General features: G+C 68.5%; 49 protein-coding genes (2 of these 49 cut by a window edge). 28 read left to right on the plus strand and 21 right to left on the minus strand.

Going from position 1 to position 57671, the window contains the following annotated elements; all coding sequences use genetic code 11:
• The 3 genes from BKI49_RS18635 to BKI49_RS18645 all read left to right on the plus strand — a co-directional run.
• Positions 1 to 324, plus strand: the final stretch of a protein-coding gene (locus BKI49_RS18635; RefSeq protein ID WP_095935411.1) for a cystathionine gamma-lyase. It extends 822 nt beyond the left edge of the window; 324 of the gene's 1146 nt are visible here — the last part of the coding sequence; its start codon lies beyond the left edge, outside the window; it ends in the stop codon at positions 322 to 324.
• Between the two features lie 245 nt (positions 325 to 569).
• Positions 570 to 1475: a LysR family transcriptional regulator gene (locus BKI49_RS18640; RefSeq protein ID WP_095935412.1), complete on the plus strand. Its 906-nt coding sequence runs from the start codon at positions 570 to 572 to the stop codon at positions 1473 to 1475.
• Positions 1476 to 1543: 68 nt separating this feature from the next.
• Positions 1544 to 2026 (plus strand): NUDIX domain-containing protein, encoded by a 483-nt coding sequence (locus tag BKI49_RS18645; RefSeq protein ID WP_095935413.1) that lies wholly within the window; start codon positions 1544 to 1546, stop codon positions 2024 to 2026.
• 73 nt (positions 2027 to 2099) lie between these two features.
• On the opposite strand, the gene BKI49_RS18650 is transcribed toward BKI49_RS18645, so the two are convergent.
• A complete protein-coding gene (locus tag BKI49_RS18650; protein ID WP_095935414.1) occupies positions 2100 to 3740 on the minus strand; it encodes a globin domain-containing protein in 1641 nt (546 codons plus the stop codon).
• 694 nt (positions 3741 to 4434) lie between these two features.
• On the opposite strand from BKI49_RS18650, the gene BKI49_RS18655 reads away from it, so the two are divergent.
• Complete coding sequence (locus BKI49_RS18655) at positions 4435 to 5301, plus strand: GNAT family N-acetyltransferase (protein WP_095935415.1); 867 nt, start codon at positions 4435 to 4437, stop codon at positions 5299 to 5301.
• A 243-nt stretch (positions 5302 to 5544) separates the two neighbouring features.
• On the opposite strand, the gene BKI49_RS18660 is transcribed toward BKI49_RS18655, so the two are convergent.
• Positions 5545 to 5967 (minus strand): GlcG/HbpS family heme-binding protein, encoded by a 423-nt coding sequence (locus BKI49_RS18660; protein WP_095935416.1) that lies wholly within the window; start codon positions 5965 to 5967, stop codon positions 5545 to 5547.
• Positions 5968 to 6059: 92 nt separating this feature from the next.
• Positions 6060 to 7268 carry an MFS transporter gene (locus BKI49_RS18665; RefSeq protein WP_095935417.1) on the minus strand — a complete coding sequence of 403 codons (1209 nt, stop codon included), beginning with the start codon at positions 7266 to 7268 and terminating at the stop codon, positions 6060 to 6062.
• 143 nt (positions 7269 to 7411) lie between these two features.
• Here BKI49_RS18665 and BKI49_RS18670 point away from each other — a divergent pair, with 143 nt between their 5' ends.
• Positions 7412 to 7888 carry a MarR family winged helix-turn-helix transcriptional regulator gene (locus BKI49_RS18670; protein ID WP_095935418.1) on the plus strand — a complete coding sequence of 159 codons (477 nt, stop codon included), beginning with the start codon at positions 7412 to 7414 and terminating at the stop codon, positions 7886 to 7888.
• Positions 7889 to 7897: 9 nt separating this feature from the next.
• Positions 7898 to 8350 (plus strand): GNAT family N-acetyltransferase, encoded by a 453-nt coding sequence (locus tag BKI49_RS18675; protein WP_095935419.1) that lies wholly within the window; start codon positions 7898 to 7900, stop codon positions 8348 to 8350.
• Positions 8351 to 8413: 63 nt separating this feature from the next.
• On the opposite strand, the gene BKI49_RS18680 is transcribed toward BKI49_RS18675, so the two are convergent.
• Positions 8414 to 9796, minus strand: coding sequence for a serine hydrolase domain-containing protein (locus tag BKI49_RS18680; RefSeq protein WP_095935420.1), 1383 nt, complete (start codon positions 9794 to 9796; stop codon positions 8414 to 8416).
• Positions 9797 to 9869: 73 nt separating this feature from the next.
• A complete protein-coding gene (gene dnaB, locus BKI49_RS18685; protein ID WP_028804081.1) occupies positions 9870 to 11342 on the minus strand; it encodes a replicative DNA helicase in 1473 nt (490 codons plus the stop codon).
• Between the two features lie 459 nt (positions 11343 to 11801).
• On the opposite strand from dnaB, the gene BKI49_RS18690 reads away from it, so the two are divergent.
• The gene (locus tag BKI49_RS18690) at positions 11802 to 13139 is read left to right on the plus strand and encodes an MATE family efflux transporter (protein ID WP_095935421.1); all 1338 of its coding nucleotides are present in this window, start codon (positions 11802 to 11804) and stop codon (positions 13137 to 13139) included.
• 196 nt (positions 13140 to 13335) lie between these two features.
• Here the strand turns inward: BKI49_RS18690 and rplI are convergent, their stop codons facing one another.
• The 4 genes from rplI to rpsF all read right to left on the minus strand — a co-directional run bounded on the left by rplI (position 13336) and on the right by rpsF (position 15042).
• Positions 13336 to 13782, minus strand: coding sequence for a 50S ribosomal protein L9 (rplI, locus tag BKI49_RS18695; RefSeq protein ID WP_095935422.1), 447 nt, complete (start codon positions 13780 to 13782; stop codon positions 13336 to 13338).
• An 18-nt stretch (positions 13783 to 13800) separates the two neighbouring features.
• Complete coding sequence (rpsR, locus tag BKI49_RS18700) at positions 13801 to 14037, minus strand: 30S ribosomal protein S18 (RefSeq protein WP_003949403.1); 237 nt, start codon at positions 14035 to 14037, stop codon at positions 13801 to 13803.
• A 46-nt stretch (positions 14038 to 14083) separates the two neighbouring features.
• Positions 14084 to 14674 (minus strand): single-stranded DNA-binding protein, encoded by a 591-nt coding sequence (locus tag BKI49_RS18705; RefSeq protein WP_095935423.1) that lies wholly within the window; start codon positions 14672 to 14674, stop codon positions 14084 to 14086.
• 77 nt (positions 14675 to 14751) lie between these two features.
• Complete coding sequence (gene rpsF, locus BKI49_RS18710; protein WP_028804085.1) at positions 14752 to 15042, minus strand: 30S ribosomal protein S6; 291 nt, start codon at positions 15040 to 15042, stop codon at positions 14752 to 14754.
• Between the two features lie 310 nt (positions 15043 to 15352).
• On the opposite strand from rpsF, the gene BKI49_RS18715 reads away from it, so the two are divergent.
• The 3 genes from BKI49_RS18715 to BKI49_RS18725 all read left to right on the plus strand — a co-directional run bounded on the left by BKI49_RS18715 (position 15353) and on the right by BKI49_RS18725 (position 18119).
• Positions 15353 to 15673: a hypothetical protein gene (locus BKI49_RS18715; protein WP_028804086.1), complete on the plus strand. Its 321-nt coding sequence runs from the start codon at positions 15353 to 15355 to the stop codon at positions 15671 to 15673.
• A gap of 164 nt (positions 15674 to 15837) precedes the next feature.
• On the plus strand, positions 15838 to 16959 hold the full coding sequence (femX, locus tag BKI49_RS18720) for a peptidoglycan bridge formation glycyltransferase FemX (protein ID WP_095935424.1): 1122 nt from the start codon (positions 15838 to 15840) through the stop codon (positions 16957 to 16959).
• 128 nt (positions 16960 to 17087) lie between these two features.
• Positions 17088 to 18119, plus strand: a complete 1032-nt coding sequence (locus tag BKI49_RS18725; RefSeq protein ID WP_095935425.1) for an alanine racemase — start codon at positions 17088 to 17090, stop codon at positions 18117 to 18119.
• 91 nt (positions 18120 to 18210) lie between these two features.
• Here BKI49_RS18725 and BKI49_RS18730 read toward each other — a convergent pair whose 3' ends face one another.
• Both BKI49_RS18730 and BKI49_RS18735 read right to left on the minus strand, forming a co-directional pair.
• Positions 18211 to 19716 carry a glycosyltransferase family 87 protein gene (locus BKI49_RS18730; RefSeq protein WP_095935426.1) on the minus strand — a complete coding sequence of 502 codons (1506 nt, stop codon included), beginning with the start codon at positions 19714 to 19716 and terminating at the stop codon, positions 18211 to 18213.
• A gap of 119 nt (positions 19717 to 19835) precedes the next feature.
• The gene (locus tag BKI49_RS18735; RefSeq protein WP_095935427.1) at positions 19836 to 22556 is read right to left on the minus strand and encodes a transglycosylase domain-containing protein; all 2721 of its coding nucleotides are present in this window, start codon (positions 22554 to 22556) and stop codon (positions 19836 to 19838) included.
• Between the two features lie 374 nt (positions 22557 to 22930).
• Between BKI49_RS18735 and BKI49_RS18740 the strand changes: the two genes are divergently transcribed.
• The 4 genes from BKI49_RS18740 (at position 22931) to BKI49_RS18755 (ending at position 26685) form a co-directional block, all read left to right on the plus strand.
• Entirely contained in the window at positions 22931 to 23614 is a 684-nt protein-coding gene (locus BKI49_RS18740; protein WP_095935428.1) for a PadR family transcriptional regulator, read from the plus strand.
• 43 nt (positions 23615 to 23657) lie between these two features.
• Positions 23658 to 24740, plus strand: a complete 1083-nt coding sequence (locus tag BKI49_RS18745) for an inositol-3-phosphate synthase (RefSeq protein ID WP_095935429.1) — start codon at positions 23658 to 23660, stop codon at positions 24738 to 24740.
• Positions 24741 to 24818: 78 nt separating this feature from the next.
• Positions 24819 to 26081, plus strand: a complete 1263-nt coding sequence (locus tag BKI49_RS18750; RefSeq protein ID WP_095935430.1) for an MFS transporter — start codon at positions 24819 to 24821, stop codon at positions 26079 to 26081.
• A 112-nt stretch (positions 26082 to 26193) separates the two neighbouring features.
• Entirely contained in the window at positions 26194 to 26685 is a 492-nt protein-coding gene (locus tag BKI49_RS18755; protein WP_095935431.1) for an LppU/SCO3897 family protein, read from the plus strand.
• A 141-nt stretch (positions 26686 to 26826) separates the two neighbouring features.
• On the opposite strand, the gene BKI49_RS18760 is transcribed toward BKI49_RS18755, so the two are convergent.
• Positions 26827 to 28311 carry a CCA tRNA nucleotidyltransferase gene (locus tag BKI49_RS18760; RefSeq protein ID WP_095935432.1) on the minus strand — a complete coding sequence of 495 codons (1485 nt, stop codon included), beginning with the start codon at positions 28309 to 28311 and terminating at the stop codon, positions 26827 to 26829.
• 221 nt (positions 28312 to 28532) lie between these two features.
• On the opposite strand from BKI49_RS18760, the gene BKI49_RS18765 reads away from it, so the two are divergent.
• From BKI49_RS18765 to trxA, 7 genes are all read left to right on the plus strand, one after another.
• Complete coding sequence (locus BKI49_RS18765; RefSeq protein ID WP_095935433.1) at positions 28533 to 30944, plus strand: DUF6049 family protein; 2412 nt, start codon at positions 28533 to 28535, stop codon at positions 30942 to 30944.
• Between the two features lie 46 nt (positions 30945 to 30990).
• Positions 30991 to 33246 (plus strand): murein biosynthesis integral membrane protein MurJ, encoded by a 2256-nt coding sequence (gene murJ, locus BKI49_RS18770; RefSeq protein WP_095935434.1) that lies wholly within the window; start codon positions 30991 to 30993, stop codon positions 33244 to 33246.
• 118 nt (positions 33247 to 33364) lie between these two features.
• Positions 33365 to 35086 (plus strand): protein kinase family protein, encoded by a 1722-nt coding sequence (locus tag BKI49_RS18775; RefSeq protein WP_095935435.1) that lies wholly within the window; start codon positions 33365 to 33367, stop codon positions 35084 to 35086.
• Positions 35087 to 35114: 28 nt separating this feature from the next.
• Positions 35115 to 35843 carry an RNA polymerase sigma factor SigM gene (gene sigM / locus BKI49_RS18780; RefSeq protein ID WP_095935436.1) on the plus strand — a complete coding sequence of 243 codons (729 nt, stop codon included), beginning with the start codon at positions 35115 to 35117 and terminating at the stop codon, positions 35841 to 35843.
• Positions 35840 to 36826: a hypothetical protein gene (locus tag BKI49_RS18785; protein WP_095935437.1), complete on the plus strand. Its 987-nt coding sequence runs from the start codon at positions 35840 to 35842 to the stop codon at positions 36824 to 36826. The genes sigM and BKI49_RS18785 overlap by 4 nt, the downstream gene beginning before the upstream one ends.
• Before the next feature lie 182 nt (positions 36827 to 37008).
• Positions 37009 to 37974, plus strand: a complete 966-nt coding sequence (trxB, locus tag BKI49_RS18790) for a thioredoxin-disulfide reductase (protein WP_095935438.1) — start codon at positions 37009 to 37011, stop codon at positions 37972 to 37974.
• A 42-nt stretch (positions 37975 to 38016) separates the two neighbouring features.
• Positions 38017 to 38349 carry a thioredoxin gene (gene trxA / locus BKI49_RS18795; protein WP_028804102.1) on the plus strand — a complete coding sequence of 111 codons (333 nt, stop codon included), beginning with the start codon at positions 38017 to 38019 and terminating at the stop codon, positions 38347 to 38349.
• A 130-nt stretch (positions 38350 to 38479) separates the two neighbouring features.
• Here trxA and BKI49_RS18800 read toward each other — a convergent pair whose 3' ends face one another.
• From BKI49_RS18800 to rpmH, 9 genes are all read right to left on the minus strand, one after another.
• Positions 38480 to 39097 carry a GNAT family N-acetyltransferase gene (locus BKI49_RS18800; protein WP_095935439.1) on the minus strand — a complete coding sequence of 206 codons (618 nt, stop codon included), beginning with the start codon at positions 39095 to 39097 and terminating at the stop codon, positions 38480 to 38482.
• Between the two features lie 345 nt (positions 39098 to 39442).
• Positions 39443 to 40537, minus strand: coding sequence for a ParB/RepB/Spo0J family partition protein (locus tag BKI49_RS18805; RefSeq protein WP_095935440.1), 1095 nt, complete (start codon positions 40535 to 40537; stop codon positions 39443 to 39445).
• Complete coding sequence (locus tag BKI49_RS18810) at positions 40534 to 41607, minus strand: ParA family protein (protein WP_078629360.1); 1074 nt, start codon at positions 41605 to 41607, stop codon at positions 40534 to 40536. Before BKI49_RS18810 ends, BKI49_RS18805 begins: the two co-directional genes overlap by 4 nt.
• A 334-nt stretch (positions 41608 to 41941) precedes the next feature.
• Positions 41942 to 42658 carry a 16S rRNA (guanine(527)-N(7))-methyltransferase RsmG gene (gene rsmG, locus BKI49_RS18815; RefSeq protein ID WP_095935441.1) on the minus strand — a complete coding sequence of 239 codons (717 nt, stop codon included), beginning with the start codon at positions 42656 to 42658 and terminating at the stop codon, positions 41942 to 41944.
• A 118-nt stretch (positions 42659 to 42776) separates the two neighbouring features.
• Entirely contained in the window at positions 42777 to 43286 is a 510-nt protein-coding gene (locus BKI49_RS18820; RefSeq protein ID WP_095935442.1) for a Jag family protein, read from the minus strand.
• A gap of 15 nt (positions 43287 to 43301) precedes the next feature.
• Positions 43302 to 44588, minus strand: coding sequence for a membrane protein insertase YidC (yidC, locus tag BKI49_RS18825; RefSeq protein ID WP_095935443.1), 1287 nt, complete (start codon positions 44586 to 44588; stop codon positions 43302 to 43304).
• A gap of 3 nt (positions 44589 to 44591) precedes the next feature.
• Entirely contained in the window at positions 44592 to 44957 is a 366-nt protein-coding gene (gene yidD / locus BKI49_RS18830) for a membrane protein insertion efficiency factor YidD (RefSeq protein ID WP_095935444.1), read from the minus strand.
• A complete protein-coding gene (rnpA, locus tag BKI49_RS18835; RefSeq protein ID WP_095935445.1) occupies positions 44954 to 45325 on the minus strand; it encodes a ribonuclease P protein component in 372 nt (123 codons plus the stop codon). Before rnpA ends, yidD begins: the two co-directional genes overlap by 4 nt.
• Before the next feature lie 21 nt (positions 45326 to 45346).
• Positions 45347 to 45484 (minus strand): 50S ribosomal protein L34, encoded by a 138-nt coding sequence (rpmH, locus tag BKI49_RS18840; protein ID WP_006381191.1) that lies wholly within the window; start codon positions 45482 to 45484, stop codon positions 45347 to 45349.
• Positions 45485 to 45883: 399 nt separating this feature from the next.
• On the opposite strand from rpmH, the gene dnaA reads away from it, so the two are divergent.
• The 7 genes from dnaA to gyrA form a co-directional block, all read left to right on the plus strand.
• Complete coding sequence (gene dnaA / locus BKI49_RS18845; protein WP_095935446.1) at positions 45884 to 47977, plus strand: chromosomal replication initiator protein DnaA; 2094 nt, start codon at positions 45884 to 45886, stop codon at positions 47975 to 47977.
• 1124 nt (positions 47978 to 49101) lie between these two features.
• A complete protein-coding gene (dnaN, locus tag BKI49_RS18855; protein WP_095935448.1) occupies positions 49102 to 50232 on the plus strand; it encodes a DNA polymerase III subunit beta in 1131 nt (376 codons plus the stop codon).
• 191 nt (positions 50233 to 50423) lie between these two features.
• Positions 50424 to 51299: a phosphogluconate dehydrogenase (NAD(+)-dependent, decarboxylating) gene (gene gnd, locus BKI49_RS18860; protein WP_095935449.1), complete on the plus strand. Its 876-nt coding sequence runs from the start codon at positions 50424 to 50426 to the stop codon at positions 51297 to 51299.
• 128 nt (positions 51300 to 51427) lie between these two features.
• Complete coding sequence (gene recF, locus BKI49_RS18865; RefSeq protein ID WP_095935450.1) at positions 51428 to 52549, plus strand: DNA replication/repair protein RecF; 1122 nt, start codon at positions 51428 to 51430, stop codon at positions 52547 to 52549.
• Entirely contained in the window at positions 52546 to 53124 is a 579-nt protein-coding gene (locus BKI49_RS18870; RefSeq protein WP_095935451.1) for a DciA family protein, read from the plus strand. Before recF ends, BKI49_RS18870 begins: the two co-directional genes overlap by 4 nt.
• A gap of 672 nt (positions 53125 to 53796) precedes the next feature.
• Positions 53797 to 55860 (plus strand): DNA topoisomerase (ATP-hydrolyzing) subunit B, encoded by a 2064-nt coding sequence (gene gyrB / locus BKI49_RS18875; protein WP_095935452.1) that lies wholly within the window; start codon positions 53797 to 53799, stop codon positions 55858 to 55860.
• Between the two features lie 42 nt (positions 55861 to 55902).
• Positions 55903 to 57671: the 5' portion of a DNA gyrase subunit A gene (gene gyrA / locus BKI49_RS18880; RefSeq protein ID WP_095935453.1), read on the plus strand. It continues 826 nt past the right edge of the window; the window shows 1769 of its 2595 coding nt (coding positions 1–1769); it begins with the start codon at positions 55903 to 55905; its stop codon lies off the right edge, out of view.

A 57671-nucleotide genomic window follows, 5' to 3' on the forward strand; every position in this document is an offset into this window, starting at 1 on the left:
GAGCGGCCCGAGGTGTCCGGGCTGCGCTATCCCGGTCTGCCCGACGACCCCTCGCACAAGATCGCCACTCAGCAGATGCGGCGGTTCGGATGCGTGGTGTCCTTCACGCTGTCCACGCGCGCGCGTGCCGACCGTTTTCTCGACGCGCTGCGTCTGGTGGACGACGCGACGAGCTTCGGCGGTGTCCGGTCCACGGCGGAACGGCGGGGACGCTGGGGCGGAGACGCGGTGCCGGAAGGCTTTGTCCGCCTCTCCGTCGGTGCGGAGGACCCGGAGGACTTGGTGGCGGACCTGCTGCGGGCACTCGACGAGTCCGCGGAGTGAAGGCCTTCTGAGCGATCGCCGAGCCGGGACGTCGTGCGCGGCCGCGGGACCGGGGCTCCGCTCCGCACGACGGACGGTCCGAGCCTCCCCCCTCGTGGCTCGGACCGTCCCGGTTCTGCGCGCGAAGAACCGCGCGACCAAGGCTAGTTGACTCTGTGTCAGTGTCCAATCACTGTAGCGACAGCGACCTATCGACTTATTTATAGTTAGGGCTCGCGCGGGGGTGCTGGGAGGGGAGGGGCACCATGGATTTGGCCTTGCTGCGCACGTTCGTGACGGTGCACCGGGCCGGTTCCTTCACCCGCGCCGCCGCACTGCTCGGGCTCTCCCAGCCTGCCGTCACCTCGCAGATCCGCACGCTGGAGCGGCAGTTGGGGCGGCCGTTGTTCCTGCGCCAGGCCCGTGGGGTGACCCCCACGACCATCGGCGACGAACTGGCCCACAAGGCGGCACCGCACCTCGACGCCCTCGTGGAGATCACCGAGACCGGCCTCGACGAGGACTCGTCCTTGCGCACCCTTCATCTCGCCGGGCCGCCGGAGTTCACCGCAGAGCGGGCACTGCCCGCGCTCACCGAGCTGATCGGCGACGACGGCCAGGGCCTGGCGCTGCGCGCCTCCTTCGGCAACGCCGAGGAGACCCTGGAAGGGCTTGCTGCCGGACATCATGATTTGGCCATCACGACGGCCCGCCCACGCGGTGCTCTGCTGACCGCGACTCCGCTCTGCGACGAAGAGCACGTCCTGGTCGCCGCTCCGCGCTGGATGGCCCGGGTGGGCGCCGGGAAGCTGCGCCGCAAGGGCGCCCACGCGCTGGAGGACCTCCCGATCGTCGAGGTGCACGAGTCGCTGCCCCTCGTCGCCCGCTACTGGGCGTCCGTCTTCGACTCCCGCCCCGCCGCCTCCGGCACCGTCGTCGTCCCGGACCTGCGGGCCGTCCTGGCCTGTGCGGCCGCGGGTGCGGGCCTCGCCGTCCTGCCCCGGTATCTGTGCACCGAGGCGCTGGAGCGTGGCGACGTCGTGGCGCTGCTCGACCCGGCCGTGCCGCCGCTGCGCACCTACTTTCTGGTGGTGCGCACGGGGACGCTGGCCATGCCGCACATCGCCCGGGCGCACGAGTGGCTGCTGCGGGCCGCTGCCGACTGGGCCTGACAACTCGTCGCGGCAGTTCGGGGGCGTCGCGATGTTTCACGTGGAACCAGCCGGGCCACATTTCTCCCATGACCGTCCGACCCGTGGTCAAGCGCACCGCCCGCGCCATCCTGCTCGATGGTGACGACCTGATCCTGATCAAGCGCACCAAGCCCGGCGTCGATCCCTACTGGCTCACACCCGGCGGCGGGGTCGAACCGGAGGACTCGACCGTCGTCGACGCCCTCCACCGCGAGGTGCACGAGGAGCTCGGCGCCAAGGTCACCGATGTAGTGCCCTGCTTCGTCGACACCGTCGAGCACATCGGCGACGACGGCGGCGCGACCGGCGTGAAGGTGCAGCATTTCTTCGTCTGCCGCCTGGAGTCCATGGACCTGTCTCAGAGACACGGCCCTGAGGTGGACGAGCCGATCGGCGAGTACGAGATCGTCCGCGTGCCGTTCACGCGGGTCGGCATCGCCTCCGTCCACCTCGTGCCGCTGTCCCTGCGGCACTATCTCGACGGGAACATCGAGGGTGTACGGGCGATGCACGCGCCCGACCTGGGCTGACCCTCGCGGGCCGGAGGATCGTCGAACCGTCCTGGCCGGGAGGCGGATCCACGCCGTCCCGGCCGAGACGTGTTCAGTCTCCGGCCGTCACGAGTTCCTCCACCGAGTCGTGGCGGATGCGGTCCGACGGGATGCCGATGTCTCTCAGCGCGTCCACACCGCTGCGGATCATCCCGGGAGGGCCCGATAGATACGCGTCGTACTCGTTCCACGGCCCGTATTCGCGGACGACGTCCGGCAGCTGAAGGTGGGCCTGCTGGTCGACGACCGGCCGTACGGCGAGCCAGGGGTGGCTCTGCTGAAGCCGCAGCATCGTGTCGATGTCGTACAGGTCGTGGTCGGTGCGGGCGCCGTAGAACACCTCGACCGGGCGTCGCTCACCGTGCTCGGCGACATCCTCGACCAGGGCCTTGATCGGCGCGATGCCGGTGCCGCCGCCCAGACAGAGCAGACCGCTGTCGGTGGTGTGGTCGACGGTCATCGAACCGGCCGGCGGGCCGAGCCGGATGATGTCGCCGGGCCGGGCGCGGTGCACCAGGGCGTTGGACACCCAGCCCGCCGGAACCGCCTTCACATGGAACGACAGCAGCCCGTCGGGGCGGGGAGCCGAGGCAAAGGAGTAGTGGCGCCAGATCCGCGGCCACCACGGCGTCTCCAAGCTCGTGTACTGGCCGGCGAGAAACGGATAGGGCTGGTCGGGGCGGACGGTGACGACCGCGACATCCGGGGTCCGCAGATCGTGCGAGACCACCTCGGCGTACCACCAGGCAGGCGCGAGCAGTTCGTCCGCTGCCGCCGCGTCGATCATGACCTGGGAGATCGTCGTGTACGCGCGCACCCAGGCCGCCTCCGTCTCGGCGTCCCAGCTCCCTGAGGCATACCTGCTGAGCGAGCCGATGAGGCACTCGCCGACGGCCGGGTAGTGCTCCGGTCTGGTGCCGTACTTGCGGTGTCCACGGCCGAGGTTCTGCAGATACGCCACGAGGACTTCGGTGTTGTCGATGTGCTCGGCGGCGGTCAGCAGGGCCCTGAGAAGCCGGTCCCGCTGCGTGTCCATCGCGGCGGGGAACAGCTGGCGCAGCTGCGGGTGGCGCACGAACAGCAGCGCGTAGAAGTAGGAGGTGACCTTGTCGGCCACCGGGCCGACCTCCGCCATGGTCCGGCGGATCAGCACGGCGTCGGGCGACGCCTTCGGGCCGGGCGCCGGGGAGGGCGTCTGTCCGGGCGCTCGCGGGGCAGGAACGGATTCCGGCTGCGGGGCGCCGTATGCGGGCCGGGGAGAGCCGTACGCGGGCTGCGAGGCCCCTGACGCGGGTTGCGCGGCTCCGCCGGCGGGCTCCGGCTCGGGACGCCGGGGCGCGTACGGCGCCCCTTGGTACGGGTTCTGCGGTGCCCCGTCACGGGGGGCCTGTGGCGCATGGGGTGCCGCGCCACGGGGAGCCTGCGGCGACGGGGATATTCGTTCCTGCGCGGCCGGCGCCGTGGGCGGCGTCCGTTGGTCCGCTTCCTGGGCGGGCTCGCTCTGCGGCGTGGTGGGCCGGCCGACGGGGCGCATCGCTGCGAGCCGACGGCCGTCGGATGCCCCCTGATCACCGTCGGCGGGCGCAGGTTCCTGGCGCGGTGTGAACCAACCGCCCCCGCCGTTGCCGCCGGAAGTGCCCTTGTCGGCCGACGCCGTGGTCGGAGCGTCCATGGTGTGCCTCGCCTCGAACATCTTTCGATCGGTCTGCGCACCTCCGCGGTCGGAAGATGCCTGCTTTCCCCCGCAGACGGCTCGCCCTCTTTCCCTGTTCAGTCCCCGTCGGCCAATGCGGCCACATTGAACCCACATTCCTGTCGCGTACGGACAAGTAAGGAGAGAATGTGACATTGGCCGCACTGGACTCACCGCAGCATGCCACGCGGCGTCAACGCCCGGTCGCACAACGGAAAATGCGGGTCTTCGATCTCTCCGTCCCGTTAGGCTGCATTGGCCTGCGTTCAGCCCCGTGAGGACATACCTACGTCTCGGCGGAGGTGAACCGGAGTCGACCATACCGGCAGGCGCCCCAGGCACAAGTCCTCTCCGTCCTCCCCGCAAAACGGCCCGGGGGCGATCCATCGATGTCGCTCAATTGCCGTGCAGGGCTGGCCAATTCACCGGCATTCGCGCGCCTGACAGATCACCCTGGACCTCCCCGAACCCTTCACATGGCCACTTCGCGATCTCCACCTTGGATGCGATGTCGGCAATTTCCGCCAGTTCCACCGATTCGGCAAACGGCAACGCTGGAATGCCCCTGTCCGCGTTGTTTCACGTGAAACATCTGTCCGCGTGTTGTGCGGCTGCGTATGGCGTGGCCAAAAGCACGTACATCCGGCCGCAAACCGGTGGACGCCAGGGCTGCAGGTCGGACAGCCTGACCTGCGTGTCGACACTTTCCCTCGCCGATCTGCCCGTCCGCCGCCTGACGCCTCGCGATCTCACCGCCTGTGCCGACCTGTCCGAGAACCGGGGGTGGCCCCGCGAGGAACACAAGTGGGGTCTCCTGCTCGCGGCGGGAACCGGTTACGGGATCGACGACCCCGACGGCGGCCTCGTCACCGCGTGCGTCGTGACCGAGTACGGCCCGCGGGAGCGACCTGCACTGGGCGCGATCGGCATGGTGCTCGTCGCCGAGCGTCATGCCCGCAAGGGTGTCGGACGTCGGCTCATGCGCCATGTCGTCACCGAGATGGGCACCACGCCGCTGACCCTGCACGCGACCCCGTACGGCCGCCCGCTCTACGAGGAGTTGGGTTTCAAGGTCACCGGCAGCGCCGAGATGGTCCGTGGAGTCTTCACTCCGGACGGGCGGGCGCCCGACGTCTTCACGCGTGCGGCCACCGCCGAGGATCTCTCCACGATTCTCCGGCTGGACGAGGAGGTCTTCGGCGCCGATCGCACCCACATGATCACGCGGCTGCCGGCCTTCTCCGATCAGCTGCGCGTCGCCGAGGAGGGCGGCCGGATCATCGGGTACGGAGCGGCCTGGCCCAACATGGACAACCACGTGGTCGGCCCGCTGATCGCTCGCGACACGGAGACGGCGAAGGCCCTCATCGCCTCGCTCGCCGCCCACAGCGACCGTCCGCTGCGTACCGATATCGACGTGCGACACGACGAGCTGCTGTCGTGGGTGAAGGAGCGCGGCCTCGCGTCCGTCGCCTTCAACGCGGTCATGACCTACGGAATCCCGGAGCTGCCCGGGGACTGGACGCGACGCTTCGCGCCCCTGACGGTGGCCGCCGGGTAGCAGGGACCGGACGGGACACCTCGCGTCCGGAGCGGATGCCGGGCCGTGATCGCGGACCGGCCGGCCGAGTGCTCCTCCGCATGCGCACAGGGAAGTGCCGGCCCCACCAGATGGTGGGGCCGGCACTTCCTCGTCGATGCCTGCCGGGGAGCCGAACGGCCCGCGCCGGGCAGGACTTGGGCCGGAGCGTGGCCTGCCTCGGTCGGAGCTGACCTGGGCCGGAGCTTCGCCGGTCGGCCCGTGTCAGACGAGCGTCTCGACCGCGGCGGAGGCGAAACCGTGGTCCTGGTCCGGCATGCCGCCGCCGACCCCGATCGCGCCGATCAGCCGTCCGTCACGGTGGACCGGGACGCCACCCGCGATGAACAGCAGGGGACGGTCGAGTGCGGTCGGCAGCGTGTGGAAGAGACCTCCGGGCTGAACCGCGTCGATGAGGTCGGCCGTGGCGGAGTTCAACTGGAGCGCCGTATAGGCCTTGCGGGTGCTGGTCTCGCCGGAGATCAGCACGGCCTGGTCGTCACGTCGGAAGGCGAGCAGGTGACCGCCCGCGTCGAGGACGGTGACGCTGACTCGGACACCGGCCGCCTCGGCTGCGCGGCGGGCCGCAGTGACGAGAACCTCGGCGTCCTCGATGGTCAGCGGGGCGACGGCAGTGGTGGTGCTCATGAGGGGTCTTCTCCTTCTCGGGGGTGTTGCGGGGTGGTGCTGAGCCGGCGGGAGCGGGGACGGCCCTGGCCTCGCTCCGTGATCGGCTCGGGTCAGTGATGGACTGCGGCCCGCTGCTCGGCCGGCGCGGCGCCGGCGACGACGGCGCTGGACGTCTTCGTACGGCGCTCCAGCGCGGCCGAGACGACGGCGAGGACGAGGGCGCTCGCGGCGAGTACGGCGCCGACCCAGTTGGGAGCGGTGTAGCCCAGGCCGGCCGCGATGACGAGACCGCCGAGCCAGGCCGAGAGGGCGTTGCCGAGGTTGAAGGCGCCGATGTTCACGGCCGAGGCGAGGGTGGGGGCGCCGTGCGCCTGGTCGAGGACGCGCTTCTGCAGCGGCGGCACGGTGGCGAAGCCCAGTGCTCCGATCAGAGCGATCGTGACGGCCGCGAGGATCTTGTTGTGCGCGGTGACGGTGAACAGGGCGAGCACGATCGCGAGACCGCCCAGGGAGACGTAGAGCATCGGCATCAGCGAGCGGTCGGCGAACCTGCCGCCGATCAGGTTCCCGCCGACCATGCCGAGGCCGAACAGGACCAGCAGCCAGGTGACGGAGCCGTCGGCGAAGCCCGCGACATGCGTCATCATCGGCGCGATGTAGGTGATGGCCGCGAAGACGCCGCCGAAGCCGAGCACGGTCATCGCCATGGCCAGCAGGACCTGGACGTTCTTGAAGGCGGCCAGCTCGTGCCGCAGGTGCACACCCTCCGGCTTGGGCATCTCGGGGACCAGCTTGGCGATGCCCAGCAGCCCGATCACACCGAGCGCCGCGACGCCCGCGAAGGTGACGCGCCAGCCCGCCGACTGCCCGATCAGTGTGCCCAGCGGGACACCGACGACATTGGCGATGGTGAGACCGCTGAACATCATGGCGATCGCGCCGGCCTTCTTCTCCGGCGCGACCAGCTCGGCGGCCACCACGGACCCGATGCCGAAGAAGGCGCCGTGAGCGAGGGAGGCGATCACTCGTCCCACCAGCATCAGCCCGAAGGCCGGCGCGACGGCGGAGAGCAGGTTGCCGATCACGAACAGCCCCATGAGCAGCATCAGCATCCGCTTACGGGACACCCGTGTACCGAACGCGGTCATGATCGGGGCTCCGATCACCACGCCGAGGGCATATCCGGTCACCAGCAGACCGGCTGTGGGGATGGAGACACCGAAGTCACCCGCGACCTCGGGCAGTACGCCCATGATCACGAACTCGGTCGTTCCGATTCCGAAGGCCCCGATCGCGAGGGCCAGAAGCGCGAGAGGCATGGTGGGGTACACCTTCCCAAAAGATTGCAGGAGCGCTTTGCGTGCGTCCACAATAGTTGCAGACGCGGGCTATTTGCAACCGCGGGATATTTCGATTGTGGTCTATCCTGGGCTTCAGCCGCTCCGGGACGGAGGAAAACGCCATGACAGCCACGGACCCCGCGCTCACCGCCCTCGCTCAGGGCTGGTGCGCTCTCTCCCTGCTGCACGGGAGGATCGAGGCCCACATCGAGCGAGCGCTGCAGGCCGAGCACGACCTGAGCGTGCGGGAGTACTCGCTGCTCGACGTCCTGAGCCGGCAGCACGACGGCGAAGGCGGCCATCTCCAGATGAAGCAGGTCGCCGACGCGGTCGTGCTGAGCCAGAGCGCCACCACGCGGCTCGTCACCCGCCTCGAGGACCGTGGGCTGCTCTCGCGCTACCTGTGCCCGACCGACCGCCGCGGCATCTACACGAACGTCAGCGAGGCGGGACTCCAGCTCCTCGACGAGGCCCGGCCCACCAATGACGCCGCTTTGCGGGAGGCACTCGACGAGGCCGCGAAGAACCCGGAACTGGCGCCGCTGGTCCGGGTCGTGGAGTCGGCGAGCGTGCCGGTGCAGCCCCTGGCACCTGCGTAGGGTGCGCTCATGGGAGATCTTGAAATACGTGCCGCGATCGCCGACGACGTGCCTGAGATCGTCGCGATGCTCGCGGACGACCCGCTCGGCGCGCAACGTGAGTCACCCGACGACCTGAGCCCGTATCTCGACGCCCTGGAGCGCCTGAGCGGTGACCCGAATCAGCATCTGATGGTCGCCGTGCGCGAGCGCCGCGTGGTCGGAACGCTTCAGCTCACGGTGATCCCGGGGCTGTCACGCAAGGGGGCGACGCGCTCCGTGATCGAAGGCGTGCGCATCCACGCCGACGAGCGCGGCAGCGGCCTGGGAACCCAGCTCATTGAATGGGCGATCGGGGAATCCCGGCGCCAGGACTGCCAGTTGGTCCAGCTGACCTCCGACGTCACCCGCACCGACGCCCATCGCTTCTACGAGCGTCTCGGCTTCACTGCTTCGCACGTCGGCTTCAAACTCCCCCTCTGAGACGCACAGAGGACAGAGGCGGCCCGTTTCACGTGAAACGGGCCGCCTCCCTCATGGCGTCGGCTACTGGATCCCCCGCCAGCCCTCCGGATCCACTCCACCCGGCACGGAAGACCCGTCGTCGTACGGCTGACGGGTGAACACGAACGAACCGAGGTCCAGATGGCTCACCGAGCCGTCAGGGCGCCGTACGGCCCGCAGGACCTCCCCCGCGTAGTAGCCGTCGAGTCCCGTCCAGGTTCCGTCGGCGTTCGGCCGGAAGTGCGCGCCGCGGCCGACACCGGACAGCGGCTCCAGCGAGAGCCGGCCGTCGGCCGACCACCGCAGCCCGAACCCCTGAGTCCCCCAGTACCACTGCCCCACCAGTTCCAGGACGGCGCTGTCGGCCTCGGCCACCGGCCGCCAGGGTTCGGGAATCCTCGGCTCGGCCTCCGCCACGATCCGCACGAGATCGGCGGCCACGGTGAACGCGGCTGGGCCCGAGGTGCAGTTCGTGAGCACGACCGCCGCGACGTCGTCGACCACACCGATCGCGAGGCCCGCCAGGAACCCGGGCAGCGAACCGGAGTGCCCCACCAGGGTCCGGCCGTCGCGGTGCGCGATCTGCATGCCGAGGCCGTAGCCGGACCCCGCCGCCAGGTCCGCCGTCTCAGGCGGAGCGGCGGGCGTCCGCATCTCCCGTACGGAGTCGGCGCTCAGCACCCGGTCGTCACCCCGGGCGAGGAAGACGGCGAAGCGCGCCAGGTCACCGGTGGTGGACCACAATTGACCCGCCGGGGCCATCCTGCCGAGGTCCTCCGCGGGCTCCGGTATCACCACATCCGCCCAGGGATGCACCGCCCAGCCGCCCGCGTGCGGCATCTCGGGCCGACCGCTCGTGCGGTGCAGGCCCAGCGGTTCGAGCACTTCCCGCCGCAGCACCTCTTCCCACGGGGCGCCGCGCAGCTCCTCGACCAGCGCGCCCAACAGCGTGAAGCCGGGGTTCGAGTAGTGGTGCCGCCGCCCGACGGAATGCCGGAAGGGCTGCTCACCCAGGACATCCGCGAGCTCGGGGCGCAGTGAACCCGGTGTGCGCTCCCACCAGGGCGTGGGAGACTCGGCGGCCAACCCGCCGGTGTGCGCGAGCAGTTCGGCGACGGTGACCTCCCCTGCCCCCGTGCCCGGCAGGTGCTTCTCCAGCGGATCACCGAGATCCAGTACACCCTCGTCGCGCAGACGCAGGACCAGGACGGCGGTGAAGGTCTTGGTGATGGAGCCGATCCGGTACTGCACGTTCTCGTCCGGACCGTGTCCGTCCACCGAGGTCCTGGCCCCGTGCCACACGGTCTCCCCGCCCCGGACGACCGCCGCGACCAGCGACGGCGCCCGCCCCTCGCTCTGCGCTACGGCAATACGGTGCAACAACGCTCGGTGAGTGGCGGGCAGCAGAAGTTCCTGTGTCGTCATGCCCCCAGTGCACCCGGCAGGTGACCGGACGTCGAGCGCATTTCCGCGACCCCACGCCAACCCCGGCTCCCGGTCAGGTCTGTGCCATGTCCACGAAGCGCGAGTAGTGACCCTGGAAGGCGACCGTGATCGTGGCCGTCGGGCCGTTACGGTGCTTGCCGACGATGATGTCCGCCTCGCCCGCGCGCGGAGACTCCTTCTCGTACGCGTCCTCACGGTGCAGCAGGATCACCATGTCGGCGTCCTGCTCGATCGAGCCGGACTCACGCAGGTCGGAGACCATGGGCTTCTTGTCGGTTCGCTGCTCGGGGCCACGGTTGAGCTGCGAGAGCGCGATGACCGGCAGTTCCAGCTCCTTGGCCAGCAGCTTCAGGTTTCGCGACATGTCCGAGACTTCCTGCTGACGGCTCTCGGACCGCTTGCCGCCCGACTGCATCAGCTGGAGGTAGTCGATGACGACCAGCTTCAGGTCGTTGCGCTGCTTGAGGCGGCGGCACTTGGCGCGGATCTCCATCATCGACAGGTTCGGGGAGTCGTCGATGTAGAGCGGGGCGGCGGAGACGTCCGGCATCCGGCGGGCGAGCCGGGTCCAGTCCTCGTCGGTCATCGTGCCGGACCGCATGTGGTGCAGGGCCACACGTGCCTCGGCGGACAGCAGACGCATCGCGATCTCGTTGCGGCCCATTTCGAGCGAGAAGATCACGCTGGGCATGTTGTGCTTGATCGAGCAGGCGCGGGCGAAGTCCAGGGCGAGCGTGGACTTACCCATGGCGGGACGGGCCGCGATGATGATCATCTGGCCCGGGTGCAGGCCGTTGGTGAGCGAGTCGAGGTCGGTGAATCCGGTGGGTACACCGGTCATCTCCCCCGATCGCGAGCCGATCGCCTCGATCTCGTCGAGCGCGCCCTCCATGATGTCGCCGAGCGGCAGATAGTCCTCGGTGGTGCGCTGCTCGGTGACGGCGTAGATCTCGGCCTGGGCGCTGTTGACGATCTCGTCGACGTCGCCGTCGGCCGCGTATCCCATCTGCGTGATGCGGGTGCCCGCCTCGACCAGGCGGCGCAGGACCGCCCGCTCGTGCACGATCTCGGCGTAGTACTCGGCGTTCGCCGCGGTCGGGACCGTCTGCACCAGGGTGTGCAGGTACGGCGCTCCGCCGACCTTGGTGATCTCGCCCCGCTTGGTGAGCTCGGCCGCGACCGTGATCGGGTCGGCCGGCTCCCCCTTCGCGTACAGGTCGAGGATCGCCTGGTAGATGGTCTCGTGGGCGGGCCGGTAGAAGTCGTGTCCTTTGAGGACCTCCACGACATCCGCGATGGCGTCCTTGGACAGCAGCATGCCGCCGAGGACGGACTGCTCGGCGTCCAGGTCCTGGGGGGGCACACGCTCGAAGGCCGAACCGCCGCTCTCCCACGAACCGGTGTCCCGGTCACGGTCGTGCTGCTCGTCACGGCCACGCACGTCTCGGCGCTGACGGGAAGAAGGCAGACGATCACTGGGCCCGCTGTCGGCCCAGGGATCGTCCAAGGGCTCGGAAATACTCACCGAGCGACCTCCTCCCGTCCGCCGAGCGGACCTAGCCGTGCCCCATATTTCTACGGCACAGCACTGACAACTGAGCGGCCCAACTCCGGTTCTGACGCGTCGGTTTTGCGAGCTTTCCGAGGACGGAGGAGAGAGCGGGCGCCGCACCACGTTAGGCCCGCGGGCACCGTCAGCCAATCTGGTTATCCACAGGCCTTGTGGACGACGGGCCCGATGCTGTGGAGAACTCGGCAAAACCTGTGCACGACACGGTGGACAGCCCTGTGAACAAGCCCTCAGCCACTTCAAGAAAGCGTCTCTGACCTGCGACTCTCCCATCCACCGGGTGTGCAGAAGAAAAACTTCCCCAGTCGGACCAAGATCGCTGCAAATGACGTGACGTGACGTGCCCGACCCGGCGGTTGGTAAGGGTCTTTATCGCCTTGCATCTCTTACCTGTGGAAGATTAGATTGGTGCTCATGACACAGGCTCCCGCGGCACCCAGGGCCGTCCGACGCCGGCACGACCGAGAGATCGTCGCGCTGGCCGTTCCGGCCTTCGGCGCGCTCGTCGCCGAGCCACTCTTCGTGATCGCCGACAGTGCCATCGTCGGCCACCTCGGCACTGCCCAGCTGGCCGGCCTCGGCGTCGCCTCGACCCTCCTCATGACAGCCGTCGGCGTCTTCGTCTTCCTCGCCTACGCCACCACGGCCGCCGTCGCCCGCCGAGTCGGCGCGGGCGATATCCGGGCCGCGATCCGACAGGGCATGGACGGCATCTGGCTCGCCCTGCTGATCGGCGCGGCCGTCATCGCCGTCGTCCTGCCGACGGCGCCCGCCCTCATGGACTGGTTCGGCGCTTCCGCCACCGCCGCCCCCTACGCGACCACATATCTACGGATCTCGACGCTCGGTATCCCGGCCATGCTCGTCGTGCTCGCCGCGACCGGTGTCCTGCGCGGACTCCAGGACACCAAGACGCCGCTGTACGTCGCCGTCGCCGGATTCGTGGCCAACGCCGCCCTCAACGCCGGCCTCGTCTACGGCGCGGGCCTGGGCATCGCCGGCTCCGCCTGGGGAACCGTCATCGCCCAGTGCGGGATGGCGGCGGTCTATCTGGTCGTCGTCGTCCGCGGAGCCCGCAAGCACGATGCCTCCCTGCGGCCCGACGCCGGCGGGATACGGGCCTGTGCCCAGGCCGGCGCGCCCCTGCTTGTCCGCACCCTGTCCCTGAGGGCGATTCTCGTGATCGCCACTGCGGTCGCCGCCCGGCTCGGGGACGCCGATATGGCCGCCCACCAGATCATCCTGTCGCTGTGGAGCCTGCTCGCCTTCGCGCTCGACGCCATCGCCATCGCGGGGCAGGCCATCATCGGCCGCTACCTCGGCGCGGACGACGCCCAGGGCGCCCGCGAGGCATGCCGTCGCATGGTGCAGTGGGGTCTCGCCACCGGTGTCGTGCTCGGCCTGCTGGTCATCGTGGCGCGCCCGCTCTTCCTGCCGCTGTTCAGCGGCGACCCGGTCGTGCGTGACGCGGCGCTGCCGGCACTGGTCATGGTGGCCCTCTCGCAGCCGATCTGCGGAATCGTCTTCGTCCTGGACGGAGTCCTGATGGGCGCGGGGGACGGCCCCTACCTGGCGTGGGCCATGGTGCTCACCCTGGCGGTCTTCGCTCCCGTCGCCCTGCTCGTCCCCGTGCTGGGCGGCGGGCTCACCGCTCTCTGGGCAACGATGACGCTGATGATGGCGATCCGGCTGCTGACCCTGGGGCTGCGCTCCCGCTCGGGACGCTGGATCGTCACGGGAGCGACGCGCTGACGCCTGGTCCTGACCGTTTCACGTGAAACGGGGGTTTCACGTGAAACGACGATCCGCTACGACGCTCTGCCAGAGGGAGACACGACTCCCGCGCGAGGAAACACCACCACGACACGAACACCGCCGCGTCTCACGGCACGCAGAAGGGCCGCACCCTCGGGTGCGGCCCTTCTCTCAGCTATGCCGAGCGCTGCACTCAGGCAGCGACAACCTCGATGCTGACCTTGGCGGCAACCTCGGGGTGCAGACGCACGGACGTCTCGTGGGCGCCCAGGGTCTTGATCGGCGCGCCCAGCTCGATGCGGCGCTTGTCGACCTCGGGGCCACCGGAAGCCTTGATCGCCGAAGCGACGTCGGCCGGGGTGACGGAACCGAAGAGACGGCCGGCCTCGCCGGAGCGAACGGCCAGACGGACCTTCACGCCCTCGAGGCGGGCCTTGATCTCGTTGGCCTGCTCGATGGTCGCGATCTCGTGGATCTTGCGAGCACGACGGATCTGCTCGACGTCCTTCTCGCCACCCTTGGTCCAGCGGATCGCGAAGTTCCGCGGGATCAGGTAGTTGCGAGCGTAACCGTCCTTGACGTCGACGACGTCGCCCGCGGCACCGAGGCCGGAGACCTCGTGGGTGAGGATGATCTTCATGTGTCGGTCACCCTTCCCTTATCGCGCGGTGGACGTGTAGGGCAGCAGCGCCATCTCACGGCTGTTCTTCACGGCCGTGGCGACGTCACGCTGGTGCTGCGTGCAGTTGCCGGTCACGCGGCGGGCACGGATCTTGCCGCGGTCGGAAATGAACTTCCGCAGCATGTTCGTGTCCTTGTAGTCCACGTACGTGACCTTGTCCTTGCAGAAAGCGCAGACCTTCTTCTTAGGCTTGCGCACAGGCGGCTTCGCCATGGTGTTTCTCCTGTGTGATCAAGAAGTTTGGGTACGAACCCGTCCCTTAGAAGGGGGGCTCGTCCGAGTAGCCGCCGCCGGAGCCGCCGGAGCCACCGCCCCAGCCACCACCACCGCCGCCGCCCTGGTTGCCACCGGCGGGAGCGCCGGTCGCCCAGGGGTCGTCGGCGGGAGCGCCGCCCTGCTGCTGGCCGCCGCCGGAGCCACCGCCCCAGCCGCCGCCCTGCTGGCCGCCGCCACCGCCGCCGCCGTAGCCACCCTGGCCGCCTCGGCCCGTGGTCTTGGTGACCTTGGCCGTGGCGTTTCGCAGGCTGGCGCCGACTTCCTCGACGTCCAGCTCGTAGACCGTGCGCTTGACGCCCTCACGGTCCTCGTAGGACCGCTGCTTCAGCCGGCCCTGCACGATGACGCGCATGCCTCGCTGGAGCGACTCGGCGACGTTCTCCGCCGCCTGACGCCAGACCGAGCAGGTCAGGAACAGGCTCTCGCCGTCCTTCCACTCATTGGTCTGACGGTCGAAGGTGCGGGGGGTGGACGCGACACGGAACTTCGCGACCGCCGCACCGGAAGGGGTGAAGCGCAGCTCGGGGTCGTCGACAAGATTGCCGACGACCGTGATGACGGTCTCGCCTGCCATGGGGAACCTCTCGGCGGGTTTGCTGCTGGCTGCTTGGTGCTGCTACTCGAATCCCGAGTTCAGCTGAGCGGGAGAGCTCAGTGGGTCTCGGGGCGGAGGACCTTGGTCCGGAGGACCGACTCGTTCAGGTTCATCTGGCGGTCGAGCTCCTTGACGACCGCAGGCTCGGCCTGCAGGTCGATGACCGAGTAGATGCCCTCGGGCTTCTTCTTGATCTCGTACGCGAGACGACGACGGCCCCAGGTGTCGACCTTCTCGACCTTTCCGTTGGCCTCACGGACCACGGAGAGGAAGTTCTCGATCAGGGGAGAGACAGCGCGCTCCTCAAGATCGGGGTCGAGGATGACCATCACCTCGTAGTGACGCATGTGGAACCCACCTCCTTTGGACTCAGCGGCCACGGTCGTTCCGTGGCAGGAGGGTTGTGATGCGTACGCAACGGTATCGGCCGCCACTGACAATCGGGTGTCCCCGTCGGTGAACCGAACGGAGTACCAGACGCCATCAGTGCTGTGACCTGGGTTTCGACCCGGACACAACCTGGGCAGACACCGGTGCAGACGGTACAGACTACCTGCACGGCGGCTTCCGGTTGAAATCCGACCGGGGGGACCGTCAGTCTGTACACATCGGGTGTGTAAGGCGCTACGATGCGCGGCCTTCCGCAGGAGGTGCCACATGGCACAGGTATTGCGACCCAACACCACTGGCTCGACCGGATCCCTCTTCGCCACGGACGGCAAGCCTCATCCACTCCAGGACTCCCTGCTCGCAGTGACCCTGGTGCTCGGAATCACGGCCTTCGTCACGGCGATGTTCGACAGCCTCCATCTGATCAGTTCGTGGGCCGGCCTGATCGGCATCCTCACCGGCGCCTACGGGCAGTTCATCTCCGAGACGACGCGTGAGCGGTTCGGCCTGATCCTGGGTCTCGGTGCCTCGGCCGTGGGCTTCTTCCTCGGCATGGCGCACGGAGGCCTCTTCGGCGGTCTCTTCTGACCCGAACGCCCGTTTTCCCCTGACCCCGGGACCCCCCTCCACACCCTGCCCGGGGCCCAGGTTCCATACGGCCAGACGGGGCGCTCGCAGGGCGCAGTAGGCTTCGGCGCGAGAGCCGGAGCCCCTGTACCCATGGGGACACACCAGCCCGAGGAGCGCCCCGAATGAGCCTGACCCTGAGGACCATCAGTCGAGAGCAGCATCTGGCATACATCCAGAGCCTGCCCTCGGCGAGCCACATGCAGGTCCCGGCCTGGGCAGACGTCAAGGCGGAGTGGCGCTCCGAGAACCTCGGCTGGTTCGACGACCGGACCGGCGAGATGGTCGGAGCGGGGCTGGTGCTCTACCGCCAGCTGCCCAAGATCAAGCGCTATCTCGCCTATCTCCCCGAGGGCCCGGTCATCAACTGGTTCGCGCCGAACCTCGACGACTGGCTCCAGCCGATGCTCGCGCACCTCAAGCAGCAGGGCGCCTTCTCCGTGAAGATGGGCCCGCCGGTGATCATCCGGCGCTGGGAGGCCACGTCCATCAAGGGCGGCATCCAGAACCCCGACGTCAAGCGCCTGCGCGACATCGAGGCCGACTTCATCGAGCCGCGCGCCTTCGAGGTCGCCGACAAGCTGCGCCGCATGGGCTGGCAGCAGGGCGAGGACGGCGGCGCCGGCTTCGGCGACGTCCAGCCCCGCTATGTCTTCCAGGTGCCGCTCGCGAACCGCTCCCTGGAAGAGGTCCACAAGAACTTCAACCAGCTGTGGCGCCGCAACATCAAGAAGGCCGAGAAGGCCGGCGTCGAGGTCGTCCAGGGCGGCTACCAGGACCTGGAGGAGTGGCAGCGGCTGTACGAGATCACGGCCGTGCGCGACCACTTCCGGCCCCGCCCGCTCTCGTACTTCCAGCGCATGTGGACGGCCCTCAACACCGAGGACCCCAACCGTATGCGGCTGTACTTCGCGCGCCACAACGGCGTGAACCTGTCGGCCGCGACGATGCTCGTCGTCGGCGGGCACGTCTGGTACTCCTACGGTGCCTCGGACAACATCGGCCGTGAGGTCCGGCCCTCGAACGCGATGCAGTGGCGGATGCTGCGCGACGCGTACGCCCTCGGCGCGACCGTCTACGACCTGCGCGGCATCTCCGACTCCCTGGACGAGACCGACCACCTCTTCGGCCTCATCCAGTTCAAGGTGGGCACCGGCGGCCAGGCCGCGGAGTATCTCGGGGAGTGGGACTTCCCCCTCAACAAGCTGCTCCACAAGGCGCTCGACATCTACATGTCGCGCCGCTGAACCGGCCCGGGCCACCCGCCGAGCCGCATTTCCGGCACGGCGTCGCCCCCCAGGTCCGGCGGATCCGCCACAATTTCCTTTCATACCTCTGATACACCGCAGCCACGAGAAAGGTTCCGGGACCGGCCATGGCGCTCACGCTCTACGTCGACACCGCGCGCTGGCGGGCACACCACAAGCACGTGTCCGAGCAGTTTCCGGGGCTGGTCCCCGTCTGCAAGGGCAACGGCTACGGCTTCGGCCACGAGCGGCTCGCGGACGAGGCCACGCGCCTCGGCTCGGACATCCTCGCGGTCGGCACCACCTACGAGGCTGCCCGGATCAAGGACTGGTTCGGTGGCGACCTGCTGGTGCTGACGCCGTTCAGGCGGGGCGAGGAGCCCGTGCCGCTGCCCGACCGCGTCATCCGCTCCGTATCGTCCGTGGACGGCGTGTACGGCCTTGTGGGGGCCCGTGTCGTCATCGAGGTCATGTCCTCGATGAAGCGCCACGGCGTCAGCGAGCAGGACCTGCCCCATCTGCACGCCGCCATAGAGAACGTCCGGCTGGAGGGCTTCGCCATCCACCTGCCGCTCGACCGCACCGACGGCTCGGACGCCGTCGAGGAGGTCATCGGCTGGATGGACCGCCTGCGTGCCGCCCGGCTGCCGCTGCACACGATGTTCGTCAGCCACCTCAAGGCCGAGGAACTCGCGCGGCTCCAGCAGCAGTTCCCGCAGACCCACTTCCGGGCCCGGATCGGCACGCGGCTGTGGCTGGGCGACCACGAGGCCACCGAGTACCGCGGAGCCGTCCTGGACGTCACGAGGGTCTCCAAGGGCGACCGCTTCGGCTACCGGCAGCAGAAGACGGCCTCGGACGGCTGGCTGGTCGTCGTGGCCGGCGGTACGTCGCACGGCGTGGGCCTGGAGGCCCCGAAGGCGCTGCACGGCGTCATGCCGCGCGCCAAGGGCGTCGCACGCGCCGGCCTCGCGACGGTCAACCGGAACCTTTCTCCGTTCGTCTGGGCGGGCAAGCAGCGCTGGTTCGCCGAGCCGCCGCACATGCAGGTGTCGATCCTTTTCGTGCCGTCGGACGCCACGGAACCGAAGGTGGGCGACGAACTGGTGGCGCATCTGCGGCACACCACCACGCAGTTCGACCGCATCGTCGAGCGCTGAGCCCGGGGTTCCACCGGATCGCAGCAGCAGAAAGGCCGTACACGGGTCTCCGTGTACGGCCTTTTGCCTGGCCTCTCTACGCCGTGTTCGCTCAGGGCGAACCGTCACCTGCCGGTGCGGGGTGGCTGCCCCACTCGACCTGAGGCCCCTCGAAGTGCGCCGCATGCCGCGGCGGATGGGCCGCCGCACCGAGGACGAAGACATCCTCGGACTCGTCCAGCACACCGCCCGAGGGATCGTCGTCGCCCGCCCGGCGAACCGGGTCGCGCTCCGGCATGAAGATGTCGCGGACCACCACGGCGCAGAGGTACAAGGTCCCCACCAAGTGGACGAGGATGGCGACTTGGTACCCGTCCGTCGGCAGGCCCTTGTGGGCGTCACCACTGGTCGTGTACGCGAGGTACAGCCAGATCCCCAGGAAGTACGTGACCTCGCACGCCTGCCAGATCAGGAAGTCCCGCCAGCGCGGCCGGGCCAGCGCGGCGAGCGGAACCAGCCACAGCACGTACTGCGGCGAGTAGACCTTGTTGGTGAGGATGAAGACCGCGACGATCAGGAAGGCGAGCTGGGCGAAGCGGGGTCGTCGCGGGGCGGTGAGCGTGAGGACGGTCAGTCCCACACAGGCGAGCACCATCATGACCAGCGCCCAGTTGTTCGCTGCGTCGGGGGTGATCGTGATCTTCAGCCACTGCGAGATGAACAGGAAGACCGAGCCGAAGTCGACGCCGCGGTCGTGGCTGAAGCTGTAGAACTTCGCCCACCCTTCCGGGGCGAAGTACATGACCGGAAGGTTCACCACGAGCCAGGCTCCCACGGCACCGAGCAGGGCCGTGCCGAACTCGCGCCACCTGCCGGCCCGCCAGCAGAGCAGGAAGAGCGGCCCCAGCACCAGGAAGGGGTAGAACTTCGCGGCCGTGGCGAGCCCGATCAGCACACCGAACGCCAGTACGCGGCCCCGTGACCACATCAGCATCGCGGCGGCCAGCAGGGCGACGGCGAGGAGATCCCAGTTGATGGTGGCCGTGAGGGCGAAGGCGGGCGCCAGAGCGACCAGGAGGCCGTCCCACGGGCGTCGGCGGTGGGTGCGGGCGGTGCAGACGGCGATGACCGCCGCGCACACCATCAGCATCCCGGCGTTGACCATCCAGTAGATCTGTTCCTGGTGCTGGATGCTCCCGCCGCCGGGCGTGAGCCAGGCCGCGACCTCCATGAAGACTCCGGTCAGCACCGGGTACTCGAGGTACTGCATGTCGCCGGGGATCTTGTCGAAGTACGGCACGAGCCCGTCGGCGAAGCCCCGCCCCTGATAGAGGTGCGGGATGTCCGAGTAGCACGCGTGCGTGTACTGCGAGCTGGCGCCGAAGAACCAGGCACCGTCGTAGCAGGGCAGCTTCTGCACCATGCCGAGGGCGAACATGCCGATCGCCACGAGCGCGATCACGCGCACGGGCGTCCACCAGGACGTGCCGAGCAGGGCTCGGCGTCCGATCGGGCCGCCGAACAGCTCGCTGCCGTTCGCAGCGACCCCGTCCTCCCTGGTCGGCCGTACCAGCTCCGGCTCGTGCGCGCTCGTTCGCGTCGTCTCTGCACTGGGCATGCCGCACATCCTGCCGTACGAGTCTGGGAATACGCCGAGGGCCGCCGCACCTGGTGGGGTGCGGCGGCCCTCGTTTCACGTGAAACGGTGTGTTTCACGTGAAACAGACTGGCTGGCGGCTAGCCGTTCGGTCCTCCGAAGATTCCTCCACTGCCGTTGCCATTGCCGTTGCCTCTGGAGCTCCCTGTTGTGGTCGTCTCCGTCGGTGTGGATGTGACGCCCCCGTCGGTGCCACCGGTGTCGGTGCCGCCGGTGTCCGTCCCGCCGGTGTTGTTGCAGTTCCAGTCGAACTTGTTGCAGGTCTCACTCGTCGAGGGCGAGGGAGACGTCACGGTCTCGCTGGGGGTCGGGGTCGGAGTCGGGCTCTCCACCGTGCTCTCGGTGGCCGACGGGGTGACGCTCGGGCTCGGGACGTCGTTGAGGACCGTGCCGATCTCCTCGGGCTTCGGGAACGGAATCGCCTTCTGGCCCTTCAGCGCCTGCTCCATGTAGTCGCGCCAGATCTGCGACGGGAACGAGGCACCGTGAATAGTCTTCTCGCCACCGGTGCCGTACATCTGGAGGAACTGGCGGTTCTTGTTCGACGCGTCGTCGTCCAGGCGGTACATGCCGATCGCGGTCGACAGCTGGGGCGTGTACCCGACGAACCAGGCGGACTTGTTGCCGTCGGTAGTACCGGTCTTACCGGCCACCTCGCGGCCCGTCAGCTGGGCGTTGGTACCGGTTCCCTTCTCGACCACGGTCTTCAGGACGTCGGTGACGTTGTCGGCCACCTTCTCGGTGAAGGCCTGCTTCGTCTTCGCGATCTCAGAGTGCTGGAAGACCTTGCCGTCCTTGTTGGTGATCTTCTCGACCGAGTACGGGTCACGCTGCTTGCCGCTGGCGGCGAAGGTGGCGTACGAGCCCGCCATGCGGATGGCGCTCGGCGAGGAGGTACCCAGCGAGAACGACGGGTAGTTGGAGCTGGCCAGACTCGACTTCAGGATGCCGGCGTCCAGGACGGCCTCCTTGACCTTGTCCAGGCCGACGTCCATGCCCAGCTGGACGTACGCGGAGTTCACCGACTCCCGCATCGCCTCACGCAGGTCGATCTTGTAGCTCGGCGGGTTGTACGACTGATTGCCGTCGTTCCGCTGGAGCCACTCCTTGCCCTTGTCGTCCATCCAGACCTGGCGGTCGTAGTCCCGGATCTTCAGCTTGTTCTTGCCGCTGTAGAGACTCTTCGGAGAGACGATGGTTCGCTCGTCCTGCGCCTGGACCTGGTCGCCGTCGGGATCACGGGCACCCCAGGACATGGCCGCCGCCAGCACGAACGGCTTGAACGTCGAACCCACCTGGGCACCGGTCTGGTCGGCGTTGTTGGTGAAGTGCTTGGTCGCGTCCTCACCGCCGTAGATGGCCTTGATCGCGCCGGTGTCCGGGTCGACGGAGGCCCCGCCGAACTGGACGTGCGTGTCCGTCTTCGGACGCTGCTTGGGCTTGATGTTGGCCTTCTGGACCTTCGACACGGCCGCGGTGAGCGCGTTGACCTTCTTCTTGTCGAAGGTCGTGTGGATCGAGTAGCCACCCCGCTGGAGCTGGCTGGCCGTGATGTCCGTGTTGTTGATGATGTAGCCCTTGGCGAGGTCGACGAGATAGCCGACCTGGCCGCTGAGCCGGGTGTTGGACCGCGGGTTCTTCCACTTGGGCAGGTCCTTGTACTTGTTGCGATCAGCGAGGCTCAGGTGGCCGTACTCGACCTCCTTGTCCAAGGTGTCCGCCCACTGGGCCCTGAGCCGCCTCGTGTTGTCCTCGGGCTTGGCCGCGGGGTCGACCTCGGTCGCGCCCGCCGGGTCGTAGTACGTGGCGCCCTTGAGGACCGCCGAGAGGAAGGCGCACTCGCTCGCGTTCAGGTCGACGGCGTCCTTGTTGAAGTACGCCCGCGCGGCTGCCTGGATGCCGTAGGCACCGCGACCGTAGTACGCGGAGTTCAGGTAGCCGGCCATGATGTCGTCCTTGTCGACCGTGGCGCCTACCTTGATCGCGACGAAGAGCTCCTTGAACTTTCGCGAGACCGTCTGCGACTGGTCGTCCAGCATCGCGTTCTTGACGTACTGCTGGGTGATGGTCGAGCCACCCTGGGTCTGGCCGCCCTTGGCCATGTTGAACAGGGCGCGCGCGATGCCCTTGGGGTCGATGCCGCTGTCGGTCTCGAAGGTCTTGTTCTCCTGCGAGATGACGGCGTACCGCATCGCCTCGGGGATCTGGTCGTAGTTGATGATCTGCCGGTTCGTCTCACCACCGGTGGCGACCATCTCCGTGCCGTCGGCCCAGTAGTAGACGTTGTTCTGCGCCGTGGCGGTGTCGGCGACCTTGGGCACGGACACCATCGCGTACGCGATACCGGCCACCGCGACCAGGCTGCCGCAGAAGCCGATGAACAGCCCGGTGACGAGCTTCCATGACGGCACCCAGCGTGCCGCGCCGTACTTGCCGGCACGCGGGTAGTCGATGATGCGCTTCTTGGCGGGCACGGGAGCGCGGCCACGGCCGCGTCCGGGGCCGTTCGGCCCCGCGGGGCCACCGCGTCGGCCGCCACCGCCTCCGGGGCCTCGCCCGGCGCCGTCGGCCGCTCTGCGTCGGCCTCCGCCACCACTACTACTTCGCTGTGCGGCCCGCCGGGCCTCGGCACGGCTGGCGAACGGGCGCTCTTCACCCCCCGAACCATAGGAATCGGAAGGAGACCCGGTGGCGCCTCGCGGTGCCGCACGGCGGCCCTCGGACGGGCCGGGCTGGCCGCGTCGGGCCGCGGCACGTCCGCCGCCCTGCGGCTGCGGCGGTTTGCGACGGTGCTCGCTCATCGAACGATTACTCCTCGGGCAGGCGCACCCTTGCGCGCCTGGAAACGGCGGCTGGTTTCCGGTCCCCCCGAAGTACGGATGTGGTCGTTTGTGCATTCACCCGTACTGCACCAAAGACGATGACGCCCTCAGGTGTCACTCGGTTCCCGGTGGTGTGCATGCCGCACAGACTACGCACCGTCAAAACCCACCTAGGTTCGAAGTTCACCTCAAATCAGGCAACTCGCTTCGTATGAATCGGTGATGTGACGCCGTTCACCGTGACCCCTCTTGTCGCATCCGGATGGTCGTTCTATCGTGCTGATGTATCGAGTCGATACATCAGCGCGGCATAAAGGCCGCGCTGACGGGTGACGACAGGGGAGGAGGCGACGATGAGCCGGCGTTCCGGGATCCTCGAATTCGCCGTACTCGGCCTGCTCCGCGAATCCCCGATGCACGGCTATGAGCTGCGCAAACGACTCAATACGTCACTGGGTGTGTTCCGTGCGTTCAGCTACGGGACGCTCTACCCCTGCCTCAAGACGCTGGTCGCCAACGGCTGGTTGATCGAGGAGTCGGGGTCGGCACCTGAGGACGCCCTCGCCGCACCACTCGCCGGGCGTCGCGCCAAGATCGTCTACCGGTTGACGGCAGAAGGTAAGGACCACTTCGAAGAGCTGCTCTCGCAGACGGGCCCGGACGCGTACGAGGACGAGCACTTCGCTGCTCGCTTCGCCTTCTTCGGGCAGACGTCACGCGACGTACGCATGCGCGTACTGGAGGGCCGCCGCAGCCGGCTGGAGGAGCGTCTGGAGAAGATGCGTGCCTCCCTGGCGCGCACCCGGGAGCGCCTCGACGACTACACGCTTGAGCTCCAGCGCCACGGAATGGAGTCCGTGGAGCGCGAAGTGCGCTGGCTGAACGAGCTCATCGAGAGCGAGCGAGCGGGACGGGACATCAAGGGTTCCGCCTCCGAAGGCTCCGCTCAGCAGGACAGCACATCTGGAGAGACGGGCGGCCTGCCCCGGCACCGGGACAGCACCCGGCCGGATCCGTCCGACGACACCGCCACGTGAGGCCCATTCGGGGTTTCACCGATACACACAGGGAGCAACCGGAATGGGTTCGGTTCGCGTAGCCATCGTCGGCGTGGGCAACTGCGCCGCGTCGCTGGTACAGGGCGTCGAGTACTACAAGGACGCCGACCCGGCGTCCAAGGTGCCGGGCCTCATGCACGTCCAGTTCGGCGAGTACCACGTCGGTGATGTCGAGTTCGTCGCGGCCTTCGACGTCGACGCGAAGAAGGTCGGCCTCGACCTCTCGGACGCCATCGGCGCCAGCGAGAACAACACCATCAAGATCTGCGACGTCCCGAACAAGGGCGTGACGGTCCAGCGCGGTCACACCCTGGACGGTCTCGGCAAGTACTACCGCCAGACCATCGAGGAGTCCGCCGAGGCCCCGGTCGACGTCGTCCAGATCCTCAAGGACAAGCAGGTCGACGTCCTCGTCTGCTACCTGCCCGTGGGTTCCGAGGACGCGGCGAAGTTCTACGCGCAGTGCGCGATCGACGCCAAGGTCGCCTTCGTCAACGCCCTCCCGGTCTTCATCGCCGGCACCAAGGAGTGGGCCGACAAGTTCACCGAGGCCGGTGTCCCGATCGTCGGTGACGACATCAAGTCGCAGGTCGGCGCCACCATCACGCACCGTGTGATGGCGAAGCTGTTCGAGGACCGCGGTGTCCGTCTCGAGCGCACCATGCAGCTCAACGTCGGCGGCAACATGGACTTCAAGAACATGCTGGAGCGCGACCGCCTCGAGTCGAAGAAGATCTCGAAGACGCAGGCCGTCACCTCGCAGATCCCCGACCGCGACCTGGGCGAGAAGAACGTCCACATCGGTCCGTCGGACTACGTGGCCTGGCTGGACGACCGCAAGTGGGCGTACGTGCGCCTCGAGGGTCGTGCCTTCGGTGACGTTCCGCTGAACCTGGAGTACAAGCTCGAGGTCTGGGACTCCCCGAACTCCGCGGGTGTCATCATCGACGCCCTGCGCGCCGCGAAGATCGCCAAGGACCGCGGCATCGGCGGCCCGATCCTCTCCGCGTCGAGCTACTTCATGAAGTCCCCGCCGGTCCAGTACTTCGACGACGAGGCCTACGCCAACGTCGAGAAGTTCATCAAGGGCGAGGTCGAGCGCTAAAGCACATCCTCGTGAGTGCTGTTGAGGGTCCTCGGGCATTGCGTCCGGGGGCCCTCCTCGTATGTGAGGCTGTGCCCCATGGCTGTCGTGCGTGACCTGCGCGTACTTCTGCGTTTCCAGGGCTTCAGACGCCTGCTCGGCATACGGCTGCTGTCCCAGGGCGCCGACGGCGTCTATCAGGTCGCCCTCGCCGCATACGTGGTCTTCTCGCCGGAGAAGCAGACCTCGGCGGCTTCGATCGCCTCCGCGATGGCGGTCCTGCTGCTCCCGTACTCCCTCGTCGGCCCCTTCGCGGGCGTGCTGCTGGACCGCTGGCGGCGCCGACAGGTTTTTCTGTACGGCAACCTGCTGCGGACCGCGCTGGCGTGCGTGACGGCCGTTCTGATGCTGAGCCATGTCCCCGACTGGCTCTTCTACGTCTCCGCGCTGTCCGTCACCGGGGTGAACCGCTTCGTCCTGGCCGGTCTGTCGGCCGCGCTGCCCCGCGTCGTCGACCGGGACCGCCTGGTGATGGCCAACTCTCTTTCTCCGACGGCGGGCACGCTCGCCGCGACGATCGGCGGCGCTCTGGCCTTCGCCGTGCGTCTGGTCGCCTCGGATTCCGACGCGGCGGTCGTCCTCGTCGGCGCGGCCCTGTACCTGTGTGCCGCTCTCGCCTCTCTGCGCATCGCCCCGGATCTGCTCGGTCCCGACCGGTCGTCCGCCCACCCTCGCCTCGTCTCGGCCGTCACCGGTACCGCGCGGGGCCTGGCGGCGGGTGTACGGCACCTGGCCGAGCCGGCCCGGCGGGAGGCCGCCTGGGCCCTCCTGGCGATGACACTGATGCGCTTCTGCTACGGCGCCCTGACCGTCATGGTGCTCATGCTCTGCCGGTACGCCTGGGCGTCCGAGTCCGACGACGGGCTGGCCCTGCTGGGGCTCGCCGTGGGCCTCTCGGGGGCGGGCTTCTTCGTCGCGGCCGTGGTGACGCCCTGGGCGGCCGGCCGACTGGGCCCCGGAGGCTGGATCGTCGCGTGCGCGGGAGCCGCCGCGGTCCTGGAGCCCGCGCTGGCCCTTCCCTTCGCCCCCGCACCGATGATGGTCGCGGCGTTCGTCCTGGGCGTGACCACACAAGGCGCCAAGATCGCCACGGACACGATCGTGCAGTCATCGGTGGCCGACGGATTCCGGGGCCGGATCTTCTCCGTGTACGACGTCCTGTTCAACGTCGCCTTCGTCGGCGCCGCCGCAGTGGCCGCCCTGATACTGCCTTCTGACGGACGCTCGGTTTCTCTCGTCGTCACCGTGGCGGCGCTCTACGGGGCGATTGCTGTGACTATGGCCCGCTTTGAGCTGCAGTAAGTGTCACATCAGTGCCACAGACCCCCTCCGGGCTACTGAGTTGTCACAGCGGCCCGATAGCTTACGTGCGTCTTATTCGCGTCACGTGCCTACGTTCTAGGGGGACCCCCAAGTGACCACTCCGCCGCCCCAGGGCCAGAACCCGTTCGCCCAGACCCCGCCCCAGGGGCAGGCTCCCTACGGCCAGCAGCCGCCGCAGGGTTACCCGCAGCAGCCCGGCCAGCCCGGCTACCCGCAGCAGGGCGCCCCGTACGCCCCGGTGCCGCCGCAGGCCCCGAAGCGCGGCTTCAAGCAGTACCTCCGCATAATCGTGGCCGTCGCGGGCCTCGCCGTCATCGTCGGCGGATGGCTGGTCAGCAAGGACGGCGAGGACGCCAAGAAGCTCGCTGTCGGCGACTGCCTGTACAACAAGGGCTCGGACAACGACCCGGATGTCGTCCAGGTCGACTGCAGCGACTCCAAGGCCACGCACAAGGTCCTCAAGAAGGCGGACGGCGCCTCGCTTCCCCAGCTGACCTGCCAGAGCGTCACGGGCACGACGGCCACGCTGACGTGGAAGGAAACCGGCGAGTCCTTCACGCTCTGCCTGGGTGACAACAAGTAACCCACGGAGCCGGACGTAGCGAAAGGGCGGTGTTTCACGTGAAACACCGCCCTTTCGCATGCCCCGGCCGCTCCGGCCGGGAGGCCGGACCTCACTCACCGCGTCATGTTTCACGTGAAACATGACGCGGCTGCGAGCACCTCAGCTCTGCGCAGCTACGTCCTGCCGGGCAGCCCACCACTCCTTGAGCTCTGCCACAGCAGCGTCGTACTCCATCGGGCCGTTCTCGAGGCGCAGCTCCAGCAGGAACTTGTACGCCTGACCGATCGCCGGACCCGGACCGATGCCGAGGATCTCCATGATCTGGTTGCCGTCGAGGTCCGGGCGGATCGCGTCGAGCTCCTCCTGCTCCTTGAGGAGAGCGATGCGCTCCTCGAGCCCGTCATAGGCGCGGGACAGCGCCGAAGCCTTCCGCTTGTTCCGCGTGGTGCAGTCGGAACGGGTCAGCTTGTGCAGACGGTCGAGAAGCGGTCCGCCGTCACGCACGTAGCGTCGAACGGCCGAGTCCGTCCACTCACCCGTTCCGTACCCGTGGAAGCGCAGGTGAAGTTCGACGAGTCGGGAGACATCCTTCACGAGATCGTTCGAGTACTTGAGCGCGGCCATCCGCTTCTTGGTCATCTTGGCGCCCACCACCTCGTGGTGGTGGAAGGAGACCCGGCCGTCCTTCTCGAAGCGGCGTGTGCGCGGCTTACCGATGTCGTGCAGCAGCGCGGCGAGCCGGAGGGTCAGGTCGGGGCCTGTCTCCTCCAGAGCCATCGCCTGCTCCAGGACGATCAGGGTGTGGTCGTAGACGTCCTTGTGCCGGTGGTGCTCGTCACGTTCCAGACGCAGCGCGGGGAGCTCGGGCAGCACATGATCGGCGAGGCCCGTGTCCACCAGCAGCGTCAGCCCCTTGCGGGGGTGCGCGGAAAGGATCAGCTTGTTCAGCTCGTCCCGCACCCGCTCCGCCGAGACGATCTCGATGCGTACCGCCATGTCCGTCATCGCCGCGACGACCTCGGGCGCCACCTCGAAGTCGAGCTGCGCGGCGAATCGCGCAGCCCTCATCATCCGCAGCGGATCGTCCGAGAAGGACGCCTGCGGGGTGCCCGGGGTGCGCAGGACACGGGCGGACAGGTCGTCGAGCCCGCCGTGCGGGTCGATGAACTCCTTCTCCGGCAGCGCCACGGCCATGGCGTTCACCGTGAAGTCCCGGCGCACGAGATCGTCCTCGATGGAGTCGCCGTAGGAGACCTCGGGCTTGCGCGAGGTCCGGTCGTACGCCTCGGACCGGTACGTCGTGATCTCGATCTGGAAGGACTGCTCCACGTCGTCCACCCGGGCGTCCTTCTGAGCGCCCACCGTGCCGAAGGCGATCCCGACCTCCCAGACGGCGTCCGCCCAGGGCCGCACGATCTTGAGCACGTCCTCGGGGCGCGCGTCGGTCGTGAAGTCCAGATCATTGCCGAGCCGGCCGAGGAGGGCGTCCCGCACCGAGCCGCCTACCAGGGCGAGCGAGAACCCCGCGTCCTGAAAACGGCGGGCGAGGTCGTCGGCGACAGGGGAGACGCGCAGCAGCTCGCTCACCGCGCGGCGCTGCACCTGGCTCAGGGCACTGGAAGTGTCTTCGTTGGCGTTCGGCACAACAGAAAAGAGTACGTGGCCGAGACCCTCGCGAGCGCCTCCATAAAACGTGCACAGGCGCCCTCTCTCTGTACGCGCATCAATACGCGCATATACAGGACAGTCGTCGCTCTCGGCCGATCTTGTGAGCCCTCCGCGGCACTTCCCCTCGGCGCGCATCGTTACCATGCGTGGACGCACATTCCGACGACCACTGACGACGACGAGGGACGGGCGAGCGCGTGGCCGAGGCGGCAGACTTCCAGGGGACGAGTCCCTCACCTGCCCGCCGGTGGCTCCGGCGCAGCGGAGCGCTGCTGGCCGGGGCACCGCTGCTGGCAGGGCTGCTCCAGCTGCCCCTCAGCGCGCCCGCAGAAGCCGTCCAGAAGGCCTCTGCGGCCCGAGCCACGGGCTCCGGCACGGTGGACGTGTCCCTCGACTCGCTCACCCCCAGCGTCCCCACGGACGGCGACACGGTCACCGTCTCCGGCTCGGTCACCAACAAGGGCAAGCAGAAGATCACGGACGCCCATGTGGGCCTGCGTGTGGGGCCCTCCCTGAACAGCCGCTCGGCCATCGACGTCGCCGCACGGCGCACCAGCTTCCAGCCGGGCCTCGACGCGGCGGAGGTCGGCGGCAAGTACGTGGCGAAGTTCTCAGAACTCGCGGCGGGCGTCTCGCAGCGCTTCAGCATCTCGGTGCCCGTCAAGGAGCTGGATCTCGGCGACGACGGCGTCTACCAGCTCGCCGTCTCGCTCACCGGACGGACCGCGGCCCAGCAGTGGGACCAGGTGCTCGGAATCGAGCGGACGTTCCTGCCCTGGCAGCCCGAGGCGGCAGACACCAAGACCAGGACGACGTACCTCTGGCCGCTGATCTCCACGGTCCACCTCACGGCCGAGACCGGATCGGACGAGCAGCAGACCCGCGTCTTCAAGAACGACGAGCTGGCCAAGGAGCTCTCTCCCGGAGGCCGGCTGGACCAGATGCTGTCCCTGGGCAGCGATCTCGACGTGACCTGGGTCCTCGACCCGGACCTGCTGGCCTCCGTGGACGCGATGCGGGACAGCTACCGGATCCAGGGCCCCGACGGCACCACCACGGCCGGGAAGAACCAGGCGGTCGCCCAGGCCTGGCTGGACAAGCTGGAGAAGACGGTCCAGGACAAGAAGGTCGTCGCTCTCCCCTTCGCCGACCCCGACCTCGCCTCGCTGGCGCACAACGGCAAGGACGTGACCGGTTCGCTGAGCCACCTCAAGGAGGCCACCGACGTGGCCGCCAGCACGGTGGACACGATCCTGCATGTGAAGCCGAGCACCGAGTTCGCCTGGCCCGCCGACGGCGCCGTGGACCCCTCGATCGTCAAGGTGGCCACCTCGGCGGGAGCCGACACGGTGATCGCCCGCAGCGACAGCATGCGTGAGACGGGCGGACTCTCGTACACGCCGAGCGCGGCCCGCCCCATCGGCGGCGGGACGACCGCGGTCGTCGCGGACTCCCGTCTGTCGACCCAGTTCCAGGGCGACATGACGAAGGCCGCCAATTCCACGCTCGCCATCCAGGAATTCCTCGCCCAGAGCCTGATGATCAACCTGCAGGAGGACGAGCAGCGCAGCATCGTGGTGGCCCCGCAGCGCATGCCGTCCGCGAGCCAGGCTCAGACGATGGCACAGGCGCTGAAGGCCCTCCAGGAGGGGAACTGGTCGGAGTCCCAGGGCCTGACCGCCGCGGCCAAGGCCAAGCCGGACCCCTCCGCCACCACGAAGGTGCCCTCGGCGTCCGCCTACCCGTCCTCGCTGCGGAAGCAGGAGCTGCCGCGCTCGGCCTTCGAGCGGATCCAGGCCACGCAGACCAAGCTCGACAACTTCCAGGTGATCCTCACCGACAAGTCCCGCGTGGCCACCCCGTTCGGCCGGGCCATAGACCGTGGGATGTCCACGTCGTGGCGGGGCAGGCCCGCCGAGGCGGCCACCTTCCGTGTCGGCGTCGAGGCGTACCTCAACAACCTGACCGGGCTGGTCCGGCTGATCGACAAGTCCGACGCCAAGCTCTCCGGGCGCAGCGCCACGATCCCCGTGACGGTGCAGAACAACCTGGTTCAGGGCGTCGACAATCTGGTGCTGCGTCTCACGTCGAAGAAGCCCAACCGTCTCAAGATCGGGAACGGCCCCTACTACGAGCAGCCGATCAAGGTCGCCGGCGAGCACAGCCAGTCGGTGAAGTTCACCACCTCCGCCGAGGCGAACGGCCCCGTCATGGTCGTCGCGCAGCTGTACACGGCCGATGGTCAGGCGTACGGTCCCGAGGTCACCTTCGAGGTGAAGGTCACCGAGTTCACCCCGACGGTGATGCTGGTCATCGGTGGTGGCGTCCTGCTGCTCGTCCTCGCCGGTTTCCGGATGTACACACAGCGCAAGCGCGCCGCCGCCCGGCAGGCCGAGGAGGCGCAGGACGGTCCCGAGGACGAGGCCGTGAACAAGGATGCGGACGGCACCGTAGACACTGAGGACACCGAAGACTCCGCGAAGGGCCCCGAAAGGGAGTCCGAAGCGGAGTCCGGGGCAGACGACCCGGAGCACCCGAGTGACCCGACACCGGACACCGCACCGGAAAGCGCCGACCCGTCCGGGACGGGTGAGAGAGTGGACCGTTGAGCGATGTCGTGGCCGGTCGGCCCGGGGACGATGAGGTGGGGTAACCATGAACGCGCCGTACAACGGTGACCGCGGCCAGGGCGCGGGCAGCTCGGGCTACCCGGACGGATACTCCGAGGGCTACCCCGAGGGCCCCCCGCCGGAGCAGGGTCAGACGCAGCCGGGCCCCCCGGCCGACATGTACTTCCAGGACGCCTACAACCAGGATCCCTACCGGGGCCAGGACCTCTCGGCCCAGGATCCGGTGACCGAGGCGCTCTACGACCGTGCCGCGCACCCCCCGCCGCCTCCCGGCACGTACTACCCGCCGCAGGCGCTCTACGCGCAGCCCCCCACGCCTCAGCACGCCCCCGACCCGCGCGTGTGGGCCCAGACGCCCCCGCCCGAGCCGGCCGGCCCCACGCGCCACCTGCCCTACGGAGACGACGCGCGCACCACGCAGTACGTCGGTGTCGACGACCTGGTCACCCAGGCCGGTGACGAGCGCCACGAGCCCGACGCGTTCGCCCATCTCTTCCGCGATCAGCAGCAGAGCGGCGGCCGTCCGCAGTACGCCGCTCCGGCCGGGGAGTACGCCGCCACGCCCGGTGTCCCCGCACCGGCTCCCGAACCGGCTCCGGCCGCCGCGGCACCGGCGGCCCCCGCCGCCGCACCCGCGTCGAGGCAGTCCGGCGGGCGGGCCTCGGGTCTGCTGAAGTCCAGCGCCGTGATGGCGGCGGGCACGCTGGTGTCCCGGCTCACCGGGTTCGTCCGGACCATGATCATCACGGCTGCCCTGGGCGCCGCGACTCTCGGTGACGCGTGGACGGTGGCCTACACGCTGCCGACCATGATCTACATCCTGACCGTCGGCGGCGGCCTGAACTCCGTGTTCGTGCCGCAGCTGGTGCGATCCATGAAGGAGGACGAGGACGGCGGTGAGGCCTACGCCAACCGCCTGCTGACCCTCGTCATGGTCGCCCTCGGTGTGATCGTCGCAATCGTGGTCTTCGCGGCGCCGCTGCTGATCCAGCTGATGTCGGACTCCGTCGCCAGCGACCCGGCCTCGAACAACGTCGCCGTGACCTTCGCCCGCTACTGCCTGCCCACGATCTTCTTCATGGGCATCCACGTGGTCATGGGGCAGATCCTCAACGCCCGCGGGAAGTTCGGCGCGATGATGTGGACCCCGGTCCTCAACAACATCGTCATGATCGCCACCTTCGGGCTGTTCCTGTGGGTCTACGGGACGTCCGGCGACTCGGGTATGTCGGTCCACAACATCCCCGCGGACGGAGTCCGGCTGCTGGGCGTCGGCACGCTGCTCGGCTTGGTCGTGCAGGCCCTGGCGATGGTGCCGTACCTGCGCGAAACCGGCTTCCGCTTCCGGTTGCGGTTCGACTGGAAGGGCCACGGCCTCGGCAAGGCCGTCAAGCTCGCCAAATGGACCGTGCTCTTCGTCCTCGCCAACCAGGCGGGCGTCCTCGTGGTCACCCAGCTCGCCACCGCCGCGGGCAAGACCTCGGGCAAGAGCGGTGCGGGCATCATGGCCTACTCGAACGCACAGCTGATCTGGGGCATGCCGCAGGCGATCATCACCGTCTCGGTCATGGCCGCGATGCTCCCCCGGATCTCGCGCGCCGCCCACGACGGCGACGCCGGCGCGGTGCGGGACGACATCTCCCACGGCCTGCGCACCTCGGCCGTCGCGATCGTCCCCGTGGCCTTCATGTTCGTCGCCCTGGGCATCCCGATGTGCACGCTGCTCTTCGGCGCCAGCGGCATCGACGCCGCCCAGTCGATGGGCTACGTGCTCATGGCCTTCGGTCTCGGCCTGATCCCGTTCTCGGTGCAGTACGTGGTCCTGCGCGGCTTCTACGCGTACGAGGACACCCGCACCCCCTTCTACAACACGGTCATCGTGGCCGCGGTCAACGCCGCCGCCTCGGCCCTGTGCTACGTGATCCTGCCCGCGGAATGGGCCGTCGTCGGCATGGCCGGCGCGTACGGTCTGGCCTACGCCGTGGGTGTCGGAGTGGCCTGGCAGCGGCTGCGCAAGCGCCTCGGCGGCGACCTCGACGGAGCCCAGGTCCTGCGCACGTACGCGCGTCTCGGCCTGGCCGCCGTCCCGGGCGCCGTGGTGGGCGGCGCCATCGGCTTCGCGGTCACCGAGGCCCTCGGGGACGGGGTCATCGGATCGATCGCGGCGCTGCTGGTCGGTTCGGTAGCCCTCCTCGGCGTCTTCTACGTCGCCGCGCGCAAGATGCGCATCGAAGAGCTGAATTCAATGGTCGGAATGGTCCGCGGGCGCCTGGGGCGCTGAGGCGGGGGTACGCGCACAACCATCGTCCGTCGCCGTGTGTCGTGCATAGCGCCGGACTGTGGGCACAATTGGTTTCTGCGTCGGACAGCGCGCAACGGATGGGGAGGCGGGAACGACGGTGGCGGAACGGAGCACGGCTGCCGTCGACGTGGCAGACAACAGCGGTGACGAGCCGCTGACCGCCAAGGCGGACCAGTCCACGTCCGACGGGGTGGCCCAGGACCGGGAGCGGGAGACGGACAGCGAAGAGGCACAGGGGAGCGGCGGGATCGAGAATCCCGGAAAGGCCTCACCGCCCGAGTTGCACAGCGGTCACAAACTCGCCAGGCGCTACCGCCTCGAGGAGTGCGTCACCCGACTGGACGGTTTCAGCAGTTGGCGTGCGGTGGACGAAAAACTCCGCCGTGCCGTCGGCGTGCATCTACTGCCCGCCGATCATCCGCGGGCCCGTTCGGTGCTGGCGGCGGCCCGGTCGTCCGCCCTGCTGGGCGATCCTCGGTTCGTCCAGGTCCTGGACGCCGTCGAGGAGAACGACCTCGTCTACGTCGTCCACGAGTGGCTGCCGGACGCCACCGAGCTGACGGCTCTCCTGGCCGCCGGTCCGCTGGAGGTGCACGACGCCTACCAGATGGTCAGCCAGGTCTCCCAGGCCATGGCAGCGGCCCACCGCGAGGGCCTCGCGCATCTGCGTCTGACGCCGGGCGCCGTGCTGCGCACGTCGACCGGCCAGTGGCGCATCCGCGGGCTCGCCGTGAACGCCGCACTGCGCGGCATCAGCTCCGACACCCCGCAGCGCACGGACACGGAGGCGATCGGCGCGCTCCTGTACGCCGCGCTCACCCAGCGCTGGCCGTACGAGAACGACGCGTACGGCCTGTCCGGGCTGCCCAAGGGCGTCGGCCTCATCGCCCCGGACCAGGTACGCGCCGGCGTCCACCGGGGGCTTTCGGAGCTGGCCATGCGCGCGCTCGCCAACGACGGCGCGACGGCCTCCCGTCACGAATCGCCGTGCACCACGCCCGAGGAGCTGGTGAAGGCGATCAGCGAGATGCCCCGCATCCGCCCGCCGGAGCCCGCTTTCACCGCCCCGCCGGAGTACCAACGCACGACGTACCAGCAGGGCACCTACGGCCGACCCGCGACCCGTCCCGGCGCCACCCAGCAGCTGCCCACCCCGCCGCCCCCGCTGCAGAGTCGTACCGGCAAGGCGCTCAAGTGGGCCGTGTCGGCGTTGCTCATCGCCGCTCTGGGCCTCGGCAGCTGGCAGCTCGCGGACGCGCTCATGGAGCGCGGGGACAAGCCCGAGGACACCAAGCAGACGCACACGACGGACGGCAACGACAAGAGCGACGACAACACCAAGCCGACCAAGCCGATCGCCATCCAGGGCGCCACGGAGTACGTGGCCGAGGGCGATGCCCAGCACCCGGGCGACGTGGACAAGACGTACGACAACAGCCCGACGACCGGGTGGCGGACCAACAGCTACAAAGAAGGTCCGAAAATACTGATCAAGCCCGGCGTCGGCATCGTCTACGACCTCGGCTCCGCCCAGAGCGTGTCGGCCGCCGACCTCGCGCTCCGGTACGGCGGTCCTCACACGACGGTCGAGCTGTACGCGACCGACACACCGGATTCGTCCACGCCGCTGAGCTCGATGACGAAGCTCGGCTGGGTGACGACGAACGGCACGTCCGCCAAGGTGAAGGTCGGCAAGCAGAAGAAGAGCCGCTATGTGCTCGTGTGGCTGACCGCGATGCCGTACTCGGGCAACGACTCGGCCAACTACAGCTCCCCGGGCTACAAGCAAGCCATCACGGACGTGAAGTTCACCGGCTGACGTCCGTCGCGGGAGGGGAGGGGGTCCGATGGCCGATGAAGTCGCATACGACGAAGCAAGCGATCAGGATCTCCTCGCCCGCCATGTAGCGGGCGACCCGGACGCCTTCGGTGAGCTTGTACGGCGTCATCGCGACCGGCTGTGGGCGGTGGCCCTGCGCACGCTGGGAGACCGCGAGGAAGCCGCTGACGCGGTCCAGGACGCCCTCGTCTCCGCCTACCGGGCCGCCCACACCTTCCGCGGCCAGTCGGCCGTCACGACGTGGCTGCATCGGATCACGGTGAACGCCTGCCTGGACCGTGCTCGCAAGGCCGCCTCCAGGAAGACCTCGCCGGTCGACGACACCGAACGTCTTGAGCAGCTCCTCGAACCGCACGAATCCGCTTCCGCGCCGGCCGAGCGCAATGACCTCCACCGCGAGCTCATCGGCGCCCTGGGCACACTTCCGGCCGATCAGCGCGCCGCCCTGGTCCTGGTGGACATGCAGGGCTATCCCGTCGCCGAAGCCGCCCGCATCCTCGACGTCCCCACCGGCACGGTGAAGAGCCGCTGTGCACGCGGCAGAGCCAGACTGCTCCCGCTGCTCACCCACCTCCGCACGGCCGGGGGCGGCGAGGAGTCCGAGAAGTCGGGCGGCCGAAGGAACCGGACGCAGGGGACATCCGTCCCACCGGCAGCGGGACCGCACGATGCGGGCCCACAGGATGCAGGGCCAAGCGATTCAGCTGCTGTGAAGGGCGGAGGTGGGCGAGCGTGACATCCACGACGGACACGCCCGGGCACCCGGACGTCGCGGAGATCTCCGACCTCACCGAGGGTCTGCTCTCGCCTTCCCGTACCGAGGACGTGCGACGGCATCTCGAGGAGTGCGCACTCTGCTCCGAGGTGTACGAGTCGCTGGAGGAGATCCGGGGACTGCTGGGCACGATGCCCGGCCCTGCCCGTATGCCTGACGACGTGGCCGGCCGTATCGATGCGGCCCTCGCGGCAGAAGCGTTGCTGAGCGCCACGGCGCCTGATCACGCGGCGCGGGCGCAGGACGAGCGCGCCGATGTTTCACGTGAAACATCGACCGATCCCTCCGCCAACGACACTCCTCTCACGCCGCTCGGCGCAGGAGCCCCCTCGTCCGCCGGCGACTCCGGCTCCCCCGCTCCCACCGACCGCCCTTCCGGACATCCGCGGGCGGCCACCGGACCGGGCCGTGCCCACCGAGCACGGCGCGGGCGGCGCAGGGCGGTCGTCCTGGGCACCGTCTTCACCGCCGCCGCTCTGGGGCTGGGCACGATCCTTGTCCAGTCCATGGGGGGCGACGGCTCCGGCAAGGAGCCTCAGACGCGCGCACAGCAGGAAACGTCGTCGAAGGTCACCTTCTCCGAAGGACAGCTGGAACAGCGGGTCTCAGACCTGCTGTCCAAGGACAAGAGCACGGGAACCAAGTCCGGCAGTGCCAAGCCCTGGGGCGCCGAGTCGCAGGGCACGGAATCCGGTGGAGTCGACACTCTGATCACACCGAAGGTGCCGGTGCCCGACTGCGTGCAGCAGGGGACCGGAAACGCCGGAGCAGTGCTCGGCGCCGAGAAGGGTACGTACAAGGGGACGAGTGTCTATCTCGTCGTCCAACCCGACGCATCCGACGGCACGAAGGTCACGGCGTACATCGTCGACGACGCCTGCGAGAAGGAGGGCTCGGCGACGCCGGGCAAGCTGCTTCTGACGAAGTCGTACGACCGGTCCTGACGCCGTCTCTCTCAACCCCGCTCGTCCCCGGATACCGCATGGGATCTGTGTGCGGTACGACGTCTCCGTGTGCCCGGACACAGCGGGAATTGAAGCCCCTTAGGATCCGTTGGGTGGGGTGAGAGTACTGAGAGTGGCTCCCACCGGATACGCAGCAGTCTCCAGAGACGAGGAATCAAGCCGTGAGCGACGTCCGTAACGTGATCATCATCGGCTCCGGGCCGGCCGGCTACACGGCGGCGCTCTACACCGCGCGCGCGTCGCTGAAGCCGCTGGTCTTCGAGGGCGCCGTCACCGCAGGCGGTGCGCTGATGAACACCACCGAGGTGGAGAACTTCCCCGGCTTCCAGGACGGCGTCATGGGCCCGGAGCTCATGGACAACATGCGCGCCCAGGCAGAGCGTTTCGGCGCCGAGCTGGTTCCCGACGACGTCGTCGCCGTCGACCTCACGGGCGAGATCAAGACCGTCACGGACACCGCCGGTACCGTGCACCACGCCAAGGCCGTCATCGTCACGACGGGCTCCCAGCACCGCAAGCTCGGCCTGCCCAACGAGGACGCACTCTCCGGTCGTGGCGTCTCCTGGTGCGCGACCTGTGACGGCTTCTTCTTCAAGGACCAGGACATCGCTGTGATCGGTGGCGGCGACACCGCGATGGAAGAGGCGACCTTCCTCTCGCGCTTCGCCAAGTCCGTGACCATCGTCCACCGCAGGGACTCCCTTCGCGCCTCCAAGGCGATGCAGGAGCGCGCCTTCGCCGACCCGAAGATCAAGTTCGTCTGGGACAGCGAGGTGGCCGAGATCAAGGGCGACCCGAAGCTGGAAGGCCTGACGCTGCGCAACCTGAAGACCGGAGAGACCTCCGAGCTGCCGGTGACCGGTCTGTTCATCGCGATCGGCCACGACCCTCGCACCGAGCTCTTCAAGGGCCAGCTCGACCTGGACGACGAGGGCTACCTGAAGGTCGCCGCACCCTCCACCCGGACGAACCTGACCGGTGTCTTCGGCGCCGGCGACGTCGTCGACCACACCTACCGCCAGGCCATCACCGCCGCCGGCACGGGCTGCTCGGCCGCTCTCGACGCCGAGCGCTTCCTCGCCGCTCTCGCGGACAGCGAGACCGCTGCCGCGACTGCCACCGTCTGACCCTCACCCGCCCCACCGCACCAACAAGTTAAGGAGCCCGCCGTGGCCGGCACCCTGAAGAACGTGACCGACGCTTCCTTCGACGAGGACGTCCTCAAGAGCGACAAGCCCGTCCTGGTGGACTTCTGGGCCGCCTGGTGCGGCCCGTGCCGCCAGATCGCGCCGTCCCTCGAGGCCATCGCCTCCGAGTACGGCGACAAGATCGAGGTCGTCAAGCTCAACATCGACGAGAACCCGGCCACGGCCGCCAAGTACGGCGTGATGTCGATCCCGACCCTGAACGTCTACCAGGGTGGTGAGGTCGCCAAGACCATCGTTGGCGCGAAGCCGAAGGCCGCGATCGTGCGCGACCTCGAGGCGTTCATCGCCGAGTAGTCGGTGTTCGTCGCGGCGAGCGGCGCATGTTTCACGTGAAACACAAATGGGCCAGCCCGAAAGGGCTGGCCCATTTGCTTGACCGTCGCAGAGGTCCCGTCACCGCAATCGAGCGATGCCGGACCGGCCGTCACAGTGGACGGAGCGCCGGCTCCTTCTGCACCGCCCCCAGGAGCCGGTCCAGAGCCAGCTCCACATCTTCCTTCCACGAGAGCGTCGAGCGCAGCTCCAGCCTCAGCCGCGGATAGGTGGGGTGCGGCCGGACCGTCTTGAATCCCACGGAGAGCAGATGGTCGGCGGGGAGCACACACGCCGCCTCCTTCCACCGTGCGTCTCCAAAAGCCTCGATCGCTCTGAAGCCCCGGCGCAGCAGATCCTTGGCGACCGTCTGGACCATCACACGGCCGAGTCCCTGCCCCTGGTAGCCGGGCATGATGAAGGCGGTCATCAGCTGCACCGCGTCCGGCGAGACCGGACTCGTGGGGAAGGCCGTGGAGCGGGGGACATAGGCAGGGGGCGCGTACAGCACGAAGCCCACCGGCACGTCGTCCACATAGACGACACGGCCGCAGGAACCCCAGTCCAGCAGGACCGCGGAGATCCAGGCTTCCTTTTCCAGTGCCGGTGTACCCGCCTTTACCGCGGCTTCTCCGCTGACTGGGTCCAGTTCCCAGAAGACACACGCGCGGCAGCGCTTGGGAAGGTCCTGGAGGTTGTCCAGCGTGAGCGGTACCAGCCGACGCCCCATGAAGGGTGTTCCTCGCTTCCTTCACCCGCGGCATCGCGGGCGGCTGTCAAGGCGCTGCGCTCCCTGAGGAGGCTGCCGACGAAGCCGCCGACCGCCCCTAGACCCAGGCCCGCGGTCACCAATCCGGTACGGCTCACGGTTTGCATGGCCCCCGCCTCCCCGATGAAGGTGCTGCCAGGTGGATGCGCCATACCCGATCGCATCGTATCCACGATGCGATTCCATCGATACCGCCAGAAAGCAAAGAGCGGACCGTGTTCCGGTACACACCGGACACAGTCCGCTCTACTGGTCGGGCCGACGGCAGAACGTGCCGTAGAGCGGCCGCGTGGCTACTCGGCCGACTCAGGCTTCCGAGTCGTCGGAGTCGTCGTCCAGAAGGCTCTTCTGCAGGACAGGCCCCTCGCCGGGCGCCAGGCTGCCGAGAATGCGCTCAAGATCGTCCATCGATGCGAACTCGACGGTGATCTTTCCCTTCTTCTGCCCCAGGTCGACCTTCACCCGCGTCTCGAAGCGATCCGAGAGGCGCGTCGCCAGGTCGCTCAGCGCCGGAGAGACGCGACCGCCGGCTCGGGGCCCCTTGGAGCGCGGCGCGCTCTGCGGGCGGGAACCCATGAGCGTCACGATCTCCTCGACCGCCCGCACCGAGAGCCCTTCGGCCACGATGCGGTGGGCAAGCCTGTCCTGCTCCTCAGAGTCCTCGACGGAGAGCAAGGCTCGCGCGTGACCCGCGGAGAGGACACCCGCCGCGACGCGGCGCTGGACCGCAGGGGAGAGCTTCAGCAGGCGCAGGGTGTTGGAGACCTGCGGGCGGGACCGTCCGATGCGGTCAGCCAGCTGGTCGTGCGTGCAGTTGAAGTCCTTGAGGAGTTGGTCGTAGGCGGCCGCTTCCTCCAGCGGGTTCAACTGCGCGCGGTGGAGGTTCTCCAGCAGGGCGTCCAGGAGGAGCTTCTCGTCGTCCGTGGCCCGGACGATCGCCGGAATGGCCTCCAGTCCCGCCTCGCGGCAGGCCCTCCAGCGCCGCTCGCCCATGATGAGCTCGTAGCGGGCCGGACCCAGCTGACGTACGACGACGGGCTGGAGGAGCCCGACCTCCTTGATGGAGGTGACCAGCTCGGCGAGGGCGTCCTCGTCGAAGACCTCACGCGGCTGACGCGGGTTGGGAGTGATGTAGTCGAGCGGCAGCTCGGCGAAGTGCGCGCCGACGGGCTCCGAAGGCAGCTCGAAGGACGCGGCCTCCGCCGGTTCCTCCGTTTCATGTGAAACAGGCGGCAGCGTGGCCACCTTCGCCGCAGCCACCCCGCGCTCCGCCGTGAGGACAGGCGCGGCCGCCGGCGAGGTGGGCGTCCCACTCGCCGGAGACGCCGGCCTCTCCCCTGTCGGAGCCGCAGGGATCAGTGCGCCAAGGCCGCGCCCCAGCCCCCGTCGTCGCTCACTCACTGGATCCCCTCCACCGTGTTCTGATCGTTCTGCGCACCCGCGTGTGCGTGTTGCGCGTCGTACGCCACTCCGACACCTCGGAGGGCGATTTCCCGTGCGGCCTCAAGATACGAGAGAGCACCGCTGGAACCCGGATCGTAAGTCAGAACGGTCTGCCCGTAGCTCGGGGCCTCGGAGATACGGACCGAGCGCGGAATGCTTGTCCGCAGCACCTCGTCACCGAAGTGGTTCCGCACCTCGTCCGCGACCTGCGACGCGAGACGCGTCCGGCCGTCGTACATGGTGAGCAGGATCGTCGAGACATGGAGAGCGGGGTTGAGATGTCCCCGCACCAGGTCCACGTTACGCAGGAGCTGCCCCAGCCCCTCCAGCGCGTAGTACTCGCACTGGATGGGGATGAGCACCTCCGCACCGGCGACGAGAGCGTTGACCGTGAGGAGGCCCAGCGACGGCGGGCAGTCGATGAGGATGTAGTCCAACGGCTGCTCGTACGCCTGGATCGCTCGCTCCAGTCGGCTCTCCCGCGCCACCAGCGACACCAGCTCGATCTCCGCACCGGCGAGATCGATCGTGGCGGGAGCGCAGAAGAGACCTTCGACGTCCGGGACGGGCTGGACGACTTCCGAGAGCGGCTTGCTGTCGATCAGCACGTCGTAGATGGACGGGACTTCGGCGTGGTGGTCGATGCCCAGCGCTGTGGAGGCATTGCCCTGAGGGTCGAGGTCGATCACCAGGACACGACCACCGTGCAGCGCCAGTGAAGCGGCAAGGTTGACCGTGGTCGTGGTCTTGCCCACCCCACCCTTCTGGTTGGCGACCACCATGACCCGGGTCTGCTCGGGCCGTGGCAGGCCCTCGCCGGCGCGACCTAGCGCCTCAACCGCAAGTTGGGCAGCACGACCGATGGGAGTGTCGTCCATCGGGGGCGGTGTTTCACGTGAAACATCCTCCCCCATCGACTCGGTACGGGGACCGGGGACCGGATCGGTCATCGGTCCCGCGATGTTGGCGTCGGACCGCAAGGATTCACTCTCCTCGACTTCAGGCTCGCAATGAACAGAGCCTCCCATGCCTTCGGGGTCGTGAACCAGCGAGGCCCGTTGTTCTGTGGAGAAATCCACCTCTGTGGACAACTCCGCACCCTCTCCGAGTGAACCGAGAGGCTTTCGGTCGCGAGGTTCGGCCGCAGCACGGCCGCGGCTGATGATTCCGTGCAACAGTGAGCGACGTTTCACGTGAAACACGATGCCTAGCCGCTCAGGCCATCACCGCGCGACACTCCGAGATGCGTAGGTTTGGAGGCTTGTGTGGAGTACGGACAGCCACCCGACCTGGTGGGGTGGAGTGACGAAAAACTCCCGGCTCCACACAGCGGAGCCGGGAGTTCGTAGCCTTCTCAGGAGGTCAGCGTCGGCGTCGGGCCCGCCCGGTTCGGGCGGCCTTGGCTCGCTTGGCGGCGAAGCGCACACCACCAGGGCTCTCGCCGACCTCCACGCGCACGACGGTGGAGAGTGGGTCGACCACCCCGTCCCCGACGTGGAGAACGGACGTCTCCACGGCACCGAGCTTGCTCAGGGCCGTGGCAGCGCTCTTCAGCTCCTCCTCCGCGGTGTCGCCCTTGAGAGCGAGCATCTCGCCGTAGGGACGCAGCAGAGGGATCCCCCACGTGGCCAGGCGGTCCAGAGGCGCCACGGCACGGGCGGTCACCACGTGGACGGGAGGCAGCTTGCCCATGACCTCCTCGGCACGTCCACGGACGACCGTCACATGATCGAGACCGAGGAGCTCCACGACCTCGGTGAGGAAGTTGGTGCGCCGCAGCAGCGGCTCGAGCAGCGTGATCTTGAGGTCCTCACGGACGAGCGCCAGCGGAATGCCCGGCAGTCCGGCACCCGAGCCCACGTCGCACACCGTCACACCCTCGGGAACGACCTCGGAGAGCACCGCGCAGTTCAGCAGGTGCCGCTCCCAGAGCCGGGGTACTTCACGCGGGCCGATCAGACCCCGCTTCACTCCCGCCTCGGCCAAGAGCTCCGCGTACCGCACCGCGTCCGCGAAGCGATCGCCGAAAACCTCGCGCGCCTGCTCGGGCGCAGGGGGAAGCTCCGCTGCCTCCGTCACGGGGGGACCGTCCTTCCGTACCGCATGAGCGCTCTGGGCGCTGTCTCCAGGACTATCAGGCTGACAAAATTCGGCCCCGTCTGCGCAACAGACGGGGCCGATGGAACGTACGTACCGATCAGGCGGGAAGCACGACGACGAAGCGCTGAGGCTCCTCGCCCTCGGACTCGCTGCGCAGCCCCGCGGCCTTGACCGCGTCGTGCACGACCTTGCGCTCGAAGGGCGTCATCGGCTTCAGCTTCACGGGCTCACCCGAGCTCTTGACCTCCGCCGCGGCCTTGGCGCCCAGCTCGGAGAGCTCTTCGCGCTTCTTGGCCCGGTAGCCCGCGATGTCGAGCATCAGGCGGCTGCGGTCCCCGGTCTCCCGGTGCACTGCCAGGCGAGTGAGCTCCTGGAGCGCCTCCAGCACCTCACCGTCACGGCCGACCAGCTTCTGCAGGTCACGGCTCCCCGCGTCGCTGATGATCGAGACAGCGGCGCGGTCGGCCTCGACGTCCATGTCGATGTCACCGTCGAGATCGGCGATGTCGAGCAGACCTTCGAGGTAGTCCGCCGCGATCTCGCCTTCCTGCTCCAGGCGGGTCAGGGTGTCGCCCTCGGTGGCGGCGGAGGTGGTGCCTTCCGTCACGGGATGGACTCCTTCTTACTTCTTGGACGGGGACTTGGGCCGCTGAGGACCCTTGCGCTGTCCGGACTGGGCCTTGCTGCGGGCACCGGCGCCGGGCTTGTTGCCCCCACCGGCCGGCTTGGCGGGGGAGGGCTTGGCGTCCTCCGGCTCGTCGGACTTGCTCAGCGAGGTCTTCGGCTCGGTCTCGTCGGCCGCCTTGGCGGTGCCCGACTGGGACTGACGCTGCGACTTCGACTGCCGCTTCGGCTGCTGGCGCTTGGGGGCAGCACCGGTCACCGGGGTGCCGTCCTCGGTCTCGGTGACGACGGCGACATCGCTCTTCGCCACGGTGCCATCGGCCGCGGCGGCCAGACCCACCTTGGTGAGGCTGTTGATGAACTTGCGCTCGAACTCGTTGCGGTCGCGGCCCTTGGAAACGATCGCCTTGACGATGGCGCGCTCGCCCCGGCTGCGGGTCTTGCCGTGGTGCGTGACGTGCTTGGTCAGACGCTCCAGGTAAGCGGCCTGAGCCTTGGAACCCGGGGTCGGGTTGTTGTGGATCACGTACATCTGCTGGCCCATGGTCCACACGTTGGTGGTCAGCCAGTAGACGAGGACACCGACCGGGAAGTTGATACCGAAGACGGCGAACATGACCGGGAAGACGTACATCAGCATCTTCTGCTGCTGCATGAACGGCGTCTTCACCGTGGTGTCGACGTTCTTCGTCATCAGCTGACGCTGGGTGTAGAACTGCGAGCCCGACATCAGCACGATCATGATCGCGGTGACGACACGGACATCGGTCAGCGTGGCACCGAGCTGGGCGACCTTGTCGGCGCTGTCGGTGAACTTCGCCGCGAGCGGGGCGCCGAAGATGTGCGCCTTACGGGCGCTGGCGAGCAGCTGATCGTCGATGACGCCGATCGTCTTGCCCGTCGCAATGCCGTTGAGCACGTGGTACAGGGCGAAGAAGAACGGCGACTGCGCCAGGATGGGAAGGCACGAGGAGAGCGGGTTGGTACCCGACTCCTTGTACAGCTTCATCATCTCTTCGGACTGGCGCTGCTTGTCGTTCTTGTAGCGCTCCTGGATCTTCTTCATCTCGGGCTGCAGCGTCTGCATGGCCCGAGTGGCCTTGATCTGCTTCACGAAGAGCGGGATCAGGCAGATACGGATCAGGATCACCAGGGACACGATGGACAGGCCCCAGGCCCAGCCCGTATCGGGACCGAAGATCTTCCCGTACACGGAGTGGAACTGGACGATGACCCAGGAAACGGGTGTCGTGATGAAGCTGAAAAGACTGGCAATCGTGTCCACTAATCAGGCTCCTTGAGCATGGGACGGAGTCTCGGCGGCCGGGCTTGAGGGGTGGTCGGACATACCGTGCCCCTCGGTGGCCAGTTCGGCGGCGGAGTTCCCGCCCTTGCGTGCACGCCAGGCGTTACGCAGCATTTCGTGCCACCGCGGACGCTTGCGCGGCGGAACATGGTCCACACCGCCCAGCGACCACGGATTGCACCGGAGGATGCGCCAGGCGGTGAGTGCCGTTCCCTTGATCGCACCGTGCCGGTCGATGGCCTGGTAGCCGTAGTGGGAACACGACGGGTAGTACTTGCACACCGGCCCCAGCAACGGGCTGATCGTCCACTGGTACAGCTTGATCAGTGCCAGCAGCGGGTACTTCATCGCGCGCCCCCTCCCAGCAGCCGCTGAAGGGCGGCATCCAGGTCTCGGGCCAGCTGTTCATGGTCGGCGTCACCCGCACCGGGCAGCGCTCGTACGACTACCAGGCTACCGGGGGGCAACAGGGCGACTCGGTCACGCATCAGATGGCGAAGCCTGCGCTTCACCGTGTTGCGTACGACGGCTCCACCCACGGCCTTGCTCACGACGAAACCCGCACGCGTCGGGGAAGCGCTCTCCCCTGGCGCGTGCGGGTCCGTTGCACCGCTACGTAGATGGACGACGAGAAGCGGGCGTCCGGCCCGACGTCCTCGGCGTACCGCGGTCGCGAAGTCTTCGCGCCGCCTCAGCCGATGCTCGGTAGGCAGCACGACGTCATGACCTGTAAGTGATCAGGCGGACAGGCTGGCGCGACCCTTGCCACGACGGTTCGCGAGAATCGCGCGGCCGGCACGGGTGCGCATCCGCAGGCGGAAGCCGTGGGTCTTGGCGCGACGACGGTTGTTCGGCTGGAAGGTGCGCTTGCTCACTCGGGGGCTCCAGAAAGAATCGGTGGTGGCGGGGTGCCGTCCTGGCTGTCACCGTGCGCCCACGAGGTAGCTCGTATTACGCCCGAGTGCACCGCTTCCCGATCACTCTTCGCGATCTGTGCCCATCGGAGGCAGGCGGCAGCAGCCATCGACAACTCGACCTGGTTACGGTACGCGCGGCTACGCCATCCGGTCAAACCAGCGCGTGCCGGGAGACACTATCCACAGGCTGGGGACAACAACTTGAACCGCACCGGTCGCCCTGACTACCGTGGCTGAACTCCGATTCGTTCCCTTCCCACCGCCCCAGCGGTTTTGTTCCCCCCGCCCCACCCGACCGACTTCCCGACCCTTTCCCAGAACCACACGTTCGTGGGACCCCATGAGAGAGCGTGCCCTGTGGCTGACGTACCTGCCGATCTTGCCGCAGTGTGGCCACGAGTTCTGGAACAACTTCTCGGTGAGGGCCGCGGGCAGGGTGTCGAGGCGAAGGACGAGCACTGGATCAAACGCTGCCAGCCCTTGGCGCTGGTGGCCGACACCGCCCTGCTCGCGGTCCCGAACGAGTTCGCGAAGGGCGTACTGGAAGGACGTCTCGCGCCGATCGTCAGCGAGACCCTGAGCCGCGAGTGCGGCCGTCCGATCCGCATCGCGATCACCGTCGACGACTCCGCCGGCGAGCCCCCCGCGCCGGCACCGTCCGCCCCGTCACGCTACGAGGAGCCCGAGCTCCCCTCCGGCCCCGGCCACGGCCGTGACGCGTACGACGGCCAGGGCGGCGACGAGCGCGCCGGCTACGGCTCCCAGAGCGACGAGCGCATGGGCTACGGCTCCCAGGGCGGGGACGAGAGGTCGGCCTACGGCTCCCAGTCCCGTGACGATCGCAGCCCCTACGACACGCAGGGCCGCGATTACGACGCCCCGGCCCGCGACGACCGCGGCGCCTACGACGGCCAGCGGCGCGACGAGTACGAGGGGTACGGCCGCCACCGCGCCGACGACCACAGGGGTGGCCGCGCCGACCAGCTCCCGGGCGGTCCCGGTGACCAGCTGCCGTCGGGACGCCAGGACCAGCTGCCGACGGCCCGGCCCGCCTACCCGGACTACCAGCGGCCCGAGCCGGGCGCCTGGCCGCGGCACTCCCAGGACGACTATGGCTGGCAGCAGCAGCGGCTCGGCTTCCCGGAGCGGGATCCGTACGCCTCGCCCGGCCAGGACTACCGGCCGCAGTCGATGGAGCGCCCGCCCTACGAGCAGCAGCGCCAGGACTACGACCAGCCGCGCTCGGACTACGACCAGCCACGGGGCGACTACGACCAGCGGACCGACCGCCGGGACCTCCAGGAGCCGTCCCCCGGCGGCGCCGGACCCGGGCACCGCGGCGGCCCCTCGCTGCCTCCCTCCGGCGCGCCCGGCCCGCTGGCCGCGAAGCCCGCGCCGGCGTCGGGGCCGGGTGAGCCGACCGCGCGCCTGAACCCGAAGTACCTCTTCGACACATTCGTCATCGGCGCCTCGAACCGCTTCGCGCACGCGGCCGCCGTCGCCGTCGCCGAGGCACCTGCCAAGGCCTACAACCCCCTCTTCATCTATGGGGAGTCGGGACTCGGCAAGACGCACCTGCTGCACGCGATCGGGCACTACGCCCGCAGCCTCTACCCCGGCACGCGGGTGCGCTACGTGAGCTCGGAGGAGTTCACCAACGAGTTCATCAACTCCATCCGCGACGGCAAGGGCGACAGCTTCCGCAAGCGGTACCGCGAGATGGACATCCTGCTCGTCGACGACATCCAGTTCCTCGCGGACAAGGAGTCGACGCAGGAGGAGTTCTTCCACACCTTCAATACGCTCCACAACGCGAACAAGCAGATCGTGCTGTCCTCCGACCGGCCGCCCAAGCAGCTGGTGACGCTGGAGGACCGGCTGAGGAACCGTTTCGAGTGGGGTCTGATCACCGACGTCCAGCCGCCCGAACTGGAGACGCGCATCGCGATCCTCCGCAAGAAGGCGGTGCAGGAGCAGCTCAACGCCCCGCCGGAGGTGCTGGAGTTCATCGCCTCGCGGATCTCGCGCAACATCCGCGAGCTGGAGGGCGCGCTGATCCGGGTGACCGCGTTCGCGTCGCTCAACCGGCAGCCCGTGGACCTCGGTCTGACGGAGATCGTCCTCAAGGACCTGATCCCCGGCGGCGAGGACTCGGCGCCCGAGATCACGGCCACCGCGATCATGGCCGCCACGGCCGACTACTTCGGTCTCACGGTGGACGACCTGTGCGGTTCCTCCCGTAGCCGTGTCCTCGTCACGGCCCGGCAGATCGCCATGTACCTGTGCCGCGAGCTCACGGACCTGTCGCTGCCGAAGATCGGCGCGCAGTTCGGCGGCCGCGACCACACGACCGTGATGCACGCCGACCGCAAGATCCGCGCGCTCATGGCCGAGCGCCGCTCGATCTACAACCAGGTCACCGAACTCACGAACCGCATCAAGAACGGCTGACCGCGTGGCCGTCCGTCCGTGAGGACGACGGCCGTACGCGGCTGAGGGCGCCCCGGGGCACGTCCCCGAGGGCGCCTTTCGCGTTCTCCGCGGGCGGTCTTCGCCACCGGCGCCTCTGGCGGGTCCGCGGCTGCCGCTCATCACCGCTCGGGCAGGAGTCGCGAGAGGTCTCGGCCCCGCCCCGAGAGGCTCCGGCTGGTTCCACAGGAGGGCTTCCCTCGCCGGTTCCGAGCGCTCCGAGCCGGCGTGAGCCCGCCGGAAAGCGCTCCGAAAGGCCACCCCGAAGGGCTCCGGCACCCCCTCGGAGGGGCGTCCGGTCCGTGAGCGCCGCAACCGGCGCGACATCAGCTGTTCGATTAAGAGCCTGGTTACGGCCACTCTCCACAGATTCGGTGACTTTCTGGCGTCCACACCCTGGGGACTGGGAAGTTGTCCAGACTGTGTCCACAGGGGGAGCTGTTGAAAGACCATCAGACCAGGTCAACCACTTGTGGATTCGTGGACGACTGCTCTCCACACCCTGTGGACGAAGAAAAGATCCACAGGGTGTGCACGGAGTTGTCCACCGTCGACCCACAGGCTTCAGCCGGTTGTCCCCAGCGATCCCCAGCTTCTCCACACCTCTGTCCACTGTTCGGCAACGTGACGCGCCTTCTCACCGTGTCGAGTGAAAGGCGTCACATCAAGGTGCCGGGTTGGGCTGTGGGGAACGTGGGTAAAGCTGGGGACGACGCTGGGGAGAAGTGGCCCGAGGCTGTGCATCGAGTGTGCAGAACTTTTCGTCGTCCACAGAAGCGCCCGGTTGTCCACCGCCTCCGCCCACAGGGCCAGTGGACAAAAAATCCCACCTGACCTGCGAAAACGCGGTTATCCACGGTATCCACAGGCCCTACTACTACTCCCAACTAGAGAGAGCCTGGGAATCGTTTCGAAGACGGGGCTGTGCACAACTTGCTCTCGGCGGCTCGACTGCCGCTCGGCACGACTTGACCCCGAGGGGCACCGACTGTCAGCGCGGTGCGTCAGACTGGTCCCCGGTGTCCTTCCCCTCACAAGGCGGAGCGACACCGGGACGACGAAGGCCAGCAGGGCGAGAGCGCCGGCAACAGACGGAGGCGGCAACGGTGAAGATCCGGGTGGAACGCGACGTACTCGCGGAGGCAGTGGCCTGGGCGGCACGCAGTCTCCCGGCCCGTCCGCCGGCGCCTGTGCTCGCCGGCCTCCTCCTGAAGGCCGAGGAGGGCGCACTGAGCCTCTCCAGCTTCGACTACGAGGTCTCGGCGCGCGTCTCCGTGGACGCGGAGGTCGACGAGGAGGGCACGGTCCTCGTCTCCGGCCGTCTGCTCGCGGACATCTGCCGCGCTCTCCCCAACCGACCGGTGGAGATTTCCACAGACGGTGTACGGGCGACCGTGGTCTGCGGCTCCTCGCGATTCACACTCCACACCCTGCCTGTGGAGGAGTACCCGGCGCTGCCCCAGATGCCGTCGGCGACGGGCACGGTCCCCGGTGAGGTCTTCGCCTCGGCCGCCGCACAGGTCGCCATCGCCGCGGGCCGCGACGACACGCTCCCCGTCCTGACGGGTGTGCGTATCGAGATCGAGGGCGACACCGTCACGCTCGCCTCCACCGACCGCTATCGCTTCGCGGTCCGCGAGTTCCTGTGGAAGCCGGAGAACCCGGACGCGTCCGCGGTCGCCCTGGTGCCCGCCAAGACGCTCCTGGACACCGCCAAGGCGCTCACGAGCGGCGACAGCGTCATCCTGGCGCTCTCCGGCTCGGGCGCGGGCGAGGGCCTGATCGGTTTCGAGGGCGCCGGACGCCGCACGACCACCCGTCTGCTCGAAGGCGACCTCCCGAAGTACCGCACGCTGTTCCCGACGGAGTTCAACTCGGTCGCCGTGATCGAGACCGCCCCCTTCGTCGAGGCCGTCAAGCGTGTGGCCCTGGTTGCCGAGCGGAACACTCCGGTGCGCCTCAGCTTCGAGCAGGGCGTGCTGATCCTGGAGGCCGGCTCCAGCGACGACGCACAGGCTGTGGAAAGGGTCGACGCCCAGCTGGACGGCGACGACATCTCGATCGCCTTCAACCCGACGTTCCTGCTCGACGGTCTGAGCGCCATCGACTCGCCGGTGGCCCAGCTGTCCTTCACGACGTCGACGAAGCCCGCGCTGCTGAGCGGCAAGCCGGCCGTCGACGCGGAGGCCGACGAGGCCTACAAGTACCTGATCATGCCGGTGCGACTGTCGGGCTGATGCTCCCCGCGCGCCGGGCCGCCCGGTCCGGCGCGCGTGTCCACGATGAGGCGACCGTCTGAGCGGGTATGCCCACAGATGTGCGTGAGTTCCACCGCTGCCCGAAAGGCGTGGGTGGTACGGCCAGGCTTAGGCTCTGACACGGGTACGAGAGTGCCCTCACGCCACGTCGCAACCCTAAGGAACCACTGATGGAGCTCGGTCTCGTCGGCCTCGGCAAGATGGGCGGCAACATGCGCGAGCGGATCCGCCGCGCAGGCCACACCGTCATCGGATACGACCGCAACCCGGACCTCGCCGACGTCCACAGCCTCGAAGAACTTGTGGGCAAGCTGAAGGGCCCGCGCGTGGTGTGGGTCATGGTCCCGGCCGGTGCCGCGACCCAGGCCACCATCGACGAGCTGGCCGCCCTGCTGGAGCCGGGCGACGTCGTCGTCGACGGCGGCAATTCCCGCTGGACGGACGACCAGAAGCACGCGGTCGAGCTGGGCATCAAGGGCATCGGCTTCGTCGACTGCGGCGTCTCCGGCGGTGTCTGGGGCCTGGAGAACGGCTACGCGCTGATGTACGGCGGCGACAAGGAGAACGTCGCCAAGGCGCAGCCGATCTTCGACGCGCTCAAGCCCGAGGGCGACTTCGGGTCGGTGCACGCCGGCAAGGTCGGTGCCGGCCACTTCGCCAAGATGGTCCACAACGGCATCGAGTACGCCATGATGCAGGCCTACGCCGAGGGCTGGGAGCTGCTGGAGAAGGTCGACTCCGTCACGGACGTGCGCGAGGTCTTCCGCTCCTGGCAGGAGGGCACGGTCATCCGCTCCTGGCTGCTCGACCTCGCGGTCAACGCCCTGGACGAGGACGAGCACCTGGACAAGCTCAGGGGTTATGCACAGGATTCCGGCGAGGGACGCTGGACTGTGGAAGCCGCCATCGACCACGCGGTGCCGTTGCCGGCGATCACCGCGTCGCTGTTCGCGCGCTTCGCGTCGCGGCAGGACGACTCGCCGCAGATGAAGATGATCGCGGCGCTGCGCAACCAGTTCGGCGGCCACGCCGTCGAGAAGGCCTGATCCGAGCCCCGGGTTCTCCACACCCGGGGCGACCCGGTTGTCCACAGCCGGGGGAAAACCGGAGGGCCGGGGAGACCCGGGCCTCGGGAGAACCGAGACACCACGCTGGGGGAGGTCGGCGAACGACCATGCACGTCACGCATCTGTCGCTGGCCGACTTCCGCTCGTACGCCCGGGTCGAGGTCCCGCTCGACCCGGGCGTCACCGCGTTCGTGGGGCCCAACGGGCAGGGCAAGACGAACCTGGTCGAGGCAGTCGGCTATCTGGCGACCCTCGGCAGCCACCGTGTCTCCTCCGACGCGCCCCTGGTCCGCATGGGCGCCGACCGGGCGATCATCCGGGCCAACGTGCGGCAGGGCGACCGGCAGCAGCTCGTCGAGCTGGAGCTGAACCCGGGCAAGGCCAACCGAGCCCGCGTCAACAGGTCCTCGCAGGTCAGGCCACGTGACGTGCTGGGCATCGTACGGACGGTGCTGTTCGCCCCGGAGGACCTCGCCCTTGTGAAGGGCGACCCCGGGGAGCGGCGCCGGTTCCTCGACGAGCTGATCACCGCCCGCTCCCCGCGCATGGCCGGCGTCCGCTCCGACTACGACCGGGTCCTCAAACAGCGCAACACGCTCCTGAAGTCCGCCGCGCTGGCCCGCCGGCACGGCGGACGCACCATGGACCTGTCGACGCTCGACGTGTGGGACCAGCACCTCGCGCGCGTGGGCGCCGAACTGCTGGCCCAGCGGCTCGACCTCGTCGCCACCCTCCAGCCGCTGGCCGACAAGGCCTACGAGCAGTTGGCTCCCGGCGGCGGACCGATCACCCTGGAGTACCGGCCGTCCGCCCCCGGCGAGGCGCACGCGCGCGAGGAGCTGTACGAGCAGCTGATGGCGGCGCTCGCCGAGGTCCGCAAGCAGGAGATCGAGCGGGGCGTGACCCTTGTGGGGCCCCACCGTGACGATCTGCTTCTCAAACTCGGTCAGCTGCCCGCGAAGGGGTACGCCTCGCACGGCGAGTCCTGGTCGTACGCGCTGGCGCTGCGTCTGGCCTCGTACGACCTGCTCAGGGCCGAGGGCAACGAACCCGTGCTGGTTCTGGACGACGTGTTCGCCGAGCTCGACAGCCGCCGCAGGGAGCGCCTCGCGGAACTCGTCGCGCCCGGCGAGCAGGTGCTGGTGACCGCCGCGGTGGACGACGACGTACCGGACGTACTGACGGGGACGCGGTACGCCGTGTCCGAGGGCACGGTGGAACGCGTATGACGGAGAACACACCGGACGCGACGCCCGGCACCGGGAAGGGCGCGGGAGACGCCCGCGGCAAGACCCCCGAGCCCTCCGGTGTCGACCTCGCGCGCGTGGCCCTGCGCGCGGCGAAGGAACAGGCACGCGCGCGTGGGGACGCCGCACAGCAGAGGAAGCAGGCGCGGCGCGGCGGCGGCCTGCGCTCCGGCGCACGCGCCGACGGACGCGACCCCATGGCACTCGGCTCCGCCATCAACCGGCTGCTGACCGAGCGCGGCTGGGAGACCCCGGCGGCGGTCGGCGGCGTGATGGGTCGCTGGCCGCAGATCGTCGGCGACGACCTGGCCAAGCACTGCGTGCCGGTGAAGTACGACGACGACCCGGCCGAGCGGGTACTGACGGTGCAGTGCGACTCGACGGCCTGGGCGACCCAGCTCCGGCTGCTGGCTCCGCAGCTGGTCGCACGGCTGAACCAGGACCTCGGGCACGGCACGGTGCGCCTGATCAAGGTGCAGGGCCCTGGCGGCCCCGCCCGCCGCTTCGGTCCGCTGCGCGCGCCCGGGAGCACGGGCCCCGGCGACACCTACGGCTGATCGCGTTCGGCCGACACGCTCGACTCGCGCGCCCGCACCCGAGGCGCACGGAATGTCTCGGCCATACCTCGGCCTCGGTCGACACTTCTGTCACAGCGGGCGCAGGCCGTCACTGGAGACGCGCCCCGCGCTGTCCGGCCGCCCGAGGCGCACCCCGCCCTCCGTCCGCCCCCTCCGCGCCACCTCCGGCCGGAGGAGTCCCCTGCGTCGCGCGCGGCCCGAACCACCTGCCGCGGCGGTGGGGACGCCGGAGACCGACGGGGACCGGAAGGCGTTCTGAGCTGCGGCGATACGCAGATCGTCGGCTGTCGCGAGGGATCACCGCGCCCCCTCGGAAGCCGCTCCCGCCCCGCTCCGGGGCCCGGCGCTGTTCCACCCCACGCGTTCGCGAACGCCGACCTGACTCCGCAGTAGCCAAGGGTTGACAGCCGGAAGCGCTGAGTGCCGCTGTGAGCCTCTTTGGGCCCGGGGCCGTATATGGGGAGTCGGCCGAGACCGGTTCAGGGCGGCACATGCGGACTCAGGTACCGGCAAACCCCCATCACTGTCGGCGCTACCGGTAGACTGGAGGCTAATCCCGCCCCACTTGTGGGACACACCGAGCAACGCTGACTAAGGCTTACCAACGCAACACGCCGCAGCCGCTCCGGCCACCCGCCGGGAGCTTGGCTTGTGCTGTGCCAGAAAGGGCGCTTCGTGGCCGATTCCGGCAACCCCAACGAGAACATCCCGTCCACCGACGCCGGCGCCACTGGCGAGGTCTCATCCTCGTACGACGCCAGCGCCATCACCGTCCTCGAGGGTCTGGACGCGGTCCGCAAGCGACCCGGCATGTACATCGGCTCGACCGGTGAGCGCGGACTTCACCACCTCGTGTACGAGGTCGTCGACAACTCCGTCGACGAGGCGCTGGCCGGCCACGCGGACACCATCGAGGTGACGATCCTGGCCGACGGCGGCGTCCGCGTCGTCGACAACGGCCGAGGCATCCCGGTGGGCATCGTCGCCTCCGAGGGCAAGCCGGCCCTCGAGGTCGTGCTGACCGTGCTGCACGCGGGCGGCAAGTTCGGCGGCGGCGGCTACGCGGTCTCCGGTGGTCTGCACGGCGTCGGCGTCTCCGTCGTGAACGCCCTGTCGAGCAAGGTCTCCGTCGAGGTCAGGACCGACGGCCACCGCCACACGCAGGACTACAAGATGGGCGTCCCGACCGCCCCGCTGGCCAAGCACGAGGCGACGGAGGAGACGGGCACGTCGGTCACCTTCTGGGCCGACGCGGACATCTTCGAGACCACCGAGTACTCCTTCGAGACGCTCTCGCGGCGTTTCCAGGAGATGGCGTTCCTCAACAAGGGTTTGACGATCAAACTCACTGACGAGCGCGAGTCGGCGAAGGCCACCTCCGGGGCGGACGAGGCGGGCGCGGACGAGACCGCCGAGGTCAAGACCGTCACGTACCACTACGAGGGCGGCATCGTCGACTTCGTGAAGTACCTCAACTCCCGCAAGGGAGACGTGGTGCACCCGACGGTGATCGACCTGGAGGCCGAGGACAAGGACAAGAGCCTCTCCCTCGAAGTCGCGATGCAGTGGAACAGCGGCTACAGCGAGGGCGTCTACTCCTTCGCCAACATCATCCACACCCACGAGGGCGGCACGCACGAGGAGGGCTTCCGTGCGGCGCTGACCTCGCTGATCAACAAGTACGCGCGCGACAAGAAGCTGCTTCGCGAGAAGGACGACAACCTCACGGGCGACGACATCCGCGAGGGTCTGACCGCGATCATCTCGGTCAAGCTGAGCGAGCCGCAGTTCGAGGGCCAGACCAAGACCAAGCTGGGCAACACGGAGGCCAAGACCTTCGTGCAGAAGGCGGTCTACGAGCACCTCAATGACTGGCTCGACCGCAACCCGAACGAGGCCGCGGACATCATCCGCAAGTCGATCCAGGCGGCCACCGCGCGCGTGGCGGCCCGCAAGGCGCGTGACCTCACCCGCCGCAAGGGCCTCCTGGAGTCGGCGTCCCTGCCGGGCAAGCTCTCCGACTGCCAGTCGAACGACCCCACCAAGTGCGAGATCTTCATCGTCGAGGGTGACTCCGCCGGCGGCTCGGCCAAGTCCGGCCGCAACCCGCAGTACCAGGCGATCCTCCCGATCCGAGGAAAGATCCTCAACGTCGAGAAGGCGCGGATCGACAAGATCCTGCAGAACCAGGAGATCCAGGCGCTGATCTCCGCCTTCGGCACCGGAGTCCACGAGGACTTCGACATCGAGAAGCTCCGCTATCACAAGATCATCCTGATGGCGGACGCCGACGTCGACGGCCAGCACATCAACACCCTGCTGCTGACCTTCCTGTTCCGCTTCATGCGGCCGCTGGTCGAGGCCGGGCACGTGTTCCTCTCCCGTCCCCCGCTCTACAAGATCAAGTGGGGCCGGGACGACATGGAGTACGCGTACTCCGACCGCGAGCGCGACGCGCTGCTCGAGATGGGCCGCCAGCGCGGAAAGCGCGTCAAGGAGGACTCGATCCAGCGCTTCAAGGGTCTCGGTGAGATGAACGCCGAGGAACTGCGCATCACCACGATGGACCAGGAGCACCGCGTCCTCGGCCAGGTCACCCTCGACGACGCCGCCCAGGCCGACGACCTGTTCTCGGTGCTGATGGGCGAGGACGTCGAGGCGCGCCGCGCGTTCATCCAGCGCAACGCCAAGGACGTCCGCTTCCTCGACATCTGAGTCGGTCTCAGCTGACCGCACCAGAAAGGATCTTCACCAGCAATGGCCGACGAGAACACCCCCAGTACGCCTGAAGAGGGCGGCGAGATCGTCATGCGTGTCGAGCCCGTCGGGCTCGAGACGGAGATGCAGCGCTCGTACCTCGACTACGCGATGTCCGTCATCGTTTCGCGTGCGCTGCCCGACGTGCGGGACGGCCTCAAGCCCGTCCACCGCCGCGTCCTGTACGCCATGTACGACGGCGGCTACCGCCCCGAGAAGGGCTTCTACAAGTGCGCCCGCGTCGTCGGCGACGTCATGGGCAACTACCACCCGCACGGCGACTCCTCGATCTACGACGCGCTGGTCCGCCTCGCGCAGCCGTGGTCGATGCGCATGCCGCTGGTGGACTCCAACGGCAACTTCGGCTCCCCGGGCAACGACCCCGCCGCCGCCATGCGCTACACCGAGTGCAAGATGGCGCCGCTGTCCATGGAGATGGTTCGCGACATCGACGAGGAGACCGTCGACTTCACGGACAACTACGACGGCCGCTCCCAGGAGCCGACCGTCCTGCCGTCCCGCTTCCCGAACCTGCTGATCAACGGCTCCGCCGGTATCGCGGTCGGCATGGCCACCAACATCCCGCCGCACAACCTGCGCGAGGTCGCGGCCGGCGCCCAGTGGTACCTGGAGAACCCGGAGGCCTCCCACGAGGAGCTCCTGGACGCCCTCATCGAGCGCATCAAGGGCCCCGACTTCCCGACCGGCGCCCTCGTGGTCGGCCGCAAGGGCATCGAGGAGGCGTACCGCACGGGCCGCGGCTCGATCACCATGCGCGCGGTCGTCGAGGTCGAGGAGATCCAGAACCGCCAGTGCCTGGTGGTCACCGAACTCCCCTACCAGGTCAACCCGGACAACCTCGCCCAGAAGATCGCCGACCTCGTCAAGGACGGCAAGATCGGCGGCATCGCGGACGTCCGTGACGAGACTTCGTCGCGCACGGGCCAGCGGCTGGTCATCGTCCTGAAGCGGGACGCGGTCGCCAAGGTCGTCCTGAACAACCTGTACAAGCACACCGACCTGCAGACGAACTTCGGCGCCAACATGCTGGCACTGGTCGACGGCGTGCCGCGCACCCTCTCCCTGGACGCGTTCATCCGCCACTGGGTGGCGCACCAGATCGAGGTCATCGTCCGCCGGACGAAGTTCCGGCTGCGCAAGGCCGAGGAGCGCGCGCACATCCTGCGCGGTCTGCTGAAGGCCCTGGACGCCATCGACGAGGTCATCGCGCTGATCCGGCGCAGCGACACGGTCGAGATCGCGCGCGAGGGCCTGATGGGCCTCCTGGAGATCGACGAGATCCAGGCCAACGCCATCCTCGAGATGCAGCTGCGCCGGCTCGCCGCCCTGGAGCGCCAGAAGATCATCCAGGAGCACGACGAGCTCCAGGCGAAGATCACCGAGTACAACGCGATCCTCGCGTCGCCCGTGCGTCAGCGCGGGATCATCAGCGAGGAGCTCGCCGCGATCGTCGAGAAGTTCGGCGACGACCGCCGCTCCAAGCTGGTGCCCTTCGACGGCGACATGTCCATCGAGGACCTCATCGCCGAAGAGGACATCGTCGTCACCATCACGCGCGGCGGCTACGTCAAGCGCACCAAGACGGACGACTACCGCTCGCAGAAGCGCGGCGGCAAGGGCGTACGCGGCACGAAGCTCAAGGAAGACGACATCGTCGACCACTTCTTCGTGTCGACCACGCACCACTGGCTGCTGTTCTTCACCAACAAGGGCCGCGTCTACCGTGCGAAGGCCTACGAGCTCCCGGA

The sequence above is a fragment of the Streptomyces sp. Tue6028 genome (assembly GCF_002300165.1).
GTDB lineage: Bacteria > Actinomycetota > Actinomycetes > Streptomycetales > Streptomycetaceae > Streptomyces > Streptomyces siamensis.

Excerpts from the sequence above, each read along its gene's own strand:
- gnd (WP_095935449.1), top strand. The coding sequence starts at position 50,424 with ATGGAGCTCGGTCTCGTCGGCCTCGGCAAGATGGGCGGCAACATGCGC.
- BKI49_RS18670 (WP_095935418.1), top strand. The coding sequence starts at position 7,412 with ATGACAGCCACGGACCCCGCGCTCACCGCCCTCGCTCAGGGCTGGTGC.
- BKI49_RS18690 (WP_095935421.1), top strand. The coding sequence starts at position 11,802 with ATGACACAGGCTCCCGCGGCACCCAGGGCCGTCCGACGCCGGCACGAC.
- BKI49_RS18735 (WP_095935427.1), bottom strand. The coding sequence starts at position 22,556 with ATGAGCGAGCACCGTCGCAAACCGCCGCAGCCGCAGGGCGGCGGACGT.
- rpsF (WP_028804085.1), bottom strand. The coding sequence starts at position 15,042 with ATGCGTCACTACGAGGTGATGGTCATCCTCGACCCCGATCTTGAGGAG.
- BKI49_RS18675 (WP_095935419.1), top strand. The coding sequence starts at position 7,898 with ATGGGAGATCTTGAAATACGTGCCGCGATCGCCGACGACGTGCCTGAG.
- BKI49_RS18640 (WP_095935412.1), top strand. The coding sequence starts at position 570 with ATGGATTTGGCCTTGCTGCGCACGTTCGTGACGGTGCACCGGGCCGGT.
- BKI49_RS18740 (WP_095935428.1), top strand. The coding sequence starts at position 22,931 with ATGAGCCGGCGTTCCGGGATCCTCGAATTCGCCGTACTCGGCCTGCTC.
- BKI49_RS18750 (WP_095935430.1), top strand. The coding sequence starts at position 24,819 with ATGGCTGTCGTGCGTGACCTGCGCGTACTTCTGCGTTTCCAGGGCTTC.
- recF (WP_095935450.1), top strand. The coding sequence starts at position 51,428 with ATGCACGTCACGCATCTGTCGCTGGCCGACTTCCGCTCGTACGCCCGG.
- BKI49_RS18730 (WP_095935426.1), bottom strand. The coding sequence starts at position 19,716 with ATGCCCAGTGCAGAGACGACGCGAACGAGCGCGCACGAGCCGGAGCTG.
- BKI49_RS18680 (WP_095935420.1), bottom strand. The coding sequence starts at position 9,796 with ATGACGACACAGGAACTTCTGCTGCCCGCCACTCACCGAGCGTTGTTG.
- BKI49_RS18800 (WP_095935439.1), bottom strand. The coding sequence starts at position 39,097 with ATGGGGCGTCGGCTGGTACCGCTCACGCTGGACAACCTCCAGGACCTT.
- BKI49_RS18650 (WP_095935414.1), bottom strand. The coding sequence starts at position 3,740 with ATGTTCGAGGCGAGGCACACCATGGACGCTCCGACCACGGCGTCGGCC.
- yidD (WP_095935444.1), bottom strand. The coding sequence starts at position 44,957 with ATGAAGTACCCGCTGCTGGCACTGATCAAGCTGTACCAGTGGACGATC.
- BKI49_RS18645 (WP_095935413.1), top strand. The coding sequence starts at position 1,544 with ATGACCGTCCGACCCGTGGTCAAGCGCACCGCCCGCGCCATCCTGCTC.
- BKI49_RS18870 (WP_095935451.1), top strand. The coding sequence starts at position 52,546 with ATGACGGAGAACACACCGGACGCGACGCCCGGCACCGGGAAGGGCGCG.
- sigM (WP_095935436.1), top strand. The coding sequence starts at position 35,115 with ATGGCCGATGAAGTCGCATACGACGAAGCAAGCGATCAGGATCTCCTC.
- BKI49_RS18745 (WP_095935429.1), top strand. The coding sequence starts at position 23,658 with ATGGGTTCGGTTCGCGTAGCCATCGTCGGCGTGGGCAACTGCGCCGCG.
- BKI49_RS18810 (WP_078629360.1), bottom strand. The coding sequence starts at position 41,607 with ATGGGAGGCTCTGTTCATTGCGAGCCTGAAGTCGAGGAGAGTGAATCC.
- BKI49_RS18725 (WP_095935425.1), top strand. The coding sequence starts at position 17,088 with ATGGCGCTCACGCTCTACGTCGACACCGCGCGCTGGCGGGCACACCAC.
- murJ (WP_095935434.1), top strand. The coding sequence starts at position 30,991 with ATGAACGCGCCGTACAACGGTGACCGCGGCCAGGGCGCGGGCAGCTCG.
- rpsR (WP_003949403.1), bottom strand. The coding sequence starts at position 14,037 with ATGGCGAAGCCGCCTGTGCGCAAGCCTAAGAAGAAGGTCTGCGCTTTC.
- BKI49_RS18665 (WP_095935417.1), bottom strand. The coding sequence starts at position 7,268 with ATGCCTCTCGCGCTTCTGGCCCTCGCGATCGGGGCCTTCGGAATCGGA.
- BKI49_RS18715 (WP_028804086.1), top strand. The coding sequence starts at position 15,353 with ATGGCACAGGTATTGCGACCCAACACCACTGGCTCGACCGGATCCCTC.
- femX (WP_095935424.1), top strand. The coding sequence starts at position 15,838 with ATGAGCCTGACCCTGAGGACCATCAGTCGAGAGCAGCATCTGGCATAC.
- BKI49_RS18705 (WP_095935423.1), bottom strand. The coding sequence starts at position 14,674 with ATGGCAGGCGAGACCGTCATCACGGTCGTCGGCAATCTTGTCGACGAC.
- rplI (WP_095935422.1), bottom strand. The coding sequence starts at position 13,782 with ATGAAGATCATCCTCACCCACGAGGTCTCCGGCCTCGGTGCCGCGGGC.
- BKI49_RS18660 (WP_095935416.1), bottom strand. The coding sequence starts at position 5,967 with ATGAGCACCACCACTGCCGTCGCCCCGCTGACCATCGAGGACGCCGAG.